At 72.9% G+C, this 57,671-nt stretch carries 48 protein-coding genes and 1 pseudogene (1 of these 49 running past the window's edge); 24 read left to right on the forward strand and 25 right to left on the reverse strand.

The window, feature by feature from the left end; genetic code table 11:
* The 4 genes and pseudogenes from E1269_RS08370 to E1269_RS08385 all read right to left on the reverse strand — a co-directional run.
* Positions 1-228: pseudogene (locus E1269_RS08370) on the reverse strand (hypothetical protein); the annotation flags it as partial.
* Between the two features lie 76 nt (positions 229-304).
* Positions 305-1,543 (reverse strand): aminoglycoside phosphotransferase family protein, encoded by a 1,239-nt coding sequence (locus E1269_RS08375; RefSeq protein WP_203433178.1) that lies wholly within the window; start codon positions 1,541-1,543, stop codon positions 305-307.
* A 57-nt stretch (positions 1,544-1,600) separates the two neighbouring features.
* Positions 1,601-2,341: a response regulator gene (locus E1269_RS08380; protein ID WP_131893318.1), complete on the reverse strand. Its 741-nt coding sequence runs from the start codon at positions 2,339-2,341 to the stop codon at positions 1,601-1,603.
* Entirely contained in the window at positions 2,338-3,966 is a 1,629-nt protein-coding gene (locus E1269_RS08385; RefSeq protein ID WP_203433180.1) for an ATP-binding protein, read from the reverse strand. The genes E1269_RS08380 and E1269_RS08385 overlap by 4 nt, the downstream gene beginning before the upstream one ends.
* Positions 3,967-4,124: 158 nt before the next feature.
* Between E1269_RS08385 and E1269_RS08390 the strand changes: the two genes are divergently transcribed.
* The 6 genes from E1269_RS08390 to E1269_RS08415 all read left to right on the forward strand — a co-directional run bounded on the left by E1269_RS08390 (position 4,125) and on the right by E1269_RS08415 (position 10,509).
* The gene (locus E1269_RS08390) at positions 4,125-5,141 is read left to right on the forward strand and encodes a Bug family tripartite tricarboxylate transporter substrate binding protein (RefSeq protein ID WP_131893322.1); all 1,017 of its coding nucleotides are present in this window, start codon (positions 4,125-4,127) and stop codon (positions 5,139-5,141) included.
* Entirely contained in the window at positions 5,138-5,674 is a 537-nt protein-coding gene (locus E1269_RS08395) for a tripartite tricarboxylate transporter TctB family protein (protein ID WP_131893324.1), read from the forward strand. Before E1269_RS08390 ends, E1269_RS08395 begins: the two co-directional genes overlap by 4 nt.
* Positions 5,667-7,187 (forward strand): tripartite tricarboxylate transporter permease, encoded by a 1,521-nt coding sequence (locus E1269_RS08400; protein WP_131893326.1) that lies wholly within the window; start codon positions 5,667-5,669, stop codon positions 7,185-7,187. Before E1269_RS08395 ends, E1269_RS08400 begins: the two co-directional genes overlap by 8 nt.
* A 133-nt stretch (positions 7,188-7,320) precedes the next feature.
* Positions 7,321-8,682: a hemolysin family protein gene (locus E1269_RS08405; RefSeq protein ID WP_131893328.1), complete on the forward strand. Its 1,362-nt coding sequence runs from the start codon at positions 7,321-7,323 to the stop codon at positions 8,680-8,682.
* Complete coding sequence (locus tag E1269_RS08410; protein WP_131893330.1) at positions 8,679-9,692, forward strand: hemolysin family protein; 1,014 nt, start codon at positions 8,679-8,681, stop codon at positions 9,690-9,692. Before E1269_RS08405 ends, E1269_RS08410 begins: the two co-directional genes overlap by 4 nt.
* 4 nt (positions 9,693-9,696) lie before the next feature.
* Positions 9,697-10,509: an SAM hydrolase/SAM-dependent halogenase family protein gene (locus tag E1269_RS08415; RefSeq protein ID WP_162606286.1), complete on the forward strand. Its 813-nt coding sequence runs from the start codon at positions 9,697-9,699 to the stop codon at positions 10,507-10,509.
* A 200-nt stretch (positions 10,510-10,709) separates the two neighbouring features.
* On the opposite strand, the gene E1269_RS08420 is transcribed toward E1269_RS08415, so the two are convergent.
* Both E1269_RS08420 and E1269_RS08425 read right to left on the reverse strand, forming a co-directional pair.
* On the reverse strand, positions 10,710-11,021 hold the full coding sequence (locus tag E1269_RS08420; RefSeq protein ID WP_131893334.1) for a hypothetical protein: 312 nt from the start codon (positions 11,019-11,021) through the stop codon (positions 10,710-10,712).
* A gap of 11 nt (positions 11,022-11,032) precedes the next feature.
* Positions 11,033-11,650 carry a TetR/AcrR family transcriptional regulator gene (locus E1269_RS08425; protein ID WP_131893336.1) on the reverse strand — a complete coding sequence of 206 codons (618 nt, stop codon included), beginning with the start codon at positions 11,648-11,650 and terminating at the stop codon, positions 11,033-11,035.
* Between the two features lie 161 nt (positions 11,651-11,811).
* Between E1269_RS08425 and E1269_RS08430 the strand changes: the two genes are divergently transcribed.
* Complete coding sequence (locus tag E1269_RS08430) at positions 11,812-12,180, forward strand: YciI family protein (protein ID WP_131893338.1); 369 nt, start codon at positions 11,812-11,814, stop codon at positions 12,178-12,180.
* A gap of 15 nt (positions 12,181-12,195) precedes the next feature.
* Here E1269_RS08430 and E1269_RS08435 read toward each other — a convergent pair whose 3' ends face one another.
* Both E1269_RS08435 and E1269_RS08440 read right to left on the reverse strand, forming a co-directional pair.
* A complete protein-coding gene (locus tag E1269_RS08435) occupies positions 12,196-13,146 on the reverse strand; it encodes an NAD(P)-dependent alcohol dehydrogenase (RefSeq protein WP_131893340.1) in 951 nt (316 codons plus the stop codon).
* A 5-nt stretch (positions 13,147-13,151) separates the two neighbouring features.
* Positions 13,152-14,201 carry a hypothetical protein gene (locus E1269_RS08440; RefSeq protein ID WP_131893341.1) on the reverse strand — a complete coding sequence of 350 codons (1,050 nt, stop codon included), beginning with the start codon at positions 14,199-14,201 and terminating at the stop codon, positions 13,152-13,154.
* 91 nt (positions 14,202-14,292) lie between these two features.
* On the opposite strand from E1269_RS08440, the gene E1269_RS08445 reads away from it, so the two are divergent.
* Together E1269_RS08445 and E1269_RS08450 are read left to right on the forward strand one after the other, a co-directional pair.
* Positions 14,293-14,883: a TetR/AcrR family transcriptional regulator gene (locus E1269_RS08445; protein WP_131893343.1), complete on the forward strand. Its 591-nt coding sequence runs from the start codon at positions 14,293-14,295 to the stop codon at positions 14,881-14,883.
* Positions 14,884-14,974: 91 nt separating this feature from the next.
* A complete protein-coding gene (locus E1269_RS08450) occupies positions 14,975-17,221 on the forward strand; it encodes an MMPL family transporter (protein ID WP_131893345.1) in 2,247 nt (748 codons plus the stop codon).
* Positions 17,222-17,377: 156 nt separating this feature from the next.
* Here the strand turns inward: E1269_RS08450 and srmL are convergent, their stop codons facing one another.
* The 4 genes from srmL to E1269_RS08470 form a co-directional block, all read right to left on the reverse strand.
* Complete coding sequence (srmL, locus tag E1269_RS08455; protein ID WP_131893347.1) at positions 17,378-18,550, reverse strand: PheS-related mystery ligase SrmL; 1,173 nt, start codon at positions 18,548-18,550, stop codon at positions 17,378-17,380.
* Positions 18,551-18,699: 149 nt separating this feature from the next.
* A complete protein-coding gene (locus tag E1269_RS08460) occupies positions 18,700-19,149 on the reverse strand; it encodes an SRPBCC family protein (RefSeq protein ID WP_131893349.1) in 450 nt (149 codons plus the stop codon).
* A gap of 11 nt (positions 19,150-19,160) precedes the next feature.
* The gene (locus E1269_RS08465; protein ID WP_131893351.1) at positions 19,161-20,612 is read right to left on the reverse strand and encodes a sulfatase family protein; all 1,452 of its coding nucleotides are present in this window, start codon (positions 20,610-20,612) and stop codon (positions 19,161-19,163) included.
* A 6-nt stretch (positions 20,613-20,618) separates the two neighbouring features.
* Positions 20,619-22,736 (reverse strand): amylo-alpha-1,6-glucosidase, encoded by a 2,118-nt coding sequence (locus E1269_RS08470; protein WP_203433182.1) that lies wholly within the window; start codon positions 22,734-22,736, stop codon positions 20,619-20,621.
* A gap of 127 nt (positions 22,737-22,863) precedes the next feature.
* On the opposite strand from E1269_RS08470, the gene E1269_RS08475 reads away from it, so the two are divergent.
* The 5 genes from E1269_RS08475 (at position 22,864) to E1269_RS08495 (ending at position 27,832) form a co-directional block, all read left to right on the forward strand.
* Positions 22,864-23,904, forward strand: coding sequence for a LacI family DNA-binding transcriptional regulator (locus E1269_RS08475; protein ID WP_131893355.1), 1,041 nt, complete (start codon positions 22,864-22,866; stop codon positions 23,902-23,904).
* A 2-nt stretch (positions 23,905-23,906) separates the two neighbouring features.
* Entirely contained in the window at positions 23,907-25,184 is a 1,278-nt protein-coding gene (locus E1269_RS08480; RefSeq protein WP_131893357.1) for a sugar ABC transporter substrate-binding protein, read from the forward strand.
* A 5-nt stretch (positions 25,185-25,189) separates the two neighbouring features.
* Positions 25,190-26,281, forward strand: a complete 1,092-nt coding sequence (locus E1269_RS08485) for a carbohydrate ABC transporter permease (protein WP_203433184.1) — start codon at positions 25,190-25,192, stop codon at positions 26,279-26,281.
* Positions 26,278-27,201 (forward strand): carbohydrate ABC transporter permease, encoded by a 924-nt coding sequence (locus E1269_RS08490; RefSeq protein ID WP_203433186.1) that lies wholly within the window; start codon positions 26,278-26,280, stop codon positions 27,199-27,201. Before E1269_RS08485 ends, E1269_RS08490 begins: the two co-directional genes overlap by 4 nt.
* 109 nt (positions 27,202-27,310) lie before the next feature.
* Positions 27,311-27,832 (forward strand): P-loop nucleotide/nucleoside kinase family protein, encoded by a 522-nt coding sequence (locus E1269_RS08495; protein WP_131893359.1) that lies wholly within the window; start codon positions 27,311-27,313, stop codon positions 27,830-27,832.
* A gap of 30 nt (positions 27,833-27,862) precedes the next feature.
* Here E1269_RS08495 and E1269_RS08500 read toward each other — a convergent pair whose 3' ends face one another.
* Positions 27,863-28,399, reverse strand: coding sequence for a dihydrofolate reductase family protein (locus tag E1269_RS08500; RefSeq protein ID WP_131893361.1), 537 nt, complete (start codon positions 28,397-28,399; stop codon positions 27,863-27,865).
* Between the two features lie 96 nt (positions 28,400-28,495).
* Between E1269_RS08500 and E1269_RS08505 the strand changes: the two genes are divergently transcribed.
* Positions 28,496-31,786, forward strand: a complete 3,291-nt coding sequence (locus E1269_RS08505; RefSeq protein WP_131893363.1) for an AfsR/SARP family transcriptional regulator — start codon at positions 28,496-28,498, stop codon at positions 31,784-31,786.
* A 52-nt stretch (positions 31,787-31,838) separates the two neighbouring features.
* On the opposite strand, the gene E1269_RS08510 is transcribed toward E1269_RS08505, so the two are convergent.
* The 3 genes from E1269_RS08510 to E1269_RS08520 form a co-directional block, all read right to left on the reverse strand.
* Positions 31,839-34,841: a helix-turn-helix transcriptional regulator gene (locus E1269_RS08510; RefSeq protein ID WP_203433188.1), complete on the reverse strand. Its 3,003-nt coding sequence runs from the start codon at positions 34,839-34,841 to the stop codon at positions 31,839-31,841.
* A gap of 4 nt (positions 34,842-34,845) precedes the next feature.
* Positions 34,846-35,058 carry a hypothetical protein gene (locus E1269_RS08515; protein WP_131893365.1) on the reverse strand — a complete coding sequence of 71 codons (213 nt, stop codon included), beginning with the start codon at positions 35,056-35,058 and terminating at the stop codon, positions 34,846-34,848.
* 233 nt (positions 35,059-35,291) lie between these two features.
* Positions 35,292-36,263, reverse strand: coding sequence for a carbohydrate kinase family protein (locus E1269_RS08520; RefSeq protein ID WP_203433190.1), 972 nt, complete (start codon positions 36,261-36,263; stop codon positions 35,292-35,294).
* An 89-nt stretch (positions 36,264-36,352) separates the two neighbouring features.
* On the opposite strand from E1269_RS08520, the gene E1269_RS08525 reads away from it, so the two are divergent.
* Positions 36,353-37,786, forward strand: coding sequence for an NAD-dependent malic enzyme (locus E1269_RS08525; protein WP_131893369.1), 1,434 nt, complete (start codon positions 36,353-36,355; stop codon positions 37,784-37,786).
* A gap of 34 nt (positions 37,787-37,820) precedes the next feature.
* Positions 37,821-38,375, forward strand: a complete 555-nt coding sequence (locus E1269_RS08530; RefSeq protein ID WP_131893371.1) for a YqgE/AlgH family protein — start codon at positions 37,821-37,823, stop codon at positions 38,373-38,375.
* A 63-nt stretch (positions 38,376-38,438) separates the two neighbouring features.
* On the opposite strand, the gene E1269_RS08535 is transcribed toward E1269_RS08530, so the two are convergent.
* A complete protein-coding gene (locus tag E1269_RS08535; protein ID WP_162606287.1) occupies positions 38,439-39,236 on the reverse strand; it encodes an alpha/beta fold hydrolase in 798 nt (265 codons plus the stop codon).
* Between the two features lie 112 nt (positions 39,237-39,348).
* On the opposite strand from E1269_RS08535, the gene E1269_RS08540 reads away from it, so the two are divergent.
* Both E1269_RS08540 and E1269_RS08545 read left to right on the forward strand, forming a co-directional pair.
* Positions 39,349-39,999: a TetR/AcrR family transcriptional regulator gene (locus E1269_RS08540; RefSeq protein ID WP_162606288.1), complete on the forward strand. Its 651-nt coding sequence runs from the start codon at positions 39,349-39,351 to the stop codon at positions 39,997-39,999.
* A 62-nt stretch (positions 40,000-40,061) separates the two neighbouring features.
* Positions 40,062-44,177, forward strand: coding sequence for a HEAT repeat domain-containing protein (locus tag E1269_RS08545; RefSeq protein WP_131893377.1), 4,116 nt, complete (start codon positions 40,062-40,064; stop codon positions 44,175-44,177).
* A 23-nt stretch (positions 44,178-44,200) separates the two neighbouring features.
* Here E1269_RS08545 and E1269_RS08550 read toward each other — a convergent pair whose 3' ends face one another.
* The 3 genes from E1269_RS08550 to E1269_RS08560 all read right to left on the reverse strand — a co-directional run bounded on the left by E1269_RS08550 (position 44,201) and on the right by E1269_RS08560 (position 46,000).
* Positions 44,201-44,497 carry a hypothetical protein gene (locus E1269_RS08550; protein ID WP_131893379.1) on the reverse strand — a complete coding sequence of 99 codons (297 nt, stop codon included), beginning with the start codon at positions 44,495-44,497 and terminating at the stop codon, positions 44,201-44,203.
* Positions 44,487-45,668 (reverse strand): C2 family cysteine protease, encoded by a 1,182-nt coding sequence (locus E1269_RS08555; protein WP_131893381.1) that lies wholly within the window; start codon positions 45,666-45,668, stop codon positions 44,487-44,489. Before E1269_RS08555 ends, E1269_RS08550 begins: the two co-directional genes overlap by 11 nt.
* 74 nt (positions 45,669-45,742) lie before the next feature.
* Positions 45,743-46,000: a DUF3039 domain-containing protein gene (locus E1269_RS08560; RefSeq protein ID WP_131893383.1), complete on the reverse strand. Its 258-nt coding sequence runs from the start codon at positions 45,998-46,000 to the stop codon at positions 45,743-45,745.
* Between the two features lie 64 nt (positions 46,001-46,064).
* Between E1269_RS08560 and E1269_RS08565 the strand changes: the two genes are divergently transcribed.
* Both E1269_RS08565 and E1269_RS08570 read left to right on the forward strand, forming a co-directional pair.
* Positions 46,065-47,450 (forward strand): MFS transporter, encoded by a 1,386-nt coding sequence (locus tag E1269_RS08565; RefSeq protein WP_203433192.1) that lies wholly within the window; start codon positions 46,065-46,067, stop codon positions 47,448-47,450.
* A gap of 142 nt (positions 47,451-47,592) precedes the next feature.
* The gene (locus E1269_RS08570; RefSeq protein ID WP_239000833.1) at positions 47,593-49,365 is read left to right on the forward strand and encodes a DEAD/DEAH box helicase; all 1,773 of its coding nucleotides are present in this window, start codon (positions 47,593-47,595) and stop codon (positions 49,363-49,365) included.
* A gap of 44 nt (positions 49,366-49,409) precedes the next feature.
* On the opposite strand, the gene E1269_RS08575 is transcribed toward E1269_RS08570, so the two are convergent.
* Both E1269_RS08575 and E1269_RS08580 read right to left on the reverse strand, forming a co-directional pair.
* A complete protein-coding gene (locus E1269_RS08575; RefSeq protein WP_131893389.1) occupies positions 49,410-49,976 on the reverse strand; it encodes a histidine phosphatase family protein in 567 nt (188 codons plus the stop codon).
* A gap of 10 nt (positions 49,977-49,986) precedes the next feature.
* Positions 49,987-52,308 carry a S8 family peptidase gene (locus tag E1269_RS08580; RefSeq protein ID WP_131893391.1) on the reverse strand — a complete coding sequence of 774 codons (2,322 nt, stop codon included), beginning with the start codon at positions 52,306-52,308 and terminating at the stop codon, positions 49,987-49,989.
* 244 nt (positions 52,309-52,552) lie between these two features.
* Between E1269_RS08580 and E1269_RS08585 the strand changes: the two genes are divergently transcribed.
* Together E1269_RS08585 and E1269_RS08590 are read left to right on the forward strand one after the other, a co-directional pair.
* A complete protein-coding gene (locus tag E1269_RS08585; protein WP_131893393.1) occupies positions 52,553-53,473 on the forward strand; it encodes a transketolase in 921 nt (306 codons plus the stop codon).
* Complete coding sequence (locus tag E1269_RS08590; protein ID WP_131893395.1) at positions 53,470-54,399, forward strand: transketolase family protein; 930 nt, start codon at positions 53,470-53,472, stop codon at positions 54,397-54,399. The genes E1269_RS08585 and E1269_RS08590 overlap by 4 nt, the downstream gene beginning before the upstream one ends.
* Positions 54,400-54,616: 217 nt before the next feature.
* Here the strand turns inward: E1269_RS08590 and E1269_RS08595 are convergent, their stop codons facing one another.
* A complete protein-coding gene (locus E1269_RS08595) occupies positions 54,617-55,840 on the reverse strand; it encodes a CaiB/BaiF CoA transferase family protein (RefSeq protein ID WP_131893397.1) in 1,224 nt (407 codons plus the stop codon).
* 98 nt (positions 55,841-55,938) lie between these two features.
* Here E1269_RS08595 and E1269_RS08600 point away from each other — a divergent pair, with 98 nt between their 5' ends.
* Entirely contained in the window at positions 55,939-56,271 is a 333-nt protein-coding gene (locus tag E1269_RS08600; protein WP_131893399.1) for a DUF4286 family protein, read from the forward strand.
* A gap of 8 nt (positions 56,272-56,279) precedes the next feature.
* Here the strand turns inward: E1269_RS08600 and E1269_RS08605 are convergent, their stop codons facing one another.
* Together E1269_RS08605 and E1269_RS08610 are read right to left on the reverse strand one after the other, a co-directional pair.
* Entirely contained in the window at positions 56,280-56,624 is a 345-nt protein-coding gene (locus tag E1269_RS08605) for a DUF4286 family protein (RefSeq protein ID WP_131893401.1), read from the reverse strand.
* A gap of 40 nt (positions 56,625-56,664) precedes the next feature.
* Positions 56,665-57,671, reverse strand: the 3' portion of a protein-coding gene (locus tag E1269_RS08610; RefSeq protein ID WP_131893403.1) for a tripartite tricarboxylate transporter permease. 508 nt of this gene lie beyond the right edge of the window; only the last 1,007 of its 1,515 coding nucleotides appear in the window; its start codon lies off the right edge, out of view; it ends in the stop codon at positions 56,665-56,667.

Consider the following 57,671-nt stretch of genomic DNA (forward strand, 5'->3'; position numbering starts at 1 on the left):
GGGGCTGTTCGCCGTGGCGGGGCTGCTGGCGCTGGCGGCGGTCGCGGGGCTGTCGGCGCTGGACGGGCTGTTCGCGCTGTCCGACGCCGACGACGAGGCCGGGGTGCCGGTCACGCCCGCCGGCGCCTCGGTGGCGTTCAGCATCGGAGCGGCCACGGCGGACCCGGCGCCGATGCCGAGTGCTGCCATCGTGCCCACCGCGATCCACGTCCTCTTCTGGAGCTTCATCGTCCGTCCTCCTTGCTTCGGCGCCGACGGTCGGCGCCTGGTGACATATCCAGGTTCGCTGCCGCCGATGAGTCGTTCAGGAGAGGCGGATGAGAGGTCTCTCGGGTGCGCCGGAGCCGGCCCGCGACGCGGCGTCGAGCCACTGTTCGACCAGGTCGACCCGCTGTGACGTGGCCGTCTCCCAGCCCGGGTCCTGGGCCCGGTACGGCCCGGTGGCCAGCGACAGCACGACGCCGGCGGTGCGCACGCGCAGCTCGGCCGGGTCGACCCGGCGGTCGAACGCCGTCGTCCAGTCGTCCAGGACGGCGCGGGCTCCGGCCGTCGCCGGGAACCGGCCGATGGCGAGGACCGAGAGGTGGGCGAGCAAGCAGGCGAGGTCGTCGGCTCGGCGCCCGGGCCCCATGGTGTCGATGTCCAGGAGCCCGGTCACCGCGCCCTCGGCGACGAAGACCTGCGAGTCGTAGAAGTCACCGTGAGCTGGTTCGTGGACCGACGCCGACGACGACAGCGCCGATGCGATGTCTCGCGCCAGCCCGCGCACGTGCGACTCCAGCGCCGGTGCCGCCGCCGCGACCACGCCGGCATAGTGCTCGGCATGTGCGGCCCACGGCTGGCGTACGGGCAGCGCGGCGATCTCCGCGGGCAGCCGGTCCAGCAGCGCCGTCAGCTCGTCCGGGTCGCGCAGCGCCGCCCGGCCGCCCGCCAACGCGTCGCGCAGCGGCGTCCCCGTCAGCGGCTCCAGGACGACGAGGCCGTCGTCGCTCCAACCGAGGCTGCGCGGGACGGCGACCCCGGCGGCGGTGAGCAGCCGGTGCCGCTCGTGGACGTCGGCGACGTGTGCGGGCCGCAGCACCTTGAGGAACAGCCGGCGCCGTTCGGTGGCGACCTCGACGACGGCGCGCTTGCGGGGCCGGTAGGAGATCACCCGCAGCCGGACGTCGTCGGTGCCCATACCGAGCCCGCGCAGCAGCTCGGCCACCGACGACGGGAAGCACGCGGCGGGCAGGCCGGGCAGTTCTGGGTCGAACGGGAAGCGCCACACCTGGACGTGCCGGTCGCCGTCGGTGAGGACGAGCCCGCCGGCGGGCCGCTGCCGGGAGAGGCTGGCGGCGAGCGTCTCGTCGCTTTCGCCGTCGGCCCACCCGACCCGGACGGAGTACGAGGCCGTCGTCCGGTCGGCCGGGCGGTGATCGACGTCGCGCAGACTCCAGCGCAGCACCCGGCCGCCGGCCGACTCCAGCGCCGCCTCGAGGATCTCGGTGGCTGCGGCACCGGTCAGGAGTGCGAGGTCGGGGTCGGTCGGCGGCACGGGCACGCCGGCCAGCGTGGACGCCCGGGATGAGCCGTCGATGAGCCGTTCATGAGAACACTCTCATCGGGTCCGCGGCTTCACCTGCGCTTCAGCCACTGACCAGCGGTAACGGTGCTCCGGCCGGCCCGCCCCGCCGTATCGCGGCGCCACCGTGGCCCGGCCGCTGGCGGCCAGGTGCTCCAGGTAGCGGCGGGCGCTGATCCGCGACAGGCCGACCCGCTCGGCCAGTTCGGCTGCGGACAGGTCGCGGCCGGCCTCGGCCAGCGCCGACGCGACCAGCTGGAGGGTCCGCTCGGACAGGCCCTTCGGCAGTCTCGCGGCGGCTGCGCCCGCCGGCCCGGGCCGCAGCAGCGCGTCGACCTGGTCCTGGTCGAGGCCGCCGCCGGCGGCCCGCGCCGCGGTGCGCCGGAACTCCTCGCGCCGGGTCAGGTAGGTGTTCATCCGGTCGGTGAAGACGTCCAGCGTGAACGGTTTGACCAGGTAGTCGACGACGCCGCCGGCCATCGCCGCGCGGACGGTGCCCAGCTCGCGCGCCGCGGTGATGGCGATGACGTCGACCGCCGGCGCGGACCGGGCGCGCAGCCGGGTCAGGAACTCGATGCCGGAGATGTCGGGCAGGTAGATGTCGAGCAGCACCAGATCCGGCTCCAGCTCGTCGACGGCGCGCAGTGCGTCGGCGCCCAGGTGGACCTCGCCGACGACGGTGAAGCCCGGCACCGCCTCGACGAACCCGCGGTGGATGGCGGCGACCGCGAAGTCGTCGTCGACGACGAGGGTGCGCACGGGTGGGTGCTGGTTCATCGGCCCTCCGTCAGGTTGGCAGTGGGGCCGGCCGGGCCGGGCGACGCCGTCCCTGCCGCCTCTGTCCGCGGGCCGGCTCCTCGCAGCACCACCTCGAACTCCGCGCCGCCGAGGCCGCTGTCGCGGACGGCGACATGGCCGTCGCGGCGCTCGACGATGCGGTGGACCAGGGCCAGCCCGATGCCGCGTCCGGAACCCGGTGCCGCCTTCGAGGTGAACCCGGCGACGAAGATCCGTTCCCGTCGGTCGATCGGCACGCCGGGGCCGTCGTCGTCGACCAGGACACGGATGGTGCCGTCGTCGTCCTGGTCGACCAACAGCTCGACGGTGCCGCCGTGACCGGTGGCGTCCGCGGCGTTGTCGACGAGGTTGCCGAGGATGGTGACGAGGTCGTCGCCGTCGTCGTCCAGCCGCGACGCCGGGTCGACGCGGAAGGTGATGCCGCGCTCGCGGCAGCCGGCGGCCTTGGCCAGCAGCAGCGCGGAGACGGCCGGTGCGGTGACGCCGTCGGCGGCGGTGCGGGTGATGGTGCCGCCGCGGCCCACCCGGTCGATGAACGAGACGGCGTCGTCGCTGCGGCCCAGCTCCAGCAGCCCGGACACCACGTGCAGGTGGTTGGAGAACTCGTGCGCCTGGGCCCGCAGCGCCTCGGTGAGCGAGCGGGCGCCGTCCAGCTCACGCAGCGCGTCGTGCAGCTCGGTGCGGTCGCGCAAGGTGAGCACCACGCCGACCGGCCGCCCGTCGGACGTCGCCGCGCGCCGGTTGACCACCAGCACCCTGACACCGGCCAGCACCAGCTGGTCGCTGATCTCGGCGTCCGCGGTGGCGACGGCGGCCAGCGTCGGCTCCAGGACGTCGCCGACAGGCCGGCCGGTGACCTCGCCGCGCAGGTCGAGCAGCCGCCGTGCCTCGTCGTTGACCAGCGCGACGTTGCCGCCGGCGTCCAGCGCGACGACACCCTCCCGGATGCCGTGCAGCATGGCGTCGCGGGTCTCCAGCAGGGTGCCGATCTCGTCCGGTTCGAGCTTGAAGATGCGCCGCCGGACGGTCCGGGTCACCCAGGCGGCGCCGAGCGTCCCGAGCACCGCGGCCCCGGCCAGCCAGGCCAGCAGGGCGGGGATGTCGTCGAGGAGATCGGCCTGCAGCTCCGACTCCAGGATGCCGACCGACACCGTGCCGATGACCTCGTCGCCGGGGCCGAACACCGGCACCTTGACCCGCCACGACTCGCCCAGCGTCCCGGTCTGGGTGCCGACGTACATCCGGCCGGACAGCGGCACGCTCGGGTCGGTGGAGACCAGCTCGCCGATGCGGTCGGGGTCCGGGTGCGAGTAGCGGATGCCGGTGTCGTCGGTGACCACCACGTACGTGACGTCGGAGGCCTCCCGGATCAGCTCGGCCAGCGGCTGGATGGTGGCCGATGGGTCGGTGTCGTCGTAGGCCTCGAGCACCGACGGCAGCCGCGCCACGCTCTCGGCCACCGCGATCATCCGGGTCAGGTAGCTGTCGCGGATCTGCCGCGCCTGCAGGTACGCCGCGAGCCCGCCGGCGGACACCACTGTGACCAGCACGATGGCCAGCTGCAGCGCGAGCAGCTGGACCCGCAACGACACCGACCGGCGCATGCGCATCAGTGTGCACCCGCCGGCCATCGGTCCGAAACACGACCGAAACGATCAATAAGACCGCTACGACCGAAGAGTTCCGGCCGCCCCGCAGCCGCCCTAGCCTCCAACGTCACCACCCGCCGGATGTGGCGTGGGTCACGACAGCAGGAGGAGTCATGCGAGGTCTCATCGGCCCGGCCCGGGCCGCCATCGGTGCGACGGCGCTGGTCGCCGCCCTGGCCACGACGCTGACGGCGTGCGGCGAGAGCGGCGGGGAGACGGCGTCCGGCTCGGGTCTCGACGGGCTGTCGATCATGGTGCCGGCCGAGCCGGGCGGCGGCTGGGACCAGACCGGGCGGGCGGTGCAGAAGGCGCTCGACGACAGCGGCCTGGCCAGCGGCGTCGAGGTGAGCAACGTCGGCGGCGCCGGCGGCACGGTCGGGCTGGCGCAGCTGGCGAACCAGCGCGGTGGCGACACCACGCTCATGGTCACCGGCCTGGTGATGGTCGGCGCCGTCGAGACCAACCAGTCGCAGGTGCGGCTCGAGGACACCACCCCGATCGCGAGGCTGACCTCGGAGGATCTCATCGTGGTCGTGCCGGCGGAATCGCCGTACCAGACCGTCGACGACCTGGTCGACGACATCCTCGCCAACGGCAAGGACGTCGCGGTGACCGGCGGGTCGGCCGGTGGCGCCGACCACATCCTGGCCGGGCTGCTGCTCAAGGACGCGGGGGTGCCCGCCGAGGAGCTGAGCGACACGCTCAACTACGTCGCGTACTCCGGCGGCGGCGAGTCGCTGGCCGCACTGCTTGGCAACCAGGTCGACGCCGGTATCTCCGGCATCGCCGAGTACTCCGAGCAGGTCGCGGCCGGGGAGCTGCGGGCGCTCGCGGTCTCCGGTTCCGAGCCGGTCGAGGGCATCGACGCGCCGACGCTGACCGAGGCGGGCTACGACGTCGAGCTGACGAACTGGCGCGGCCTGGTCGCTCGGGGCGAGCTCGAGGACGACGACCGTCAGGCCCTGGTCGACCTGGCCACCGACCTGCACGAGTCCGAGGAGTGGCAGGCCGAGCTGGAGCGGACCGGCTGGGGTGACGCGTTCCTCGCCGGCGACGAGTTCGGCGAGTTCCTCACCGAGGACATCGCCTCGGTGCAGAACGTCCTGCGCGACATCGGCCTGGTCCAGTGAGCGCTCCGGCGACGACGCCGGACCCGCCGGTCCGGCCGGGCGCGCGGCGGGTCGAGGAGTACGTGCTCGGTGCGGCGATCGTCGGCCTCGGGGTGTTCGTCCTCGTCGACACAGCCTCGATCGCGGTGCCCGGCTCGGCGAACGCGGTGGGGCCGCGGACGTTCCCGTACGTCGTCGGCGCCCTGCTGGTGGCCGCCGGTGCGGCGGTGCTGACCGCCACGGCACTCGGCCGGCTGGGCGAGGCCGAGGACGGCGAGGACGTCGACCCGGAGGCGGGCACCGACTGGCGCACCGTAGTCCAGCTGGTGGCGTTCTTCCTGGCGCACGCCTGGCTGGTAGAGCGAGCCGGCTGGCCGCTGGCGCTGGCCGCGCTGTTCGCCGGCGCCGCCTGGACGCTGGGTGCCAGGCCCTGGTGGCGGCCGGTCCTCATCGGGCTGGCGCTCGGTGTCGTGCTGCAGGCCGTGTTCGCCACCGGTCTGGGACTGTCGCTGCCGCCAGGGCTCCTGGAGGGGGTGCCGATCCTCGATGACTGACGCCGCCGCGGTGCTGGACGGCTTCGCGCAGGCCCTCCAGCCGGCCTACCTGCTCTACGCCCTGCTCGGGGTGTTCCTGGGCACCGCCGTCGGGGTGCTGCCGGGCATCGGCCCGGCGATGGCGGTCGCGCTGCTGCTCCCGCTGACCTACGACCTCGACGTCACCGCCGCGATGATCGTGTTCGCCGGCATCTACTACGGGGGCATGTACGGCGGGTCGACGACGTCGATCCTGCTGAACACGCCGGGGGAGTCGGCATCGATCGTCACCGCCCTGGAGGGCAACCGGATGGCCAAGACCGGTCGCGGCGCGGCGGCGCTGGCGACGGCCGCGGTCGGGTCGTTCGTCGCAGGGACCCTGGGAACGCTGGCGTTGACGCTGGTGGCGCCGGTCGTCGCGGACTGGGCGGTCCAGCTCGGCCCGGCCGACTACGTGGCGCTCATGGTGGTCGCGTTCGTGACGGTGGGCGCGTTGCTGGGTTCGTCGGTCGCCCGCGGCCTGGCGTCGCTGGCTCTTGGGCTGTTCGTCGGGCTGATCGGCACCGACACCCTCACCGGCCAGCAGCGGTTCACCTTCGGCGTTCCGCTGCTGGCCGACGGCATCGACGTCGTCGTGGTCGCGGTCGGTGTGTTCGCCGTCGGCGAGGCGCTCTACGTGGCGTCCCGGCTGCGGCACGGGCCGATCGAGGTGATCCCGGTGCCGCGCGGCTGGCGGTCGTGGATGTCACGGTCGGACTGGTCGCGGTCGTGGCGGCCGTGGCTGCGCGGCACCGCCATCGGGTTCCCCGTCGGGACCATCCCGGCCGGCGGTGCCGACGTGTCGACGTTCCTGTCGTACGCGACGGAGAAGCGCCTGGCCCGGCACAGGCACGAGTTCGGCAAGGGTGCGATCGAAGGCGTCGCCGGACCCGAGGCCGCCAACAACGCGGCCGCCGCCGGGGTACTGGTGCCGCTGCTGACGCTCGGACTGCCCACGACGGCGACCGCGGCGGTCATGATCGCGGCGTTCCAGACGTACGGCATCCAGCCCGGGCCGCTGCTCTTCGAGAACCAGCCGGTCCTGGTGTGGACGCTGGTCGCGAGCCTCTACATCGGCAACCTCATGCTGCTGGTGTTCAACCTGCCGCTGGTCGGGCTGTGGGTGAAGGTGCTGCGGGTCCCGCGCCACTACCTGTACGCGGGCATCCTGTCCTTCGCCGCGCTGGGCAGCTACGCGCTGAACTTCTCGACCGTCGACCTGGTCCTGCTGCTGGGCATCGGGGTGGTCGGGTTCTTCATGCGCCGGCACGGCTACCCGGTCGCTCCGCTCGTCGTCGGGATGATCCTGGGGCCGATGGCCGAGGAGCAGGTGCGGCGCACCCTCGCGATCAGCCAGGGCGACCTGACCGCCCTGGTCACCAGCCCGTTCGCGGCGACCGCGTACGGGCTGCTGGCGGTGCTGCTGGGCCTCGCGCTGTGGGCGCGCAGACGCGAGCGGCAGGCGAGCGCTCGCGAGATGGCGATGAGCGGATAGTCTGGTCCTCTTCACGCATCGACCTGGGGCGATACGCCATCTCGAAAGGAGCTGTGTCCGCCGTGCGGACGGACGCGTCAAGTCACCTCTTCCACTCACCTGTGCACCGCTGCGCACCCGCGAGCGAGCGCCCATGAGCGCCGCGGCAGCCATTCTCGCGGTCTTCGTCCTCACCTTCGGAACCGCATACTTCGTCGCGCAGGAGTTCGCCTACGTCACCGCCGACCGGGTAGAGCTGACCCGGCAGGCCGAGGCCGGCGACAAGCGGGCGGCGTCGGCCGTCCGAGTCATGCGGCGGCTGTCGTTCATGCTGTCCGCGGCGCAGGTCGGCATCACCGTCACCGGCCTCATCGTCGGCCTGATCGCCGAGCCCGCGTTCGCGCAGGTGGTGCGCCCGGCGCTGGAGTCCGTCGGGCTGCCCGACGCGGCGGTGCCGGGTGTCTCCGTCGCCGTCGGATTCGTCGTGGCCACCGTCATCCAGATGGTCCTCGGCGAGCTGTTCCCGAAGAACCTCGCACTGGCCACGCCGGAGCGGCTGGCCAAGCTCCTGGCGTCGTCGACCCACGTCTACCTGGCCGTCAGCGGCCCGGTGGTGCGGTTGTTCGACAACTCCGCCAACTGGGTGCTGCGCAAGGTCGGCATCGAGCCGGTCCAGGAGCTGCACCACGGTGCCACGCTGGAGGAACTGGGCCACATCATCGGCGAGTCCGAGGCACAGGGCTCGCTGTCGTCACACCTGTCCGGCATCCTCGCCCGGGCGCTGAGCTTCTCCGACCACACCGCCGGCGAGGCGATGGTGCCGCGACCCGACGTGCGCGGTGTCAAGGCCACCGACACCGCCGCGGCCGTCATCGAGCTGATCGCGACGTACGGGCACTCCAACTACCCGGTCCGCGGCGAGGGCACCGACGAGGTGCTCGGCGTGGTGGGTGTGCGCGAGCTCATGTACGTCGCGCCCCAGGATGTCGCCACGACCTCGGTCGGCGACATCGCCCGGCCCGCCCTGCTCGTCCCGGACAGCCTCCCGCTGCCCGCGCTCGTCGAGCGGATGCAGGACACCGCCGACGAGTTCGCCTGCGTGGTCGACGAGTACGGGGGCCTCGCCGGCATCGTGACGCTCGAGGACGTCGCCGAGGAGCTCGTGGGCGACATCACCGACGAGACCGACCAGCAGGCCGTGCTGGTCAGCCGCGACGGCGACTGGTGGCGGCTGGACGCCGGGCTCCGCGTCGACGAAGCAGCCGCCTACACCGGGCTGCCGCTGCCGGAGTCCGACGACTACGACACCGTCGCCGGCCTCATCGTCGCCGCGCTGGGCCGCTTCGCCGAGCCGGGCGACCGGCTCCTGGTCGGTGCCGCCCGCACCAACGGCAGCGGCGAGACGATCGAGATCGAGGTGGTCTCGGTGGCCCGGCACGTTCCTGAGATCGTCCGGTTGCGTGAGGTCGACGCCGCCGGCGTGCGGGGTGGCCGGCCGACGGAGGTGCAGCCGTGAGCCCACCCACCGCGATCCTCGTCACCCTCGCGCTGCTGATCGCCAGCGGCTTCTTCGTCGCCGCCGAGTTCGCCCTCGTCGGCGCCAGGCGGCACCGGCTGGAACAGGCCGCGGCCACCGGCAAGCGGGGCGCCCGCGCGGCGCTGAAGGGTGTGCGCGAGCTGTCGCTGATGCTCGCCGGCGCCCAGCTGGGCATCACCATGGTCGTGGTCGGGCTGGGCATGGTGTCAGAGCCGGCGTTCCACCACCTGCTGGAGCCGCCGCTGACCGCGGTCGGCCTGCCGGACGGGACGGCCGACGTGGTGGCGCTGGCCATCGCGCTGGCCGGGGTCACGTACCTGCACGTCGTCGTCGGCGAGATGGCGCCGAAGTCGTGGGCCATCGCGCACCCGGAGCGCTCCGCGATGCTGCTGGCTCCGCCGTTCCGCGCTTACGCGTTCGGAGTGCGCTGGCTGCTGGTCGTGCTCAACGGCCTCACCAACGTGCTGCTGCGGCTGGTGCGGGTGACGCCGCGCGACGAGATCGCCACCGTCCGCAACCGCGAGCAGATCCATCAGCTGGTCAGCGAGTCCCGCCGGCTCGGCCTGATCGGTGATGACGACCACGGCCTGCTCACCCGTGCCCTCGGCGCGCCGGAGCAGCCGGTCCGATCGGTCATGGTGCCGGCGTCCAACATCGTCTGGGTGCCCGCCGACGCCGGCCCGCAGGACGTCATCGAGGCCGGCCGGCGCAGCGAGCGCACCCGGCTCGTGGTTCGTTCCGGCGACGGCGAGGTGGCCGGCGCGGTGCACGTGCGCGGCGCGCTGATCGCCCGGTCCACCGGCGAGACGTGGACGGCGGGCGAGGCCGCGCTGCCGGTGGCGTTCATCTCCGCCGACGCCGACCTCGCCGGCGCCGCCGAGGTGCTGCGCAGCGCGCGCTCGCAGCTGGGCATCGTCGTCGACGCCGACGGCACCGAGGCCGGGCTGGTCAGCATGGACGACGTCGTCACGGCGGTCCTGGTGTCGTGAGCTGATGGCGACCGGCTGGATCGCGTTCCTCACCGACTACGGCCGCGCCGACGGGTTCGTCGCCGCGTGCCACGGGGTGATAGCGCGGATCGCGCCAGCCGCCCGGGTCATCGACATCACCCACGACGTGCCGCCCCAGGACGTCCGCCACGGCGCCGTCGTCCTCGCCGACACCGTGCCGTACCTACCGTCGTCGGTCGTCGTCGGCGTCGTCGACCCCGGCGTCGGGACGGGGCGCCGGGCGGTCGTCGTCGTTGCCGGGCCGCACGTGCTGGTCGGCCCCGACAACGGGCTGCTGACGTGGGCGGCCGACGCCTGCGGCGGGGTCATGCGCGCGGCGGAGCTGACCGAGCCGGCGTACCGGCTGGCGACCGGCGCGACGACCTTCGACGGGCGCGACGTGTTCGCCCCGGCCGCAGCACACCTGGCCGCCGGCGTCGACGTCGCCGCCCTCGGCCCGGACGTGCCGGTGGAGTCGCTGGTCCGGCTGCCGTCCCCGAGGCTGGTGGTGGGCGACGGGTCGATCGAGGCCGAGGTGCACGCCGTCGACCACTTCGGGACACTGTCGCTGTCGGCCACTGTCGCGGCGCTGGAGCGCGCGGGCCTGGCGGGGGCGCCGTCGTTGCTGGTGATGGCCGGGTCACGGTCGTGGACCATGCCGCTCGGCCGGTCGTTCGCCGCGGCGCCGCCGGGCTCACCCGTTGCGCTGGTCGACTCCGCCGGGCGCCTCGCCGTCGCCGTCAACGCCGGTCGTGCCGCAGCCGTTCTGGGGCTCGACGTGGGCGACCGCGTGACAGTCCGCGCCCCTCGGCTGTAGCTATCAGGTGGACGGCGGGGTGTGGGCACGGTTCCCGGCCTCGCTGTGCCTCATGATCATCAACGATCGCCGAGATCACGAGGATTGTGTGTGCCTCACCTGCTTGCAGGCCTGGTGGAGCGCGAGAACACCTAGTGATGTCACGGATCGTTGATGATCACTGGAGGCAAGGCAGGCCCTCCCGGACGGGACGGGGTGGTTCAGGCGGCGGGACGGGTGTGCTGGCGGCGCCAGGGGTCGGTCTGCCAGTTCCGGGCGTGGACGAGGCCGACGGCGAGCACGCCGAGCGCGGCCGCGGACCAGCCCGCCTCCGGGTGTTCCGCGACGTCGGCGAAGTACCAGGCCACGCCCGCGATGACCAGCCCGAACCAGCCGATCACGACGTTGATGGTCGCGCCGTGGCCGAACGGGCTGGGGTTGGTCGTGCGACCGGTGCTGCCCTCCATGTAGTAGGGCAGGCCGTTGCCGGCGAAGAACCCGGCGACGAAGGCGAGCAGGGTGGTGAGCAGCATGGTGGCGCCTTTCAGCGGTCGGAGCGGTCGGAGCTGTCGGATCGATCGTGACGGTGGACGAGGGGGAGCAGGACGTCGTCGACGAGGTGGGCAATGACGCCGTCGTCGAGCGACTCGCCGGTGACGAAGACGCGCGAGAAGAGAATCGCCGAGCTGACCTCGGCGAGCAGTTCGTGGTCGACGGCGCCCGGCGCGTCGCCGCGCTCGCAGGCCCGGCGGAGTACCGGGGCGAAGCTCTCGCGCTTGCCGTCGATCAGTCGCGACCGCACGGCGCGGGCCAGCTCGGCGTCGTCGCGCATGGCCGTCATCAGGCCCAGGACCAGCTGGGCGCTCTGACCGACGAGGCGGTCGCGCATGTCCTGGAGCACGAGGGTGAGGTCGGTGCGCAAATCTGCGGTGTCCGGGCCCGAGTCGTGGTCGCCGGCCTGGTCGCGGGTGTGGCGTTCCACCGCCGCCACGACCAGCTCGGCCTTGCCGGACCAGCGGCGGTAGATGGTGGCCTTGCTGGCCCGGGCCCGTGCGGCGACGGCGTCCATGCTCATCGCGCCGTAGCCGATTTGGGCCAGCAGCTCCAGGGTGGCCAGCAGGATGGCGTCCTCCCGGGCCTCGGCCCGTGGTCTCGGCGACATGGCGTCCCTCGTACGATTCGAAACGAAACGGTTTCGTACACATTAGCGTTCGGTCGGAGCGAAGGCAAGACGCGGGATTCGTCCTGGTGCGGATGTCGAGACGGCGCCGTCGGTTCCGACGTATCGGGTGAGAGCTCTCGGCGACGCGGCGGAGGCACCCCGTGAAGTACCTGATCCTGATCTACCACGAAACCGGCGCCCAGCGGCCCCGGCCGAACTGCGACGACCTGCGGCGCGACCGCATCCGGGCGCACCTCGCGCTCACCGACGACCTGGCCGCCGACGGGGAGATGATCGCGGCCGAGTCGCTGGCCCACCCCTCGCAGGCGCGCCGGGTGCTCGCCTGCGAGGGCGGCGTGGCCACCATCGACGGCGCGTTCGCCGGCGCGCACGAGCACCTGGCCGGCTTCTACCTGGTCGAATGCGAGACCATGGACCGCGCCGTCGAGCGCGCCGCCCGCATCCCGGAGGCGGCCGACGGTCTCGTCGAGGTCCGCCCCGTGCTCGCCCGCGGCGGCCTGGAGATGTGACGTCCACGCCGATGCTCAGGTCAGTGCTATCACCCGCTTGCCGCGGGCATGACCGGTCTCGACGGCTCGGTGCGCCACCGCGACGTCCTCCAGCGGGTAGATCCGGTCGACGACGGGGCGAAGGTCGCCGCGCTCGACGTACCCGGCCAGCACCTCGAGGTCGCTCGCGCGCGCCTTCGTCAGGTGCACCCGAACCCGCGGCCCGGGTAGCAGAGGTGACACCAGTGCGTACGGCACCGCCCGGGTGACGATGGTCGCCATCCGCCCACCGCGGGCGAGCAGCCGGCGGTAGCCGCGGACGCCGGTGCCGTGCGCGTCGACGATCACGTCGAACCGCTCGCCGGTGGGTGGGCCGGCAGCGTAGTCGAGGACGTCGACGGCGCCGAGCTCGCGACACAGGTCCGCGCTGCCCGCACCGGCGACGGCGGTGACCGCGGCGCCCATCGCGTGGGCGAGCTGCACCGCGGCGCTGCCGACGCCGCCGCCGGCCGCGACGATCAGCGCGCGGTCGCCGGCGCGCAGGCGCACGGTGTCGCGCAGCACCTGCAGCGCCGTCACCCCCACCGTCGGCAGCGCCGCGGCCGCGACGAGGTCGAGGTCGCGCGGTGCCGCGGCGCACCGGTCCCGCCGCACCGCGACGTACTCGGCCGTGGTGCCGAGCCGGGTGGGCAGCCCGCCGACGTAGGCCCAGACCTGGCTGCCCGCGGGCAGGTCGGTGACGTCGTCGCCGGTCAGGATCACCTCGCCGGCCAGGTCGAGGCCCACGCCTTTCGGGAACCGCCAGCCGGTGGCGACCCGCATCGCGCCGGAGCGCATGAGCGCGTCGCTGGGGTTGACGCTCGCGCCGTGCACCCGGACGAGCACCTCGCGGCGGCCGGGGCGGGGTATGTCGACGGTGTCGATCCGCAGCACGTCCGGGTCGCCGTAGCGGTGGTACCGGGCGACGCGCATGGCGGTGGATGTCATGGCTGTCACTCCGCTCCGGCAGTCGAGGGCACCCCGGCCGCGCCGGACCCCGTCGTCGGGGAGGTCTTCGGAGCGTCGTCAGCGGACACCGCGGCCGCGCGTTGGGCGGCCCGCCGCACGCCGGCCGCGTACAGCAGGATGCCGGCGGTGAGCCAACCCGCCAGCACCAGCCCTGGGCCGGCGGCGGCGGCGCCGTCGAAGTAGGCGACCGAGCGCAACAGGCTGCCGGTGGCGCCGGGCGGCAGGAACTGGCCGAGCGTTCCCCAGCCGGCCGGCAGCAGCTCCGGCGCGCTGGCCAGCCCGGACAGCGGGTTGCCGAGCAGGATGAGCGCGATGGCGCCAAGGCCGAGTCCGGCGTTGCCCAGCGCGGTCCGCAGGCCGAGGATCGCCCAGGCCGCCGCGGAGATGCCGAGCGCCGCGGCTGCTGCCGTCGCCCAGTAGTTCCCGTCGAACGTGCCGAAGCCGAACTGTATGAGCGCGGTGAGGGCCAGCCCGCCGACGACGGCGAAACCGACGGCGCCGGCGGCCTGCTGGCGCGGCCCGCGGACCGTCATGAGCAGCACGACCGCGGCGATCCAGCCGCCGAGGGCGAGCGGCAGCGCGCCGGCCGCGAGCCCGGCGCCCGTGGGGTCGTCGGCGGGAAAGGGCCGGACGTCCTCGACCGGGATCTCGGTGCCCTCCTCGTCACCGAGCCGGTCGGCGACGGCACGCAGCTGGGTGGCGACGGCGTTGCTGGCGGCGGAGGCGATCAGCATCCGCGGCCCGGACTCGCCCAGCACCAGGGCGCCGTAGGCCTCCCGGTCCAGGATCAGCTCGCGGGCGCGTGCGGCGTTCTCGGCCGAGGTGACGGCGTAACCGCCGGGCTGTGCCGCCTCGAGTCCGTCGGCGACGTCCTGGACGGCGACCGGGTCGCCCACGACGGCGACCGGAACGTCGTGCGGGCCGGAGTGCAGCGGTGGCAGGGCGAACGCGGACAGCAGCACCACGACGAGCGCCGCCAGCCCGCCGACGACGACGGTGACCTGGCGCCAGCCGGCCGGTTCCGACTCTGGCATCGAATCCTCCAAGTTAAGAAACGGTGAGTATCTTATTGACACGACGGTAGGATATGGAAATAAGAAACGCAACGTCTCTTAGGGAGGGGTGATGTCGGCGACACCCACGGTGCGCCGGCGCGGCGAGGCGCTCGAGGCCGCGATCTACGACGCCGTCTGGGCCGAGCTCGCCGAGGTGGGCTACGCCGGCCTCACCATCGGCGCCGTCGCCGACCGCGCCCGGACCAGCAAGGCCGTCCTGTACCGGCGCTGGCCGGGCCGGGCCGAGCTGGTCTTCGCCGCGCTCGTGCAGCACGTACCGAAGGCCGCCGACGTGCCCGACACCGGCGACCTCCGGTCCGACCTGGTCACCTTCCTGCGGTCCATCGCGGCGAACTGGGCGACGCGGAGCATCGACGCGCTGTGGGGGCTGCTGGCTGAGACGGCCCGCGACCCGGCGCTGGCGGCGCTGGTCCGGTCCGAGCTGGCCGACCAGGTCCGCGAGGGTCCGATGACGGTCATGGTCGAGCGGGCCGTGCGGCGCGGCGAGGTCGATCCCGCCGTCGTCTCGCCCCGGATGCTGCGCGTCCCACTGGACCTGGTGCGCAGCGAGCTGTTGCTGAACGGGGCGATCACCGGCACCGCCGTCGAGGAGATCGTCGACGACGTCTTCCTGCCGCTGGTACGTCCGCGCACCGTGTGATCTGCGTCGCATCCCGAGATGCGATGTCACGTCCTCGCGGCGTCGCGGGTCTCGTGTGCGGAACGAGCCCCGCGAGCTGAGGTGGACGGAGATGTTGAGGAGACTGTCAGGCCTGGCGACCCGGCGGCGGCGGGCGGTGCTGGTGGTCACCGTGCTGCTCGTGCTGGTCGCCGGCGTGGCGAGCAGCACGTTGTTCGGCAAGCTGTCGGCTGGCGGCTGGGACGACCCCGGCTCGGAGTCCGGCCAGGCCACCGACCTGCTGGAGGACACCTTCGGCCAGTCGCCGCCCAACCTCGCCCTGCTGGTGACCGCCGGCGACGGAGTGGACGACCCCGCCGTGTCGGCCGCGGGCGCGGAGCTGGCGCAACGCCTGGCCGACGAGCCGCACGTCCGCGACGTCGTGTCGTACTGGACCGCCGGGCAGGCGACGCAGCTGCGCAGCGAGGACGGCGAGAAGGCGCTCGTCCTCGCGACGATCACCGGTGACGAGACCGAGGTCAACGAGCGCGTCGGCGGGCTGGCCGACGACTACGGCGGTTCGCTCGCCGACGGGGTCACCGTCGAGGTGGGCGGCTTCGCGGCGTTCTCGCACGAGCTCACCGAGCAGAGCGAGAAGGACGTCGTCACCGGCGAGCTGATCGTCTTCCCGGTCACGCTGATCGCGCTGGTCCTGGTGTTCGGCGGGGTGCTGGCGGCGCTGTTGCCGCTGGCCGTGGCGGGTGTGACCGCGATGCTGGCGATGGGTCTGTTGTGGGTGCTGGCCGAGATGACCGAGCTGTCGGTGCTGGCGGCCAACGTGGTGACGCTGGCCGGCCTCGGTCTGGCCATCGACTACAGCCTGCTCATGGTCAACCGGTTCCGCGAGGAGCTGGCGTCCGGCCGCGAGGTGCCCGACGCGATCCGCGCCACCATGGCATCGGCGGGCCGGACCGTGGTGTTCGCGTCGCTGACCGTGTGCATCGCGCTGGCCACGCTGACGCTGTTCCCGCTGGGCGCCATGCGCTCGCTCGGCTATGCCGGCGTGGTGACCGCGCTGCTGGCGGCGGCGGCGTCCCTGGTGGTGCTGCCGGCGCTGTTCGCGGTGCTCGGCAACAAGGTGGCGGCGACGAGGTTCCGCCGGCGGCCGGCCGGCGACGCCGCGGCCGAGAACGGCTTCTGGCACCGGCTGGCGATGTTCGTGATGCGCCGGCCCATCCCGATCGCGACCGCCGTCATCGCCGTCCTCATGCTGCTCGGCGCGCCGTTCCTCGGCATGAAGCTGGGCTATCTGGACGAGCGGGTGATGCCGGAGTCGTCGCAGTCGCGGCACGTGGCCACCACCATCCGGGAGGAGTTCCCCTCCGGCGAGCAGGAGGCGCTGCAGGTCGTGGCGCCGTCGGCCGTCGCCGAGGCGGAGGCCGGACCGGACCCCGTCGTCGTCGACGACTACGCCGCGCAGTTGTCCGCCCTGGACAACGTGAGCCGGGTCGACGGACTCACCGGCAGCTACGTCGACGGCGCCCAGGTCGCGCCGGCCGGGCCGCAGCACGAGCGGTTCGCAGCGGGCGACGCGGTGTACTGGGTGGTCGTGCCCGACCCGGGGACCACCGACCAGACCCGGGACCTGGTGACCGCCGTCCGGGCCGCCGACGCGCCGTTCGAGACCGTGGTCGGCGGGACCCCGGCGATGGCCGAGGACTCCGACCGTGCGTTGCTGGACCGGCTGCCGCTGGCCCTGGGCGGGGTCGGGCTGGCGATGGTGGTGCTGCTGTTCCTGCTGACCGGAAGCGTGGTGCTGCCGTTCCTCGCCCTGGTGCTCAGCACGCTGAGCCTGTCCGCGACGTTCGGCGCGATGGTGTGGATCTTCCAGGACGGCAATCTCTCCGACCTGTTCGGCTTCACCGTCACCGGCACGACCATCTCGACCGTCCCGGTGATGCTGTTCGCGCTCGCGTTCGGGCTGGCCATGGACTACCAGGTGTTCATGCTGTCGCGCATCCGCGAGGAGTACGAACGCGGCGCCTCCCCGACGGCCGCCGTCGCGCTCGGGCTGGAACGGGTCGGGCGCATCGTGACGGCGGCGGCGGTCCTGATCTCGATCGTGTTCCTGGCGTTCCTGATCTCCGACATCACCTACATGAAGGCCTTCGGCGTAGGCCTACCGCTGGCCGTGCTGATCGACGCGACGCTGATCCGCGGAGCCCTGCTGCCGGCGGCGATGCGCCTGGGCGGCCGGGCGACGTGGTGGGCTCCCGGCCCGCTGCGCCGCCTGCACGCCCGCTTCGGCCTGCGCGAGTCGTCAGCGTCGGCCGCCGAGGACCCCGCGTCGACCGGTTCGGAGCACGCCGCCGTCAAGTGAGCGCTGGTGTGTGATCGCTGCGGCCAGGGCGAAATGATCACGTTCAGCAGGATCACCCGAGCCTCACCATGATTGCGAGCATGGTGAGACACGAGATCTCGTGCTGAACGTGATCATTTCGAGGTCCGGGGCACGGACGGATGCGGCAGAAGTGTGTCATTGAGGGGCCGAGGTGCCGGTGTGGAGGGCGGTGTACACGCGGTCGCGGAGGGCGTTGGCCTCGTCGCTGGTCAGGGTGCGGTCGACGGGGCGGAGGACCAGGCGCAGCAGCACGTTGTCCTGGCCGGGCCGGATGCCCAGCCGCGCCCGTGCCACCTCCGGCAGGTCCGCGTATGGCGTCGTGGACACCACGGCCACCTCCTCGACGAGGTCGGCGTCGGCGCCCAGGGCGGAGCGGACCTGGTCGCCCAGGACCTCCGCGTCCGACCCGGCCGGCACCGCCACCGAGATGTCGCGGCGGGCCGGGGGGAGGTCCGACACCGGGTGGTACGGCTCCAGGTCGAGCAACTGCCCGGCCACCCGCGGATCGGCCGAGCGCAGGAGGCGGATGTCCGGGACGCCCTTGCGTAGCATCAGCACCCGATCCAGCCCCATGCCCAGGGCGAGCCCGCTCCACGACGACGGGTCCAGCCCGCCGGCCGCGAGCACGTGCGGCGCCGCCAGGCCGCACTCGGCGATCTCGACCGGGCGGCCGTCGCGGATAGCCTCGACCTCGCGGCCGCCGACGGTGTACGGATGCGTCGTCACGTTCCAGCGCCAGTGCGTGCCCGGCAGCATCGCGCCGACCATTGTCGTCACGAGGTCGTGCAGGTCGTCGTGGTCGAGGCGACGGCCGCCGCGGCGCAGCAACCACAGGTCGAGCTGGTGCGGCGTGCCGGTGTGGATGCGGTCGATGGAGTCGCGGCGGTGGCAGATGCCGGGCAGTACGAGTAGGACCGGCGATGCTGACGCGCCGCCGCGAAGCGCTCCGTGAGGGGACGAAGACGACGCCAGCCGGCGCAGCGCCGGTGGGACCCCGGCCGAGGTGTGGCTGCGCAGCATCGTCGTGTCGCTGACGTAGCGGGTGTACCGGGCGTCGCGGGAGACCGCGTCGGGCTGGTAGCCGAGGCGGTCGTAGTTGTCCTCGGTGGTGACGATGGGCCGAGACCGGGAGACCAGAACCGTGGCGCCGGTCGACGAGCCGAGTGCCCAGGCGGCATCCGACACGAGGGTCTGCAGGGCGTGCGGGCCCTGCGCGGGATCGGTGAGGTCGCGGACGGACAGCGCGTCGACCAGGGCGGCCAACGACAGCGGCTGCGGCCGCGCACTTTCAGCAACGGAGACGGACATGACCAGGCCTTTCGCGGGAAGCAACGGAGGTAAGAAGTGGCTCCCCCGGCCGGTCGTCCGCGAAGGGTCAGGCGTGCACACCCTCCGGGCGGCGGACGTTCGCCGACCGGGGGCTGCTAAACCAGCGCTGACCTGGCATGTGATCGAGACTATCCGACGGCGAGCTGATCGGCCAGTCTGGACAGGCAGTCGTGCCAGCCCTTGAGGTGGTCGTCGCGCTGCTCCTCGGTGGGGTTGTCGCTGTGGGTGAGGACGACCTCGGTGCCGCCGTCGACTGACGCGAACGTGACGTGCACGCGGCTGGCCGGAGCGCTCTCGCCGTCCCAGGACCAGATGAAGGCCAGGGTTCGCGGCGGCCTGATCTCCCCGTAGATCCCGCGGACGCCGATGTTGTGCCCGGCCTGGAGGCCGGTGGTGCGGAACGAGAACCGACCGCCAGGACGCGGGTTCGTCTCGTAGATCGCGGCGAACGACGGCGGCCAGAACCATCCGGCCAGCCGACGCGGCTCGGTGAACATGGCGAACACGTCGTCTGGGTCGGCGTCGACCACCAGGGAAAGTACGGCGGTGGTGGCGTCTGGTGTGGATGACTCGACCATAGATGCGCACTTTAGGGCATTTGAGCCGAGCCTGACGAGGGTGTGGCCGCGGGTTCGTCGCCGAGGCCGCGTTGCACCCGGTCCAGTTCGGCGGCGAGCTCGCGCCGAACACCGTCGTACGCGGGGTCGTCGAAGACGCTGGTCAGCTCGGCCGGATCGGTGTCCAGGTCGAACAGCTCCCACTCCGGTTCGGTACGCATTGACGACGCGCCGGGCAGGCCCAGCCCGTCGCCGTAGTAATGGACGAGCTTGTGCCGCGCGGTGCGTACGCCGTAGTGCGCCGGCACGTGGTGGCTGGCGTCGAGGTGCTCCCAGTAGCGATAGTAGAGCGACGTCTGCCAGTCGTCCGGCCGGGTGCCGCGCAGCAGCGGGCGCAGGCTGCGGCCCTGCATGCGCGGGTGCGCCGGTACCTCGGCCAGGTCGAGGAAGGTCTGGGCGAAGTCGACGTTGAGGGCCAGGGCGTCGGTGGACGTGCCCGGCGCGACCTCGCGCGGGTACCGCACCAGCAGCGGCATCCGCAGCGACTCGTCGTACATGAAGCGCTTGTCGTACCAGCCGTGCTCGCCGAGGAAGAAGCCCTGGTCGGAGGCGTAGACGACGACGGTGTCGGCGCTCAGCCCGTGCCCGTCCAGCGCGTCGAGCAGCCGCCCGGTGTTGTCGTCGATCGAGGCGACGCAGCGCAGGTAGTCCTTGATGTAGCGCTGGTATGCCCATCGGGTGCGCTCGTCGCCTGCCAGATCCGGCGGCAACGGCGCCTTGAGGTCGCGTTCGGTGAGGTCGCGGCCGATCTGCATGCGCGCCTCGCGGGCGGCACGGGAACGGCCGGCGTAGTCGTCGAACAGCGTCGGTGGCTCGGGCAGGTCCCTGCCCTCGAACAGGCCGGCATGCGCGGTGTCGGGGTCCCAGCTGCGGTGCGGCGCCTTGTGCCACAACAGCAGGCAGAACGGCCGGTTCGGGTCGCGCCGGGCGATTCGCTCCAGCGCCAGGTCGGTCAGGACCGTGGTGGTGTAGCCCTCGACGGTGCGCCGGCCGTCCGCGCTGAGCAGCTCGGGGTTCCAGTACTCGCCCTGGTCCTCCAGGATGTCCCAGCTGTCGAAGCCCTGTGGGTCGTGGCCGCCGCCGTGCCCGAGGTGCCACTTGCCGACCAGCCAGGTCTGGTACCCGGCGTCGCGCAGCAGCCCCGGGAAGGCCGGCTGGCTCGCGTCGAAGTGCGTGCTCAGCGTGCGCACGCCGTTGACGTGGCTGTAGGTGCCGGTCAGGATCGAGGCCCGGCTCGGCGCGCACAAGGCGTTGGTGCAGAACGCGGCGTCGAACCGCAGGCCGTCGGTGGCGATGCGGTCGATGTTGGGCGTGGGCATGAGGGACCGGCCGTACGCGGAGATGGCGTTCGCGGCGTGGTCGTCGGACAGGATCAGCACCAGGTTGGGAGCTGAGTGCGGGGGATGGCTCGGCGGCGTCGTCATCGCCACTCAGCCTGCCACGGTGTCGGCCGGATCCGGGAGGCGCACCCGCACGGGCGCGGTCGTGCGCGCCTCCGCCCGGCCATCGGCGCCGACGGCGACGGCGAGCGGGTGGCCGGCCACCCGCAGCCCGTCGACCCGCAGCGGGAACCAGTCTCTGAACGCCGGGTCCGGCGCCACGGTGAGCGTGCCGTTCGGGACGTCCGCCGTCAGCCCGACCGCCGTCTGGAGCAGGGTGATCACCGCCGCGGCCGACCATGCCTGCGGCCGGCACGCCGCCGGATAGGCCAGTACCGGCTCGCCGGCCCGCGCGTCGGTTCCTGCGAACAGCTCGGGCAGCCGGTGGCCGAAATCCGGCGCCGCCCGCAGCAGCCCGTCGGCCAGTACCGCCGCCACCGACGAGTGCCCGTCGCGGGCCAGCCCTCGCACCGCGATCGCGGTGTCGTGCGGCCAGATGCTGCCGGCGTGGTAGCCCAGCGGGTTGAACCCGGCCGCGTCCGCGCTCATGGTGCGCAGGCCGTAGCCGGCGTCCAGGTCCGGCCGGCCCAGCCGCTCGGCGACGACGGCGGCCTCGTCGGGCCGGAGCAAGCCGGTGCCGAGCAGGTGGCCGAGGTTCGACGTGGCGGTGTCGACGGGCGTCTTCGCGCCGTCCAGCGCGATGGCCGGGAACCGGCCTTGCTCGTCGATGACCCAGAACGCCGCCGCGAACCTGTCGCGCAGCTCGGCGGCCCAGTCGCGCAGCCGCTTCGAGCCCGGCCGGCCGAACGCGTCCAGCAGCGCCGCTCCGGAGAGGGCCGCCTCGTGCGCGTAGGCCTGCGCCTCGCTCAGCGCGATGGGCGGCTCGGCGATGGACCCGTCGGGGAACTGGATGGAGTCGCCGGAGTCTTTCCAGCCCTGGTTGGCCAGGCCCGCGCCGGTCTCGTCGACGTACTCGAGGAAGCCGTCGCCGTCGGGGTCGGCCTCCTCGGTGAGCCAGCGCAGCGCCGCCTCGAGCGGGTCGAGCAGCCCGGCGACGTCACCGTCGTCGAGGCCCCAGCGCCAGGCGTCGTGCAGCAGGCAGACCCACAGCGCGGTGGCGTCGACGGTGCCGAAGTAGACCGGCGGGAGCCCGGCCGCCACGGCGGACTCGATCCGGACCTCGTGCAGGATCTTGCCCGGCGCCTGCGCGGTGCGCGGGTCGTGTCTGCGGCCCTGCCGGCGGGCCAGCGTTCGCAGGGTGCCGCGCGCCAGGTCGGTGCCCAGCGGCAGCGACAGCCGAGCCGCCCACAGCGAGTCGCGGCCGAACAGCGTGAAGAACCACGGGCTGCCGGCAGCGAGAAAGGTGTCGCCCGCAGCGAGCGGGTCGGTGAGGGCGAGCGCGGTGAGGTCGTCGACGCTCTGCCGCGCGAGGCGGGCGAGGTCGGGCCGGCCGGCGACGGTGACGGTGTCCCAGCCCGGTCCGTCGGCGGGGGCGAACGCGCCGGGGGGCGGCTCGCCGACGAACGCGACGGCGACGTCGACGGTGACCGTCCAGGATGACCGGGCGGCCAGCTCGACCGTCCACGCCAGCACGACGCCGACGGCCGCGGGCTCCAGCGCACCGCCGGGCGACGCCGTGATGTCGACGCGCAGCCCGCCGTCGGACCACGTGACGCCGTCGTCGTGCGCCGTGACCCGCGCGCCGGTGGGGGAGTCGCCGTACTTGATCTGGTCGGTGGTGGCGAAGTCGGCGGCGAGGTGCAGCCGGACCGTCGCCGCGATCGGCCCCCGGGAGCTGTTCACCAGATGCAGCCGCTCCTGGATGCCGTCGGGCCTGGCCGTGCGGGTGCGCTCGAGCCGGACCGTGGGGTCGGCGGTCGGGTCGCCGAGGTGGCGCACGATGCCGGTGAACGTCGCGTGCCCGGCCGCGCGCAGGCCGTGGCCGGCAGGTTCGGGCTCGTGGCCGTCGACGGTGACGCGCAGTTCCGAGAGCACGCGGCGCTCGTGGCACAGCACACCCTGCGCGCCGGCGGGGCGGATCTGTCCGTCGGCGGCGGAGAGCGCGACGGTCGGCGCGTGCAGGCAGCTGACCAGCTCGTGCAGGAACGGCTGCCGGACCGGGCCGCCTGAGTTGTAACCCCAGGTGCCGGGGTCGGGTGGAGCTTGCACCGGGTGGTCCTTCCGCGGGCTTGACAGAACTGGCGGGTCCGTTCTTAACTCTGAGCAGATCCGATTTGAACGATCAAAACATGCTATCAAACGAATTTGATCGTTCAACACGTCAGAGAGGACGTCGATGGGGACACTGGAGAGCGGTGCGACGTTGGAGAGTGTCGCCGCGGCGGCCGGCGTCTCGCGGCAGACGGTGTCCAACGTCCTCAACGCTCCCGAGCGGGTGGCGCCGCAGACTCGGCAGCGGGTCCAGGAGGCCATCGAGTCGCTGCGCTACCGGCCCAACCGCTCGGCCAGGTCCCTGCGCACCCGTACCAGCCGGCTGCTCGGCTACTGCGTCCAGCCGGCGCCCGAGGGCGCCATCAACCCGGTGCTCGACCGGTTCGTGCACGCGCTCACCGAGTCCGCGGCCGATCACGGGTTCCACGTGCTGCTGTTCACCGCCCCGCCCGGTGCCGCCGGATTGGACCGGTACGCGGAGCTGCTGGCCCAGCGGGCCGTCGACGGGTTCGTCCTGTCCGACACGGTGGTCGCCGACCCGCGGCCGGTCTGGCTCACCGAGCAGGGCGTGCCGTTCGTCGCGTTCGGCCGCAGCTGGTCCGGGCCCGACCACGGCCGGTGGGTCGACGTCGACGGGGCCGCCGGCATCGTCGAGGCGGTCGAGCACGTGCACGCGCTGGGCCACCGGCGGGTCGCGTTCATCGGCTGGCCGGAGGGCTCCGGCGTCGGCGACGACCGGCTGGCCGGCTACCTCGCCGCCTGCTCCCGGCTCGGTCTGACCCCGCTCGTCGAACGTGACGAGGGCGGCGTCGAACAGGGGCGGGCGATCGCCGGCGCGCTGCTCGACGACCCCGAGCCACCCACCGCGTTGGTCTGCGTCAGCGACCTCTCCGCGTACGGGGCGCTGCGCGCGGTGGCCGAGCGCGGGCTACGCCCGGGCGCCGACGTCGCCGTCGTCGGGTTCGACGACACGCCTGCGGCCCGGCTGCCCGGCGTCGAGCTGACCAGCGTGTCGCAGCCGATCGAGGAGGTCGGCCGCGATGCCGTCCACATGCTGCTCGGCGCCCTTGGCGTCGTGGAGCCGCCACCGGGCCCGGCCGACCACCGGCTGCTGCGCCCGACGCTCGTCGTCCGGGCGAGCACCGCCATCTCACCGGAGGGTTGATCATGCGTCACTTCGCGCTCACCCACTACCGAGTCCGTGCGCTGACCGCCGCCGTCGCCGCGGCCGCGCTGGTCACCGCCTGCGGCAGCAGCTACGACGATGACGACGACGCCGCGGGGGACGGCGACGGCTCGGCGTCGGCCGGCGGCGGCTCGCTGACCGTCATGATCGGCTCGTCCGGCGAGGCCGAGACGCGCGCCGTCCAGGACGCCACGGCCCGGTTCACCGAGGAGACCGGCACGGAGGTCGAGGTCATCCCGGCGCAGGATCTCGTGCAGCAGCTGCAGCAGGGCCTGGCCGGCGGCAACCCCCCCGACGCGTTCTACGTCAGCCCGGACCGGTTCCGGATGCTCGCCGAGGGCGGCTCGCTCTACCCGTACGGCGACCGGATCGAGGACGTCGACGACTTCTACCCGTCCCTGCGCGACGCGTTCACCTACGAGGACGAGCTCTACTGCGCGCCCAAGGACGGCGGCGTGCACGCCCTGGTGATCGACACCGACGCGTGGGCCGCGGCCGGCCTGGCCGAGGCCGACATCCCGCGGACCTGGGACGATCTCGCCCAGGTGGCGCAGACGCTAACCACCGACGGCCGGGTCGGTCTGGCGTTCACGGGCGACTACAACCCCGTCGGCACGTTCATGCTGGCCGGCGGCGGGTTCTTCCTCAACGACGACCAGACCGAGGTCACCGCGGACACGCCGGAGAACCTGGCCACCCTGCGGTACCTCGAGGAGAACCTGGACGCCGGGACATTCGCGTTCGCGCCGACCATCGACGCGGCGTGGGGCGGCGAGGCGCTCGGCAGCGGCAAGTCGGCGATGACCGTCGAGGGCGCGTGGGTCGTCGGCGCGCTGCAGACCGACTTCCCCGGCCGCAACTGGATGGCCGTGCCCATGCCCGACGGGCCGGGCGGCAGCGGCTCGACGGCGTTCACTAACTGCTGGGGCATCGCGGAAGCCAGCGAGAACAAGGACGCCGCCGTCGACCTGGTGAACTTCCTGGTCAGCGCAGAGGAGCAGCAGACGTTCGCCGAGGCGTTCGGTCCCATCCCGTCCCGGTCGAGCCTGGCGGGCTGGAACGCCGAGACGTACCCCGAGAAGGCCGCGTTCGCCGAGGGGTTGGACTCCTCGCGCAGCCAGGTCGCCGTGCCGGGCTTCGAGTCCGTCCTCGCCGACTTCAACACCCAGCTCGAAGGCATGGCCGCCGGCACCGTCACCCCGGAGCAGGCCCTCCAGGCGCTGCAGACCAACGGCGAAGCCCTCCTCGCGCAGGAGTGAGCCCGGTGGTCGGGACCGACATGACGGCGACGGCGACCCGGGAGCCGTCGGCGCGCGGCCACGGGTCGTCGCGCCGGCGGCGGGTTTCCGGGCACCGCCTCCAGGAACGCCGCGCCGGCTGGGTGTTCGTCGCGCCGGCTGTCGTGGTCCTCGTGGTGTTCCTGTTCGCGCCGATCGTGATGGCGGCCTGGGTCAGCCTGCTGGACTGGAACGGGCAGTCCAGCCCGTTCTCCGGCGACGCGGAGTTCGTCGGCCTGGACAACTACCGCAACCTGCTGGTCGACGCCGGCCTGCTGCGCGGCGACTTCATGCTCAGCGTGCGCAACACGCTCTACTACGTGCTGTTCGGCGTGACCGGGGTGACGGTGCTGTCGTTCGCGCTCGCGACGGCGGTCAACTCGTGGGTGCTGAAGGGGCGCGGGTACTTCCGCACGATCTTCTACTTCCCGGCCATCACCAGCTCGGTCGCGATCAGCGTGCTGTTTCTCTTCCTGTTCCAGGGCTCCGGCGTGGTCAACGTCATGCTGTCGTGGGTCGGGATCGACGGGCCGTCGTGGTTCAACGACCCGCGCGGCGTGCTGCACATCGTGCTGTCGCGGTTCGGCATGGACGCGCCGCCGTCGTGGCTGGCCGACAACACGCTTGGCGGGCTGAGCCTGTGGCAGTGGGTGTCCGGGCCGTCGGTCGCCATGTGCGCCCTGATCGCGCTGACCATCTGGGCGTCGTCGGGCACGTTCATGCTCTTCTTCCTGGTCGGGTTGCAGGACATCCCGATCGAGCTGGAGGAGGCGGCGGCCATCGACGGCGCCGGCGCATGGCGGCGGTTCCGGCACGTCACGCTGCCGCTGATGCGCCGCAGCGTCGTGCTGGTGATCACGCTGGCGCTGATCAGCAGCTGGCAGGTGTTCGACCAGGTGTTCATCCTGTCGCAGGGCGCGCCGGCGAAGACAACCCTGACGCCGGCGTACATCTCCTACGTGCGCAGCTTCGGTGACGGCCAGTTCGGCGTCGGCGCGGCGGTCGCCTTCGTCCTGTTCGCGATCATCATCGTGCTCACGATCGTGCAGCGCTGGATCGGAAGGGAGCGGCGCGCATGAGCGCAGTGATGGCGCGGCGACGACGGCGACCCGCGGAGTCCGTGCCCGTCGTCCTCACCGACCGGTACTCGCCGCGGTCGCGGAAGGTCCTGGTCCGGGTCGTCGGGTACGGGCTGCTCGCCGTCGGGACCGTGCTGTACCTCGGGCCCTTCCTGGTGCAGATCGCGACGTCCTTCAAGACCGACGCCGACGCCGTCGCCGACCCGGTGTCGCTGTGGCCGTCCCCCGTGTCGACGGCGGCGTGGTCGGTCATCGCGGGCTCGAATCCGGCGTTGGACATCCCGGTGCTGCGCTGGCTCGGAAACTCGCTCTTCGTGACCGTCTCCGTCACTCTGGGCCGACTGATCATCGACAGCCTGGCCGGCTACGCGCTCGCGCGGCTGCGCTTCCGCGGCCGGGCGATGGTGTTCGCTGGGGTCGTGGCGGTGCTGGCCGTGCCTGGTGTCGTCCTGCTGATCCCGAAGTTCCTGGTGCTCAACGAGCTGGGGATGTTCGACACCTACGCCGGTATGATCCTGCCGCTGCTGTGCGACGCGGTGGGCATCCTGCTCATGAAGACCGCCTTCGAGGCCGTCCCGACGGAGCTGGACGAGGCCGCCCGCATCGACGGCGCCGGCGTGTTCCGGACGTTCTGGAGCGTGGTACTGCCGCTGGTGCGCCCGGCCCTGGTGACGGTGACGATCCTGTCCTTCCAGGGCTCGTGGAACGAGTTCACCCACTTCCTGGTGGCGACCTCGGACCCGGACCTGGCGACGCTGAACCTCGGGATTGCCCGGCTGACCGCCGGCGACCTCCAAGGGTCGCAGCAGTTCCCGCTGAAGCTGGCGCTCGCGACGCTCTCGACCATCCCGATCGCGATCGTCTACGTCTTCTTCTCCCGCTACTTCATGCGCTCCGGCGCCTCCTCCAGCCTGAAGTGAAATGATCACGTTCAGCACGAAATCCCGTGTCGCACCATGCCTGCGATCCTGGTGATGCGTGGAAAACCCTGGTGACGGCCGGACCGGGCGGCTGGAACACTTGCCCTCCGTGTCCAGCGTCTACCTGATCACCGGCGTCATGGCGGCCGGCAAGTCCACCGTCGCGCAGGCGCTCGCCGAAAGGCTGCCAACGGCGGCGCACGTGCGCGGCGACGCCTTCCGCAAGGCGATCGTCTCCGGCCGCGCCGAGCCGGTGCCGGGCGACGTGGAGGGCGAGGCCCAACGTCTGCTGCGCTACCGCATCGCCGCCGGCGTGGCCGACCAGTACGCGGCCGCCGGCATCACCGCCGTCGTGCAGGACGTGATCATCGGACCGGAGCTGGCGGACGTCGTGGAGGTGGTGCGGACCCGCCCGCTGTACGTCGTCGTCCTCGCGCCGCATCCGGAAGCCGTCGCCGAGCGCGAGGAGGCTCGAGTGAAGACGGGCTACGGCGCCTGGACGATCGCGGACCTCGACGGTGCGCTGCGCCACGAGACCCCGCGGATCGGCCTCTGGCTCGACACGTCGAGGATGACGCCGGCGGAGACCGTCGACGCCATCCTCGCCGGTCGTGCGGAAGCCGAGGTGTGAACAGCCGCGACCCGCCGCCGAGGGCCGCGGTCACGCGACCGGGCCGTACACCTGGTTCACCACTCCCTTGCTGAAGGCCTCCGACCGCAGCAGCTCGAGCTTGACATCGGCGAGCCCGTCGAACCAGCGGGCGCCCCTGCCGACCACGACGGGGTGCACCATTAGGTGCAGCTCGTCGAGCAGGCCCGCGGTCAGCAGCGACCGGACGAGGGAGAGGCTGCCGGTGATGCCGAGGTTCTTCCCGCCCTCCTCCTTGAGCGCCTTGATCCTGGCCATCACGTCCCCGCTGATGATCTCGGTGTTGTTCCAGGTGGCCTCGGTGAGGGTGTTGGTCACTACGTACTTCTTCTGGCCGTTCATGATCTCGGCGAAGTCGTCGTCGCTGGTCGGCCAGTACGCCGCGAACTCCTCGTACTGACGGCGACCGAGCAGCATCGCGTGGTTGTCGGCCATGAGCGCGCCGACCGCGGCGCCCATCTCGTCGTCGAACCACTCGAAGTGCCAGGTGTCCGGGGCCTCGGCGACGCCGTCGAGCGAGACGAACAGGCCGGAGATGATCTTTCGCATGATGTGCTCCTCGTGATGTGTGGTGGTGATGTGCCCAGTCTTCCGGGCGGCTTTTCGGTTTCTTTGCGGTCGCCTTGCGGTGGATAGGCTCGGGCCATGCGTTTCGGCGTGCTGGGGCCGCTGGCCGTGTGGACGGACGACGGCAGGCCCGTCGCCATCCCCGGCCGGAAGGTCAGGGCCCTCCTCGCCGACCTCCTCGTGCACGACGGACGCGCCGTGGGTGCGGGCACGCTGATCGACGACATTTGGGGCGACTGCCCGCCGCCGACCGCGCAGGCGACGCTGGCGGCGAAGGTGTCCCAGCTGCGACGCGCGCTGGACGACGCCGAGCCGGGCGGTCGGGAGCTGCTTACGTCGGGCCCGGGCGGCTACGCATTGCGCGCCGCCGCGGACGCGGTGGACGCGCGACGGTTCCAGACGCTCATGGCGTCGGCCCGCGCCGCGGAGCCGCACGCAGCGGCGTCACTCCTGACCGAGGCGCTGGACCTGTGGCGAGGCCCGGCGTACGCCGACATCGTCGACGCGCCGTTCGTCGCGGCGGCGATCGCGCAGCTCGACGAGCTGCGTCTGCTGGCGATCGAGGAGCGGTCGGAGCGCCGCCTGGACCTCGGCGAGCACGCCGAGCTCGTCGGGGAGCTCACCGCACTCGTCGCGGAGAACCCGTTGCGCGAACGGCTCAGGGCGTGCGCGATGCGCGCTCTGCATGGCGCCGGCCGTCAGAACGAGGCCCTGGAGACCTACCGTGACCTGCGCGAACGGCTCGCCGACGAGTTGGGTCTGGATCCCGGCCGGGAGCTGGTCGAGCTGCACGCCGCGATCCTCGCTCGCGATCCGTCCGTCGACCCGCCCGTTCCCCGGACGACGGCCGCCGCCGGCCCGCCGGGGAGCTCGCCCGCCCGGCCGGGCAACCTGCCCGCGCCACGGACCGGCCTGGTCGGCCGCGACGACGCCGTCGCCGAGGTCCGCGCGCGGCTCGCCGCCGACCGCCTGGTGACGCTGACCGGGCCGGGAGGGGTCGGGAAGACCCGGCTCGCGCTCGCCGCGGCGGCCGTCAGCGCTCCTGACTTCGTCGACGGAGCCTGGCTGGTCGAGCTGGTCGGTCGTCCGGCGGGACCTGACGCGTGCGGCGCGCTCGCCGAGGCGGTGCTTGCCGCGCTCGACGTCCGTGACACCGCGGCCGCGGGCGGCGGCGAGCCGCCCGTCGAGCGGCTCGCCGCCGCGCTGCGTCATCGCCAGATCCTGCTGCTGCTCGACAACTGCGAACACGTGGTCGACGCCGCCGCCGAGCTGGCCGACCGGCTGCTGGCCGCCGCGCCCGGCCTCCGCCTACTCGCCACCAGCCGCGAGCCGCTCGCGCTGATCGGCGAGTCGGTGTTCGGCGTGGCGCCGCTCGACGTACCCGGCACCGACGTGGAGCAGTCGCCCGAGGGGGTGCAACGCAGCGGCGCGGTCCAGCTGTTCGTGACGCGCGCCGCCGCAGCGGCGACCGGGTTCCGGCTCGACGCGAGCAATGCCGCCGACGTCGCCGAGCTCTGCCGTCGCCTCGACGGCCTCCCGCTGGCGCTGGAGCTGGCGGCATCCAGGGTGCGGACGCTCGGCGTGCGTGGCGTGGTCGCCCGGCTCGACGACCGGTTCCGGCTCCTGGCCGCCGGCAACCGCGGTGCGCCGCCGCGCCAGCGGAGCCTTCAGGCGATGCTCGACTGGAGCTGGGAGCTCCTGAGCGAGCCGGAACGGACGCTCCTGCGCCGGCTGGCCGTCCATGCCGGGAGCGTCACCGCCGGCTCGGCCGCCGCCGTGGCCGGTTGCGACGTGGTGGGCGACGACGTGGCGCGTGGCTGGCTGCTCGACCCGGCCGAGGTGCCGGACCTGCTCGCGCGCCTGGTGGACCGGTCGCTCGTCGAGCTCGTGCCGGAGCCGCCCGACGGGGAGCCGCGGTACCGGCAGCTCGAGTCGGTGGCCGCCTACAGCACCGACAAGCTGCACGCCGCCGGCGAGGCCGCGGCCCAGCACGACCGGCACGCCGACCACTACCTCGCGATCGCGGAGGATGCTGCCGGCCGGCTGCGCGGACCGCACCAGCAGGCCGTCCTGCGGGAGCTCGACGCCGAGTCGGCCAACCTGCGCGCCGCGCTCACCACCGCGTCCGGCGACGCGACGCCGCACCGCGCGTTGCGACTCACCGCGGCACTCGCCTGGTACTGGGTGCTGCGCGGACGCCTCGGAGAGGCTCGCCGCAGCCTCGACGTCGCGCTCGCCGTGCCGGGCGCCGCCCCCGCCGGCCTACGGGAGCAGGTCGTCGCCTGGCAGGCGGGCATCGCGATCCTGCAGGGCGACCCGGCAGGGACGCGCCTGCACGCCGACGCCGTCGACGGGCTCGATGCGATCGACGAGCCCGGCGAGCGCGCGCGGGTCGAGTGGTTCCTCGCCGACTCCGGGGCGCTCGCAAGCGTGTCCGGTGTCGAATCGCTGCTCGAGCGGGCGCTGGCGGCCAGCCGCGGCTGCGGTGAGCGCTGGGTCGAGGCGGCCGTCCACGTCAGTCGTGCCCGGCAGGCGCACGTCCGGGCCGACATCGCGGCGATCGAACGCGACGCCGCACGGGCGGGTGAGCTGTTCGAGCTGCTCGGCGACCGGTGGGGACGGCTGCAGGCGAGCCGCTGGCTCGGCGGGCACGCCGAGTTCACCGGCAACCACGGAAGGGCCGCCGAGCTGCAGGGCGACGCCCTGCGCTGGGCGGAAGAGCTGCACCTCTGGCCCGATGTGAGCACGCAGTGCTCGTGGCTGGGCTGGCTCGCGATGGAGCTGGGCGACTACGCCCGCGCCCGGTCGCTCGCCGAACGTGGTCTCGCGCTCGCCGTCGAGCAGGGTTTCCGTGATGGCCGGCTGTTCGCGGGCATCCTGCTCGGCTACACCGCGCGCTGGGACAACCGGCTCGACGACGCCGAACGGCACCTGCGCGCCGTCCTCGACGAAACCCCCGCCGGTGCCGACCCGGAGATGCACGTCGGACTCGTCCTGACCGAGCTCGGATACCTCACCGAGCTGCGCGGCGACCCGATCGCCGCCGCGCGGCTGCACGAGGAGGCCTTCGACCTCGCGCTCAAGCTCGGCGCGCCGCGCGACACAGCATGCGCTCTGGAGGGCCTGGCCAGCGCGCTCGTGGCCGCAGGTGCCCACACCGCGGCCGCCACCCTGCTCGGCGCCGCGTCCGCCGTGCGCATCGCGGCCGGGATGCCGCAGGCTCCCAACGAGCAACGTGACGCCGCCCGCGTGGGTGCGGCGGTGCTGGCCGCCGTCGGCCCGGCCGCCTGGACCGCGGCCTTCGAGCAAGGCGCCGCGCTCGAGCCCGACGCCGCGCGCGCCCGCGCCGTTCGCGACCTTCCCGGCTGACGGCCCGAACGGTCGTGTGGCGTCAGCGCACCGACAGCACGGGGCACCAACGTCAGCCGACGGCGGGATCGGCGAGCAGACCGCGCTGGTAGGCGACGGAGACGGCCTCGGTGCGGCTGGCGGCGCCGAGCTTGGTCATGACCCGCGACAGATGCACGCTGACCGTTTTCTCGCTGATGAACAGCTCTTCGCCGACCTTGCGGTTGGTGTAGCCGCGCGCCACCAGCTCGAGCACGGACTGCTCCCGCGGCGTCAGCAGCCCGGCGACCGGGAGCGCCGCGCCGGCCAGTGCCAGGTTGGCGCGCCGGGCCAGCTCGCGGACGGCGTCGGCCAGCGGCACCGCGCCGAGCCGCTCCGCGACGTCGAGCGCGGCGGCCAGCTCGGCCGTGGCTGCGTCGCGGTCGCCGGTGACCAGCACTTCGGCGAGCCGCCACCGCGCCAGCGCCACGTGGTAGACCTCGCCGTAACCGAACGCCTCGACCACGTCGCGCCACGGCTGCGGATCGGCGGAGCCGGTGAGCCGCGCCTCCTCGGCGCGCAGCCGGACCAGCCACGCGCGGCCCTCGGGCCCCAGGGAGTCCGCACGCGGGATGCCGCGCTCGGCGGTGGTGCGGCCGTACTCGGCGAGCCGGGTGCCGGCCTCGACTGCGCGTGCCTCGGCGTCGGCGTCGCCGGTGGCGCGGGCCTGCCGGGCCGCGTCGGCCTGCGCGCCGAGGCCGAGCGCGGCCAGCCGGATGCCGCCGAGCGGCCAGCCGCTGGTGGACTCCTTGCGCATGGAGTCCAACGCCTCGTCGATCAGCGCGACCGCTGGGTCGGGCCGGCCCCGCCAGGAGGCCATCTCGGCACCGGCGATGCCGGCCAGCTGGGCGATCTGGGTGTCGCGGTGCCATTCCGGCCGCAGCCTGACCAGGTCGCGCTCGGCCTCGCCGAACCGGCCGCGGCCGACGTTGATGATGGCGGCCGACGCGGCCAGCAGCGCGGTGATGGTGTCGGAGACCCGCTCGCCTGGCGGGCTGGCCGCGGTCAACGCATCGTCCCAGCTGCCGCGGGCGTAGTGCACCATGGCCCGCATCCAGCGCAGCTCGAGCCCGTAGGTGCTCCAGGTCAGGCCGAGGGCGCTGGCGCGTTCCGCTCCGGCGTCGGCGATCTCGGCGGCGAGGTCGAGCAGACCCTGCTCGTACCGCGTCGTGACCAGGTTGAACGCGGCGCGCTGCTCGACCAGCGGCGCCCCGGCGCGCACGGCGATGCGCCGGGCCTCCTCGAACTGTTCGCAGGCTCGTTCGATGCCGCCCCTGCGCAGATCGGTGAAGGCGAGCGAGACCAGGGCGTCGGCCTCGGCGGCGGCGGTGCCGGAGGTGCGTGCGTCCTCGACGGCGCGGGTGGCGAGCTCGCGCGAGACGTCGTCGTCGACCGCCCACGACGTGCGCGCTTGCAGCGCCAGCACCCAGGAGCTGACCGAACTGGGTGGCGCGTCGGCCACCAGCTGCCAGGCCTCGTCGATGGTCCGCCGGGCCTCGTCCCACCGGCCGTTGGCCAGCAGCGTCTCGGTGAGCTGACGACGGACGTCGGCGCGGGTGGACGGATCGGACCCGCGGTCGGCGACGACGACGGCGGCCTGCGCGTAGGCGAGCGAGCGCTCCGGGTGCCCGGCGGCCGCGGCGACGTACGACGCCTTGCGGGTCAGCGACAGCTCGTCGACGCCCGCGCGCGCCGCCGGGTTGTCGACAGCGGGCCACAGCTCGAGTGCCTGCTCGACGTGCGCCAGCTCGGCCGCCAGCGCCCCGACGCGCATGGCGTCGTCGGCAGCCCGGACCGACGCGGCCAGCGCGGTAGGGAGGTCGTTGCTGCGCAGGCTGTGGTACGCGAGCGCGCCGGCGAGCTCGTCCTGCTGCAGCTCGACGATGCGCCGGGCGTACGCGGCATGTAGCCGGACCCGCTCGCCTGGCAGGAGGTCGGCGTAGACGGCCTCGCGCAGCAGCGCGTGCCGGAACGTGTAGCCGTCCTTGTCGTCGGTGACGAGGATGTGGTGCTGCAGCGCCTCACGCAGCGCGGCGTCCAGGACGCCGTCGTCGAGGTCGACGACGGCGCGGACCGCGGCGTGGGTGACGTGCCGGCGGCCGGTGACGGAGATGGCGCCGACGACGCGCTGAGCCGCCGGGCTCAACGTCTCGACCCGGGACATCAGGACGTCGGCCAGCGCCGGCGGGATGCCGCCCGGCGTGGAGGCGCTGGCGGCGACCAGCTCCTCGGCGAAGAACGCGTTGCCCTCCGAGCGGGCCGCGACGTCGGCGAGCACGGCCGGGTCGATGCCGCCGTCGGCGAGGGTCACGACGAACGCCAGCGTGTCGGCCGCCGTGAACGGCGCGAGCTCGAGCCGCTCGACCGACGGCAGCCGGACCAGCTCGGCCAGCAGTAGGCGCAGTGGGTGCTGCCGATGGAGGTCGTCGGAGCGGTACGTGCCCACGACCAGCAGCCGCTGGTCGGCCAGCCGGGACAACAGGAACGAGAGCAGGTCGCGGCTGGACGCGTCGCTCCAGTGGAGGTCTTCCAGCCCCAGGACGAGCGGGGCGTCGTCGGCCAGCTCGGCCAGGACGTTGAGGATGGCGTCGAACAGCTGCAGCTGGCCGAAGTTGGTCTCGTCGGCGCTGGCGGAGACGGTGGCGCCGCCGCGGCCGATCAGGCTGGTCAGCGCGGGCCGGTCGGTGACGAGATCGTCCCGCTCGAGGCGCAGCTGCTCGATGATCTCCTTGAACGGCAGGTACGGCAGCCCCGCCTCGCCGACGCTCAGGCACCGCCCGACGAGCACCCGCGCGCCGCCCGCCGTGGCGTCGGCGACGAACTCGGCGAGCAGCCGGCTCTTGCCGACTCCGGCGTCGCCGGCGATGAGCACGGTGCCGGCGGACCCGCCGCGGGCGCGATCCAGCGCCGCACGCAGCTGAGCAAGCTCAGCGCCGCGGGCGATGAAGGGGACTCCGGTACCGAGCCGAGGCACGATACCGATGCTCGCATACGGCACCGACAGCGTCATCGCGCCGGGCGGGACCGAGGCCGCCACCGGGTCAGCCCGCGTGGGACGGCGCCGGCGCGCCCGGCTGTCCTACCGTCGCACTCGGCCGTCGCGCCGTCCGGCCCGGGCGCGTGACGATCCGGACCGCTCGGCGCACTGCTCTACGGGCACGTCCGGTTCGGTGGACGGTGCGGTCGGCCGTGCGGCGCACCGACTGGCGGCGGTAGGCGATCTCGGCCTCGATGCCCTGCATCGTGTAGTTCACGGTGTCCTCCTCGAACGATCTCGTCGTTGTCGAGATTCGTCCTGAGGCCGGCACCGGCACATCGGACGTTCACGTGGGTCCGTGGCGCCGTGTCCCTTACGCCGAGCTGAGCCGGAGGTAAGGGGCCGCCACGAGGATTCTGCGTGCCTCGAAATGATCACGTTCAGCACGAGATCTCGTGTCACACCATGCTCGCAATCATGGTGAGGCTCGGGTGATCCTGCTGAACGTGATCATTTCGAGGAGACGCGGGCGGTGAGCGCGGAGGCGGTCGGGGGGTCGGCGCCAGGGCGCTCGCAGGTCATGGCCGCGACGAGCGCCGCGCGGTCCAGGATCGCTCGCAGCGGTGCGTCCGCCAGCGTGGCGAGCCGGTCTCTCGCGGCGCCGCCGAGCAGGCCGTCCAGGCGCAGCGAGTCGACCAGGCCGGCCGTGAACGCGTCGCCGGCGCCGACGGTGTCGGCCACCTCCACCTCGGGGGTGGGCACGTCGACGGTGGTCCCGCCGCTGGTCACGCCGATCGCGCCGGCGGCACCACGGGTGACGACGACGAGTGCCGGCCCGCGCCGCGCCCAGTCGGCGGCCAGCGAGGCGACGGGCAGCTCCGGCGCCAGCCAGGCGAGGTCCTCGTCGCTCACCTTGACGACGTCGGCCAGCGCGACCAGCTCGTTCCACTGCCGGCGCACGACGTCGTGTGGTGCGAGCAGCGACGGTCGGAGGTTGGGGTCGAGCACGACGCTCACGGCGCCGCGCGAGCGCTCCCGCCGGATCAGCTCGACCAGTGCGGCGGCGCCGGGCTCGCGCGCGACCGCGATCGACCCGGTGACCAGCGCCAGCGTCTCAGCCGGCAGCGACGCCGGCAGCTCGTCGGGCCGCCAGCCCCAGTCCGCCGTGCCCTCGGCGTAGAAGTCGTAGGCGGCGCGGCCCTCGCCGTCCAGCGAGACGACGGCGAGCGTCGTCAGGTCCGCGGTGTCCACGGCGTGGTCGAGGCCGACGCCGTTGGCGACCAGGTGGTCGCGCACCACCTGCCCGAACGCGCCCGTCCCGAGCCTCGCGAGCAGCTGCGTCGGTGCGCCGAGGCGGGCCAGCCCGACGGCGACGTTGGCCGGCGAACCGCCCGGGACGGCCCGGTAGCGGCCGTCGGGGTCGGCGACGAGGTCGACGAGGGCCTCGCCCGAGACGATGATCTGCGCGGTAAACACGCGCACACCGTAACTGTCGGGATGTCGCCCACCCTCGGTGACCGGCAGCGGAATCATCTACGGTGGGTCTGCTCACATTCGGCAGAAGGGTCACCGTGGTCAGCGTTCCGAGCATCTCGTACTCGATCACCGTCCGGCTGGAGGTCCCGGCGGGTGGCTCTGCCGTGAGCCAGCTCACCGCTGCCGTCGAGAAGGCCGGCGGCCTCGTGACCGCCCTCGACGTCACCGCGTCCGGCGCCGACCGCATCCAGGTCGACGTCACCTGCGCCGCGACGTCGTCAGCACACGCCGGCGAGCTGGTGACCGCGCTGCGTTCGGTGCCCGGCGTGACGATCGGAAAGGTCAGCGACCGGACGTTCCTGGTCCACCTCGGTGGCAAGATCGAGGTGACGTCGAAGGTCCCCATCCGCAACCGTGACGACCTCTCGCTCATCTACACGCCCGGCGTGGCGCGCGTCTCGCAGGCACTGGTGGACAACCCCGACGACGCCCGCCGGCTGACCATCAAGCGCAACACGGTCGCCGTCGTCACCGACGGCTCGGCCGTGCTCGGCCTCGGCAACATCGGCGCCACCGCGGCCCTGCCGGTCATGGAGGGCAAGGCGGCGCTGTTCAAGCGGTTCGGCGACATCGACGCGTTCCCGATCTGCCTCGACACCCAGGACGTCGACGAGATCATCCGCACCGTGCAGCACATCGCGCCGGTGTTCGCGGGCATCAACCTCGAGGACATCTCCGCGCCGCGGTGCTTCGAGATCGAGGCCAGGCTGCGTGAGCTGCTCGACATCCCGGTCTTCCACGACGACCAGCACGGCACCGCCATCGTCGTGCTCGCGGCCCTGCACAACGCTCTCAAGGTGGTCGGCAAGGACATCGGGTCGATCCGGGTAGCCATGTCCGGCGCCGGCGCCGCGGGCCACGCCATCGCGCAGCTGCTGGTGGCCGCGGGCGTGAACGACATCGTCGCCGCCGACATCAACGGCGTCATCCACCCCGACCGGGCCGACCTGACCGGCGTGCCCACCTGGTACCTCGAGCACTGCAACCCACGCGGCGTCACCGGCGACCTCCGCGACGCGGTCGCCGGCGCCGACGTCTTCATCGGCGTCTCCGCGCCCAACGTGCTCACTGCCGCCGACGTCGCCAGCATGGCCGACCGCGCCATCGTGTTCGCGCTGGCCAACCCCGAGCCCGAGATCGACCCGCGTGCCGCGGGCGAGTACGCGGCCGTCGTCGCCACCGGGCGAAGCGACTACCCGAACCAGATCAACAACGTGCTGGCGTTCCCCGGCGTCTTCCGCGGGCTGCTCGACGCACACAGCCGGTCGGTGACGCCGGAGATGATGACCGCCGCCGCGGCGGCGCTCGCGGACACGGTGAAGGACGACGAGCTCAACCCGTCGTACATCGTGCCCAGCGTCTTCCACTCCGGCGTGGCCGAGGCGGTCGCGGCCGCCGTGCGGGGCAGCGTGGAGAGCATCCGCCGAACCGCGGAGGAGACCGGCGAGTTCCCGGCCATCCCTGTGTGATGCGGGCCCGAACGGGCACGATGGAGCTGTGGGCATGAATCGCTCGTTGACCGGGCAGCTCCTGGTGGCCGCGCCAACGTTGCGCGGTTCGACCTTCGACCGGGCCGTCGTGCTCATGCTTTCCCACGACGGCGACGGCGCGCTCGGCGTCATGGTCAACCGGCCCACCGACGTCCTCGTGGGCGACGTCCTGCCCGCGTGGATGCCCGTGGTGTCCGAGCCGGGGGTCGTGTTCCAGGGCGGACCCGTGAGCCTGGACAGCGCGCTCGGGCTCGTCGCCGTCCACGGCAGCGACGAGCCGCTCGGCGTGCGGCGGGTGCGCGGCCGCCTCGGCGTCGTCGACCTGGACACGCCCGCCGAGATCATCGAGCCCGCCGTCAGCGCGATGCGGGTGTTCGCCGGGTACGCCGGCTGGGCGCCGGACCAGCTCGAGGGCGAGATCGACGAGGGCTCGTGGTTCGTCGTGGACGCCGAGCCGACCGACGCGTTCCGTACCGACGCCGAGGACCTGTGGGCGATGGTGCTGCGCCGGCAGGGCGGGCAGCTGGCGCTGATGGCGTCGTTCCCGGCGGACCCGTCGCTGAACTAGCGCCCGCTCTGGACCTCGTCGGGGTGCAGCCATCCAGGATCAGAACGCCATAGCTCCGGGCGGTCAGCGGAACCAGTCGGAGAGTGCCCGCGCGAGGTCGGCGTCGTCGAGGCCGTGCCAGCCGCCGGGGACGGCGCGGTGCTCGCCGCGGGGGAGCCGGTCGGCGACGTCGAGCGAGGTCGAGCGCAGGTAGTCGTCGCTGCCGGTGCTGGTGATGACGAGAGTGGGGGTCCGCACGCCGCCGAGCAGCTCCGACGTCATCGACTCCATCGTGGCGAAGTCGTAGAGGTAGGTGTGCGCCAACGCCTCGAGGCCCGGCCAGGCCGGGTGGTCACGCAGCTGCTTGACGAACTCCTCCGGCACGCCGATGCCACGGTTGACGAACTCGACGACGGCACCGCGCTCGCCGGCGTCCAGGAGGCGGCGCACCTCAGCGATGAATGGCTCGTCGGCGGGCTCGTCGACGGCGAATGGCGGCTCCAGCAGCGCTAGCATCCGGATCGGCAGCCCCGCCGCCGCGGCGCGCAGGGCCACGGCCGCGCCGGAAGAGAAGCCGTAGACGTACGCCTGGCCGCCGGCGAGCTCGATGACGGCGGCGAGATCGTCGACCTCGCGCTGAGGCGCGTAGGGGAGGGTGTCGCCGCTGTCGCCCCGGCCGCGCCGGTCGTAGGTGAAGACGGTGAACCGTTGCGCCAGTGGCTCGACCGCGCCCGTCATCGGGCGCATCCCGTGGAAGGCACCGGCCGGATCGATCATGATCAGCGCGGGATGGGTGTCGCCCGGCGTCTCGGCTGTGCTGGTGACGGCCGTGCTGGTGACGGCGATGAGGGTGCCGTCGGCTGAGTGGGTCGTGAGGTTCACGGGTCCTGCCTTCGCGGTGTCGACGGCGCGGCCGATGGGTGGTCGCGGTGATCGGTCAGACTTGATACTGAACTGTTCAGTACTATCGCTGGTGTACTGTACAGTTCAGTTCATGACGAGGGCAAGAGGTCGCGGCGCGCCGAAGGAACCACTGATCCTGGACGCCGCGCGGGAGGTCTTCCTGCGCCGCGGGTTCGGGTCGGCCGGCGTGGACGAGATGGCCGCCGTCGCCGGGATCTCGAAGGTGACGCTCTACAAGTACTTCTCCAGCAAGGAGCAGCTTTTCCTGGCGGTCATCCTGCGCGACATCGAGGCAGCCGAGCGGATGTCCGACGACCACCTCGACGCGCTGGCCACGACGACGGACCTGGACGCCGACCTGCGGGGACTCGCCCGGGAGTTCGTCACCACCGTGACGGAGCCAGAGCTGCTGCGGATGCGGCGGATCGTCGCGGCCGAGGCGGAGCGGTTTCCCGAGCTCGCCCGGGCCTGGGACGAGCGGGCCCGCGTCCGGGGCCAGCAGACTCTGACCCGGCTGTTCGAGGCGCTGGCACAGCGCGGGTGGCTGGCCGGCGACATGCGCGTCGCGGCCGAGCAGTTCCTCTGGCTCCTGCTCGGTGCACCCTTCAACGTCGCGCTGTTCGATCCCGCCCGTGGCCGGTTCGACGACGACGAGCTGTATGCACACGCCGATGCCGCGGTCCGGACCATCCTGGCCGCGTACGGGCGCCACGGGCCCCGGCAAAAGCCGTCGCGCGGCTGATCGGACGCCGCGCGAGATCGGTAGCATGATCGCCCGGCAAGCGGGCGAGCGCTGGAGGGCCGATGGAACCGTTGACGACGGGCGTGCTGACCAACGTCGCTTCGCAGATCGTCACGGCCGGTGCCGGCCGGATCTGGCGCTCGTTGCGCAGCGGCCGCGACTCGCGGGAGCTGCGCGACGTGGTGGAGCGGACGCTGACCCGGGCCGTTCGCGACGCCAGGCCGGTGGATGCCGGGACGGGCACCGTGGACGAGGCCGCGTGGTGGGACGCCGTGGCCGACGACCTCGGCAAGGTTTTCCGCGGCGACGCCGCGCGCGTCCTCGTCGGTGCGCTGGACGGGCTCGACGACGAGCTGGCCCGGCGCGAGGTCGAGGCGCGGCTGCGGTCGGCCCTCGACGAGGCCGGATACGACCTGGACCAGCTGCGCAACGTCATCGACGTCGACCACTTCCTGCGCATCCTGCCCGACGTCCTGGCCGACGAGGTCATCCGCTCAGCGCCGTCGCTGCAGGACCGCCTGACCATGAAGATGCTGGCGATGCTGATCGCCAACACCCGCACGGACCGGCTGCCCGAGCCGACGCCGCAGCAGCTGCGCGCCGACGTGGAGCGGCTGCTGCACGACATCGAGCTGGAGACCGAGCGGCGCGACCGGCTGCCGCGCTACCTGCCCGACGACTTCGACGTGGGCCGGGTCAACCGCCCGGTGCAGGTGCGAAACCCGGTGCGCCGCGCTGGTGCCGAGGACGGCGCGAGCACCGGCCGCGCCGGACGTGCCGTCGACGTCGATTCGTTCTCGAGCACGCCGATAGGCCGGGCCAGCCGCGCCGAGGCCGCGCGCATGTATCAGCAGCCTGGAGATCAGGTCGACGGGCCGACGATGTCGTGGCAGGTCCTGTTGCGCCAGCATCCGCGAGTGGTGGTGCTCGGCGACCCAGGGATGGGCAAGTCGTGGCTCATCCGCACCGAGGCGCATCGGCTCGCGGGGATCGCGCGCCGCAAGCTCGTGGCGGCCACGACGGCGGAGGACGTGACGATCCCGCTCACCGCGCGCTGTGACGAGCTGGCCGGCGCCGACGGCGACACCTTGGGCGAGGCGCTGGCGCGGATCGTGGCTCGCCGGCACGGCCTGGCCCCGAGCACGACGGTGTGGCTGGCCGGCCAGGTGGATGCCGGGCGGTCCGCGGTGCTGCTGGACGCGTGGGACGAGCTGCCCGGCGCGGAGGAGGAGAACCGGATACGAGACCTGCTCGCCGGCTTGCCCGCGCCGAGTGAGCAGCGGACCGAGGAACTGCCGGCCGGGCCGCCCGGCGGCACCCGTGACCTGACCGATGAGAGCGGCGAGGAAGCATGGCCCGGCGGCACCGCGTCGAGCGGCAAGCCTGGCAGCCACCCGGACGGCATAACGGACTCGGCGCCGGGCACCGATGGGCGCGGTCCGGCGATCTGCGTGATCACCAGCCGGATCGCCGGCTACAGCGGGCCACCGCTGCCCAGGCCGGTGGCGGAGGTGGAGCTGCGGCCGTTCGCAGCGGGCGACGTCGACGCGACGGTGGCCGCGTGGAACCTCGACAGCGAGGCGGAGGCCCGCCTGCGTGCCGCCCTGCGCCAGCCAGCAGCCGCCGGGATGGCCCGCAACCCGCTGCTGTTGTCCCTGCTGTGCGCGGCAGCCCGGGCGGAGGAGTCGCTGCCGACGGTGCGCTGGCAGCTGTTGGACCGGATCGTGCGCGGCTTCCTGACCGTCAACCGGCGGCAGCCAGCGATGGGCGCCAGCCGCAAGCACGAAGAGGTCGAGAAGTACCTGCGGCTCAGCGGCGCGATCGCGCTGCACTTCGCCACCCGCCGCGGCGGCTGGAGCGACGCGATGCCGGTGGACCAGATAGTCGACGTGCTCGTCGGCAGGCCGGAGCTGGCCGCGTTGGGCCAGGACCCGCATGCCGTCATCGACTCGCTTGCCCGGGTGGCCGGGCTGCTCACACCGGTGGGCAGCCAGGCCGACGGGCGCGACGCACCGTACCGCTTCGTGCACCGGACCGTCGCGGAGTACCTCGTCGCCCGTGAGGTGGCCCGGCTCGCCGCGTCCGGCGACGGGGTGCGGCCGGACCCTGGACCCGGCCATGGCGGCGGCAGCGGTGACTGGCTCGACCTGGTGCGCCGGCACCTGTGGTTCGACCCGGACTGGTACGAGGTGATCCCGATGCTCGGTGGTCAGCTCGAGGACCCGGTGCCGCTGCTCGACCATCTGCTCGAGCTGGCGGACGACCCGTTCCACCTCGGCCTGCGCACCGCCGCGAGGATCGTGGCCGAGCGACCCGACCCGACGGCGCCGCGGGCCGGCGCTCAGATCGAGCGGATGATCGACCGGTTGGTGTCGCTGTACGAGATCAGGGCGTTCCGGAACGGTGTCAGGGAGGCGCTCAGCCGGTTGACTCCACGCGTCACGGCGGCGGCGCTGGCGCCGGTGTTCGAGCGGCTGGAGGACGATCGCAGGATCGGTGCCGGCGACCTGATCGGCGTTCTGGCCGGGGCCGTGGACCGGGACGAGGTGCGGCGCGTCCTGTTGAGAATGGCCGGCGACGAGAGCAGGTCGCCCCAGGCGATCCGGGCACTCGCCGGTGCCGTCGGACACCCCGAGGTCCGGGAGGCGCTGCTGCGTCGGCTCGCGGACGGGCGTGAGTTCGTCCGCGCGGCGGCCGCGGAGTCCTTGACCGGCGCCGTCGACCAGCCCGAGGTCAGAGCGGCGTTGATCGAGCTCTTGGGTGCGCGGGACGAGGAGGCCGGACAGGCCGCGATCGAGGCTCTGGGCGGTCATCTCGACCGGCCCGACGTGCGGCAGGCATTCGTCGGACTTCTGGAGACGCACCCTGACGACTTCGTGCGGACTCAGGCGCTGCGCGCCCTGGCGCCGGCCACGCATCACGACGACGTTCGGGCCGCGCTCGTTCGGAAGATGAAGAGCGGAGACCGCAGCGACCGGCTGCTCCGCCGCGCAGCCCAGACGCTGTCCGTCGTCGTGGAGCACGACGACGTGCGGGACGTGCTCGTGTACCTGATGGGCCACGCACCGGACGCCCGCCTGCGCGACGAGGCCGGGTACGCGCTGCATGCGCTCCGGGACCACGAGGACGTCCGTGAGCCGTACGCTCGCTGGTCCGCCGGACGGCGAGTGGCCGACCCGGACCAGGGAGGTGACCTCAGTGCGTTCCAGCCGGTCCTGGAAATACTCGATCGTCACGAGCGGACTGACGTCCGGCGGTTCGCGATCCGGCTGTTGGCGAACTCGGTCGAGCCGGCCGCGGTGCGCCAGGTGTTCCGGCATGTACTCACGGTCGAACAGGACCTGGGCGTGGCCGCCGTGGCCGCGATGGCGCTGGCCGGTCGGCTCGAACCACTTCCGGCCGTGCTGCGCGCCGTCGACCCACGGCGCCTGTGGGACCCGGATGGGCCCGACCTGATGAGCGGCCACTCCGGCGTGACGGCCGAGCCCGACCTCCGCGACGCGTTCGTTCCCCTGGTGTGCGACGACGCGGCCGGTCCGCGGGAACGCGTGCAGCACGTGGTGCTCGGGCAGTTGGAGCGCCACCTGGACCGGGCTGACGCCCGTGCGACGCTCATCGAGCTGCTCAGCTGCGAGATCGCCGACCTGCGTGCGTCTGCCGCGCGCGCCCTCGCCGCCGTCGCGGCGCACGAGGAGGTGCGGCGGGCGTTGGTACGACGGCTGACGGAGGAGCCGGACCGGGAGGTCCTGGAAATCGTGGCGCGGGCAATCACCGGCGCGGAGCACGTCGAGACCCGGCCGCAGCTGATGGAGCTGCTGACGCAGCACCCGAAGGAGTCGGTGCGATCGGCTGCGGTGCAGGCCCTCGGCTGGTCGCTGGACATCCCGGAGATGTGCCGACTGGTCCTGGATCAGCTCACCCGCTCGGACCTGATGGTGGCGCTGCAGGCGAACCATGCGGTGCGCAGCACAGGCAACCTGCCCTACGGCCGTCTCGGCCAGCGCCTCCAGACCGTGTGCGAGGAGCTCGCGGACGCGTCGATCATGACGAAGGTGGCGGTCTGCGAGCCGCTGGAGGAGTTGGCCGCACGTGCGTACCGGCACGTCGCCGCGGACCGGCGGGCCGGCATCCTGCGCGTGTTCGCCATGGTGACGCGCGCCGCCGACGTCGCGTCGTAGTGCGGGGCTGCCGGGCCCGACCTTCACGGCCGGCCGATCGGCTCGAGAACCGCGACGAGCTGCCCGCCGGCGGCGCCTGGTGGCGCGTCGCGACCGAGTGGCGTGGGCGCACTGGTGTGCGCCACCCGCCAGCGCAGCCCGCCGGCGGTGAGCGCGTTGCCGGGCGCGTACCACTGGGTGGTCTCGGTGCCGTCGGGGTCGTCGACGCCCAGGCAGACCAGGGGTGGGTCGACCCCCAGGACGCTGACCCAGGAGTTGCCGACCGGGTTCGGGTAGCCGGTCCTGATCTGGACCGGACGGTGGCGGGGTTCAGTTGTCATCGAGCTCACACCAATCGATCCGGCAGAACAGCGTGCGGAACACGTCGAGGGGGAGCGGCCGGGGATGTCGGAGGCCCCACGGGTTGTGCAGGATGACCAGGCCGTCGACGACTCCGGTGACGGCGTAGGCGTGCCCGTCCTGCGCCAGGCCGTACCGCAGCGCGACCCGGGCAGCGGATGCGCGGCCGTCGAGGCGCCAGCTGCAGGCGACGGCGGGTGCGCCCGAGCCGAGCAGGCCGGTGAGGAGGTCGTCGTCGGCGCGGGCGATCGCCAGCATGTAGCTGGGCTGGCCGGTCAGCCATTGGAGCGCCTCGGCCGGGTAGCCGCCCTCGCCGAGCTTCGGGTAGCCGCCGCCGTAGACGGCGTATGCCTTCTCCACGTAGGACACCAGCGTGCTCCCGTCGGGCGAGCGGGCGTACGCCAAACCGCCGCCGTCGCCGTCGACCGGCAGCGTGGATCGCAGCCGGTATCCGCGGCCGGGGACGTCGACGACCACGAGGTCGCCCTCCGCCCGGGCCAGCCGGGTCAGCAGACCCGGCGCCCGATCGGCCAGCGTGCACATGGCCGCGATGACGTGACAGTCGCTGATGCGCCCCTGCCTGGGCGTGTCGATGGCGACGACGGCCGGTGGGGTGAGCGGGACGCGCGCATACCCGGCGCCGTCGGTGAGCTCCGGCTCCCGCGCCAGCCCTGGCGGCGGGCCGCCAGGATGTACCTGCGGGCGGGCGGGCACCCGTTGCCTGGGCGGGGGCGGCGGTCCAGGTGGTCGGCGGCCGGATCGGCCGCCGAGGACGGTCGGTGGTGCGGCCGCCGCATCGGGATCCCGCGGATGCTGGACCCGGCGCAGGCGCTCGACCTCGGCCGCGATGGAGTCGCCCACCTGGACGGCGGCTGCCTCGAGGTCGGCGGCCAGGCGGCGGCCGGCCTCGCTCAGCCCGTCCGCGAGCCATCCGGGCGCACCGAGCAGCGCCACCGGCCGGGCGTCCGCCGCGGCGATGCGGAACTGCCGCCGCACCTCGTCGCGCAGTGCGCCCAGGTCGGCGATGGCGGCGGCCACCGGCCGCGCCCCGGCGACGGGTGCTGTGCCGTCAGCACTCGCGTGGTCATGTGTGCTCTCGGCCGACCGCGCGGCGTCGTGCCCGCCGCGGTCCGCCTCACCCGGGGCCGGCACGGGACACCGTCGTCATCGTTGTGGCTCTCACACCCCCTATGGGTGGAACGAACGACGCCGGTGTGACAGGCGACTCAGCCTTCGTTGTCGCCGGGCTTCATCGAGGCCCAGATCTCCTTGCACTGCGGGCAGACCGGGTACTTCTGCGGATCGCGGCTGGGCACCCAGACCTTGCCGCACAGGGCGATGACCGGGGTGCCGTTGATCATGGCCTCGGTCAGCTTGTCCTTCGGCACGTAGTGCGAGAAGCGTTCGTGGTCGCCGTCGCCGCTGCTGGGCCTGGTGCGGCGGTCCTCGATGGTCTCGGTGCCGGGGGTCAGCTGGGTGCTCACGGCTCCCAGTGTACGGACGCCCGGCAGCGGCGGCCCGTGTGTGGAGCGTCGCTATGATTCGCTCGTGACACCGGAGCCGGGACGAGCCATCGCGCAGGGGGTTCTCGGGCCGGCTCATCGGCGGTTGTCCATCGGCATCGTGTCGACGGTGGTGTTCATCGCCTTCGAGTCGATGGCGGTGGCCACGGCGATGCCCACCGCCGTCCCGGAGCTGGACGGCCTGGAGCTGTACGCCTTCGCGTTCTCCAGCTTCTTCACCACGAGCCTGTTCGCCATGGTCGTCTCCGGCGAGTTGTGCGACCGGCGCGGCCCACGGCTGCCGCTGGTCCTCGGCACTGCGTCGTTCACGGTGGGGCTGCTGCTGGCCGGTTCGGCGCAGTCGATGCTGCCGTTCCTGGCCGGCCGGGCGACCCAGGGGCTGGGTGGGGGCCTGGTCATCGTCGCCCTGTACGTGGTCGTGGGCCGGGCATACCCGGAGGCCATGCGCCCCAAGATCTTCGCGGCCATGTCGGCCGCGTGGGTGGTGCCGTCCATCGTCGGCCCGCTGGTGGCCGGGGTGCTCACCGACGAGCTGTCGTGGCGGTGGGTGTTCCTGGGCATCGCGCCGCTGGTGCTCGTCCCGGTGCTGCTCGCGCTGCCGTCGGCGCGCGCCGTGGACGGCCCACCGCCCGGCGGGGCGGCCCCGCGAGCCGGCCGCAAGCGGTACGCGCTGGCGACGGCGGTCGGCATGGGCCTGCTCCAATACGCCGGCAGCCGGGCGGATCTCATCGCGCTGGGCGTGGCCGCGGTGGCGCTGGTGCTGCTGGCGTTCAGCGTGCCGAAGCTGCTGCCGCCCGGGACGATCGTGCTGCGCCGCGGGCTGCCCACCGTCGTGGCGATGCGGGGCATCCTGGCCGGCGCGTTCTTCGGCACCGAGGCATTCCTGCCGCTGCTGCTGGTCTCCGAGCGCGGGCTGTCGTCGACACTCGCCGGGCTCTCGCTGACCGGCGGCGCGCTGGGCTGGGCCAGCGGCTCCTGGTACCAGGGCCGGACGAAGACCGTCGCGCCGCGATACCTGCTGGTGCGTGTCGGCTGCCTGCTGGTCGGGGGCGCCATCTGCGCCGTCTCGCTGGCGCTGATCCCGTCGGTCCCGGTCGCCGTCGTCATGCTGGCGTGGACGGTCGGCGCGTTCGGCATGGGGATGTCCATGGCGAGCGTGAGCGTGCTGCTGTTCCAGCTCTCACCGGTCGGCGAGCACGGCGCCAACTCCGCTGCGCTGCAGGTCAGCGATGCCTTGTTTTCAGCGACGTTCGTGGGGCTGGCCGGGACGATCTTCGGCTCCGGGCACGGCGAGACCGCTGCGCCCACCGGCGTCGCCGACTGGATCTATCTGGTGATCCTGGCCGTCATGGTGGGGCTGGCGCTGGTGGGTGCCTGGGCCGCCGGGCGGGTCCGGGTCACGACGGCGTGAGGCGTGCGCGTCCTGCCCCGAGCTGTCGGTGCGGCCGGTTAGGCTCGTGGCGATGCCCGGGCCGCCGGTCGGTGCCGGGCATCGGCTCGCGCGGGCAGCGTCGCCGCCGGGCCGGCCAGGACGTCGACGTCACGGGAGATGTGTGAGCACTTCGGCCGCTGAGCACCTGCCTCCTGCCTATCCCGATCGTGCCCCGTGGGGAACCGCGGGGCGCTTGCGCGCCTGGCAGGCGGCGGCGCTCGAGGACTACCTCACCCGGGACCCGCGCGACTACCTCGCAGTCGCCACCCCGGGTGCGGGGAAGACGACGTTCGCGCTGCGTATCGCCGCGGAGCTGCTGGCACGCAAGGCGATCCACCAGCTGACGATCGTGGCTCCCACCGAGCACCTGAAGCGGCAGTGGGCCGAGGCCGCGGACAAGGTCGGCATCACCGTCGACCCCATGTTCACCGGCCGCAAAGCCCGGACCAGCCGCGACTACACCGGCGTCGCGGTCACCTACGCCGGCGTCGCGGCGCACCCCATGCTGCACCGCGCCCGGTGCGAGAACCGGCGCACCCTCGTCATCCTCGACGAGGTGCACCACGCCGGCGACTCCCTGTCGTGGGGCGAGGCCGCCCGCGAGGCGTTCGAGCCGGCCGCCCGCCGGCTGGCCCTCACCGGCACGCCGTTCCGCTCCGACATCAACCCCATCCCGTTCGTCACGTACGCGCCGGACGACCGCGGTGTGCCGCGCAGCGTCGCCGACCACTCCTACGGCTACGCCGAGGCGCTCGAGGACGGCGTGGTCCGCCCGGTGCTGTTCCTGGCGTACTCCGGCGAGATGCGCTGGCGCACCCGCGCCGGCGACGAGGTCGCCGCACGCCTGGGCGAACCGCTGACGAAGGACATCACCGCGCAGGCCTGGCGCACCGCGCTGGACCCGCACGGCGACTGGATCCCGTCGGTCCTGCAGGCCGCCGACACCCGGCTCACCGAGGTGCGCCGGCACGTCCCGGATGCCGGTGGCCTCGTCATCGCCACCGACCAGGAGTCCGCACGGGCGTACGCCGCCCTGCTCAAACGCGTGTGCGGCGAGCCGCCCACCGTCGTCCTCTCCGACGAGCCCAAGGCGTCGAAGAAAATCGCCGCGTTCTCCGAGGGTGACGACCGCTGGATGGTCGCCGTCCGCATGGTCTCCGAGGGCGTCGACGTGCCCCGGCTCGCCGTCGGCGTCTACGCCACGGCCACCCAGACACCGCTGTTCTTCGCCCAGGCCGTCGGCCGGTTCGTCCGGGTCCGCAAGCGCGGCGAGACCGCGTCCATCTTCCTCCCGACGGTGCCGTCGCTGCTGTCGTACGCCGGGGAGATGGAGACGTCGCGCGACCACGTGCTGGGCAAGCCGCCCGGCGCCGACGACGACCCGCTGGCGGCGGAGGAGGCGCTGATCGCCGCCGCCCAGCACGAGGAGACCGGCACCGACGAGCTCGGCCCGTTCGAGGCGCTCGGCTCCGAAGCCTCGTTCGACCGGGTCCTGTACGACGGCGGCGAGTTCGGCACCCAGGCCCAGGCCGGGTCCGCGGAGGAGGCCGACTACCTCGGCATCCCCGGTCTGCTGGAGCCGGACCAAGTTGCCGCGCTGCTGCGACGGCGGCAGGCCGAGCAGCAGGCGGCCCGCGCGGCGGCCACCTCCGAGGACGGTTCAGCTGAGGAGGACCAGCCCCGCGACCCCGCCGTCTACGAGCAGATCTCGCTGTTGCGTCGCGAGCTCAACGGACTGGTGGGCGCCTGGCACCACCGCACCGGCAAGCCGCACGGCGTCATCCACACCGAGCTGCGCAAGGCCTGCGGCGGCCCGCCGGCCGCGCTGGCCACGGCGGCGGAAATCCAGGAGCGCATCGACACCATCCGCACCTGGGCCCTCGCCCGCGGCTAGCTCCGCTCGCCGCTCGCAACGCTGTCCGCCGGCGACACCGCGGGCTAGTCGTGCGTCGCCAGGTGATCCACCGAGGCGATCTCCACCACGGACAGGCCGTCCAGGACCGTCAGGGCGCAGGACGGCACACCGTCGGTCAGCAGCCGGGTGGGTAGCTGGTCGTCGCCGACCAGGGTCCGCAACAGGTCCACCGTCACCCCGCCGTGCGTCACGACGGCGACGCCGCCGGCCAGGCCCAGGTGGTCGACGAGAAACCCGCGCAGCCGATCTCCGGCCCGCCGGGACGAGTCGCCGTCGCGCGGGACATGGTCGCGGTCGCCGGTGGCGGTCGCCCAGTCGGCCAGGAACGCCGCGAGCGGGCGGGAGCCGTCCCAGTTCATCCGCTCACGCAGCCGCGGGTCCACCTGGACGCGCATCGAGGTGGCGGCGGCCACGGCCTCGGCGGTCTCGCGGGCCCGGCAGAATGGACTGCTGTAGCAGGCCGTCAGCTCCGCGTTGTGCCGCAGCCAACGCCCGGTACGAGCGGCCTGCGCGCGACCCAGCTCGGTGAGCCCCGGGTCGCCGGGCGTGCGCTGCTTGTCGCCGTGTTGCACGAGGTAGAACGTGGGCACGCGCGAGCCTTCAGTCCGTGCTGACGGTGATCGACACGTCGGGGTCGCCGGCGGCGGTGGTCTCCTGGTCGCTGCCGTCGAGGGCCACGGGGACGTCGAGGGTGAGCGGCGTGGCGGCGATCAGCTGCTCGTGGGCCTGCTCCACCGCCGCGTAGTGCTCGCCGACGAACGGCTCCACCTCGGGCCAGGGCCGCCAGCCCACGCTGTGCAGGTACGCCTCCTCGTCGAACCGCTCGTTGAGATCGGCACACCGGTCCAGGTCGTCACTATGGATCGTGACCGGCGGCAGCTCGCCAGGCTCGTCCATCGTCGCCCCGATGCCGAGGGAGAAGCCCAGCTCGACCTGGGGCGATTCGCCGTCGCCGCCGGTGTCGGAGACCAGCGCGGCCTCCACGGTGACGGGGATGTCCCAGCGGTACATCCGGCCGGCGGCTGAGGTGAAGCTGGGCACGATGGTGCACATCTCCCAGTGCACGCTGAGGTACCCCTCGTGCTCGCCTGCCCAGCGTGGCCGCGGCTGCATCCATCCGGTGGCCGACGCCGAGCCGTCGTCGTGCAGGAAGATCAGCCCGGCGATCTCGCCGAACTCGTACCCGTCCTGCCCGTACTCCGGGTTGTCGTACGCATAGTCCCGGGTGATGGAGGTGAGCGAGATGCCCTCGGTCATGGAGAGTTCGTCGACCGCCTCGATGTACGGCACGATCTCGTGGGACTCGTCGAAGCTGAGCTCGACCCTGTACGGGTAGACGGCGGCGAGGTCTTCGCCCTCGGGCGGCTCGAACTCGTCGGTCTCGATGATCCCGGCGCTGACCAACGCCGCGTACACGCTCAGCTGACCGTCGGCGCGGCGCCACTGCGGCAGCATCTCCCGGATCGCCTCAGGGCTGAGATCGGGCCGCTCCGCGAGGACGACCGCGATCAGGCCGCTGACCAGTGGCGCGGCGAACGACGTCCCGTCGGCCAGTGCGTAGCTGCCGCCGGCGTCGGCGATGAACAGGTCGACACCCGGGGCCAGCAGGTCGACGTCGGGACGGTTCGGCGTGCATTCCCAGACCTCGCGCGACGGCTCGTAGGCGCCGACGGAGACGACGGTCTCCAGCACCGCGGGCCACAGCTCCTCGTCCGGCGTTCCGTCGCAGCTCTCCGCCCCGCCGTTGTTGCCGGCACCGGCGACCACGACGACGCCGTTCTCCTCGGCGTAGTCGGTCGCGGCCTTCAGCCCGGTCGGGCAGCTCGTGATCACCAGGAATGAGCTGCACCCGAGCACCTGCGAGACGTTGATGATGTCGGCACCGGCGTCGACGGCGTGGACGATCGCCTCGTGCAGGTCGTCCTCCCTCGATTCGCCCATGTTGATCGGGTAGACCGTGGCGCCGGGGGCGATGCCCGGGACGGCGCCGGCCGGCTGGCCGACCATGAGCGAGGCCACCCCCGTCGCGTGCACGCCGGGATCGACGAGCCCGTCGCCGTCGCCTCCGACGTGGTAGCCGTCCTCGACCGCACCGGCGAGCGAGGGGTGGCTCGCGTCGACGCCGCTCTGCTCGATGGTCGCGATCACGACGCCGTCCCCGGGCGGGTCGCCGGGCAGCTGGTCGTACCCCATCTCCTCGACTTGCCAGGTCCCGCGTGCCAGGTATTCGTCGTAGAGGTCGCCCTCGTCCTCGCCGTCGCCGCCGCCGTCGCCGGTCGCGTCGGCCGGCAGGTTCAGGCTCGCCGAGATGACGCCGGTGCCTGGCTGCTGCGCCTCCTCAATGACGCGCTGCGCCTCCTCCAGCGACTCGACCGGCACGACCTCCGTCAGGGGCGGCGCGTCGGGGTCGTACGGCGCGTCCTCGTCGAGGTTCCAGCCGTAGACGAGCAGGACCTCGAGGTTCTGCTCGTCGATCTCGGCCGGCTCGGAGTCGGGTTCGGGCAGGTCGACGGCGACGGTGGCCGGCTCGGAGTAGGTGCCGTCCTCCGTCACCGCGCTCACCGTGGTCTCGCCGTCGAGATCCAGCCCACCGGCCATCAGGCTGAGCGAGCACGTGCCCTCGGCGCAGATGTCCGCCGGCACGTCGGTCCCGCTCGCGCTGACGTCCTCCCCGTCCTCGCCCCCGGAGCCGGACGCCGAGCTGATCCGGTACGCGACGGCGCCGTCCACCGCCTCCCACTCCAGCCGCGGCACGCCGTCGACCACCTCGGCGGTCACGGACGGGACCGCGATCGACGGGTCCGGCCCGGGCGGGTCGTCGCGGTCGTCGCCGTCGTCGCCGGTGCACGCGGCCAGCACGATCACCGCCGCGGCCACGAAGGCCGCCCGGCAGCGGATGGGTTGGATATCGGACAGGTTCACCGCAGACTCCCCTGGCAGAACGAACGCGTCACGAGGGTATCGAGGCAACCTGAGAAGGATCGCACCGCCTGTGCGAACCCCTCGGGAGACGGCGCCGGCTGCACGGCGCCTCGCCTATCGCCCGCGATCCAAGCCATCGCAATCCCGCTCAGTGGACGCAATGCCCATCTGGTGATAAATTTATATCGTGCCGGGTGCCGCATCATCCGGCCGCGAGCCCTGCACAACCGACCGAAGGGCATCCATGCCAGCCAAGCGCACGGACGTGTCGCATCGGACCCTCCGCGAGCTCGCCGACCACGGACGCTGGCTCGCCGTCAGCACCGTCACGCAGAGCAAGGCCGGCCACATCGGCGGTCCGCTCTCGGCCATGGACCTGCTGGTCACGCTGTTCTTCGACGAGCTGCGCATCCGCCCGGAGGAGCCGGACTGGCCCGAGCGCGACCGCTTCATCCTGTCCAAAGGCCACTCGGCCATCGGGCTCTACGCCGTCATGGCGCTGCGCGGCTACTTCCCCGTCGAGGAGGTCGCGACGTTCGACAAGGGCGACTCGCGGCTGCAAGGGCACCCGGACATGACTCGGCTGCCCGGTCTGGACGCGTCCACCGGCTCCCTGGGTCAGGGGCTCTCCGTCGGCCTCGGCATGGCGCTCGGCGCTCGCCTGGCCGGCCGTGACCCGCGCACCTGGGTGCTGCTGGGCGACGGCGAGGTGCAGGAGGGCATGGTATGGGAGGCGGTGCACACCGCCGCGCGCTACCGCCTGGGCAACCTCATCGCCGTCGTCGACTGCAACGGACTGCAGCAGTACGGCTGGCCGGCCGGCACCGACGACCGCGGCGACCGGCGCGACCCGTGGGCGGGCATCGCGCTCGGGCCGGTGTTCGACGCGTTCGGCTGGCGGGTGCACGAGTTCGACGGACACGACTACGACGCCATCGGCGCTGCCTTCGCGTTCGCGCGCGACGGCGCCGCGGGCCAGCGGCCAACTGTCCTGCTGGCCCGGACGACGAAGGGCCGCGGGCTCTCCTTCGCGGAGGGCCGGCACGTCTGGCACACCGGCAACGCCACGCCCGATCAGCTGGCGCGGGCCCGCACCGAGCTCGGCATCGACGACAGCATCGACGACAGCATCCGCGAAGGCATCGACGACGGGGGCGCGGCGTGAAGGCCATGCGTGAGGTGTGGGGGCGCACCCTGACCGAGGTCGGGCAGACCGACCCGCGGGTGGTCCTGCTCGACGGCGACCTCGCCAACTCCACCAAGGCCGACATCTTCGCAGAGGGCCTGCCGGACCGGTTCCTCCAGCTGGGCATCGCCGAGCAGAACCTCGTCGGCACCGCCGCCGGCCTGTCCACCATGGGCTACGTCCCGTGGCTCTCGTCGTTCACGGTCTTCTTCACCCATCGTGCGCTCGACCCGATCCGCATGCTGGTGGCGCAGACCGGCGCCAATGTCAAGATCGCCGCCGCGTATTCGGGCCTGCTCACCGGGCTGACCGGCAAGACCCACCAGGACGTGCAGGACCTCGCGATCATGCGAGCCATGCCCGGCATGGTGGTGCTGGCGCCCGGCGACGCGGCCGAGTGTGCCGCGATGGTGCGGTGGGCCACCGACCACGACGGCCCCGTCTACCTGCGGCTGGCCCGCGATCCGGCACCGGAGCTCGGCATGGTGCCGGCCGACGACTACACCGACGGCGCCGTGCACGTGGTGCGGCCGGGCCGGCGGGTGGTGCTGGTGTCGACCGGTGTCCAGACGGTGCGCGTCCTGGAGGCGGCCGACCTGCTGGCGGCGTCGGGCGTCGATGCCGGCGTCGTGCACGTGCCGTGTCTCAAGCCGCTGGACGACCGTCGGCTGCTGGACGCGGTGGGTGCCGCGTCGCTGGTGGTCACGGTCGAGGAGCACACCGTGCTGGGCGGTCTCGGCGGGCTGGTGGCCGAGGTGCTCGGCGAGCACGGCACGGGCGCCCGCGTCCACCGCGTCGGCCTGCGTGACGTGTGGGGCGAGTCCGCGCCGAACGACTTCCTGCTGGACCGGTACGGCCTGTCCGGTCCGCGGGTGGCCGAGGCGGTCCGCGCCGCGCTGGCCTGATCGCCCCGATGCCCGGCGCAACCCCCGCTTCACGCTGCGGCGGCGGAGTCCCCGAAATGATCACGTTCAGCAGGATCACCCGTGCATCACGAGGCTCGCAACCATGGTGCGACACGAGATTTCGTGCTGAACGTGATCATTTCGGGGACAGCATCTGCGTTCCTGGCGAAGCGGGCGCGCTCATACTCAACTGTGGTCGTTCGCGAGCCCTCGGGGGTCACTCCTCCTTGGTCTCGGCGACGACGCCGTCGGCCAGCAGGGCCGCGATCCGTTCCTCGGGGTGACCGAGGGCGCGCAGGATCTCCCGGGTGTGTCCGCCGAACGTCGGAGGGACGCTGCGCGTCGGCGCCCGCTGGCCGTCCCACTGGATGGGCAGCGCGACGTCCTGGTAGCCGTCGATCTCCTGGTGCTCGACGGCGCGCAGCATCCGCAGGTGCTCGACCTGCGGATCGACCACCACCTCGTCGACGGTGCGGATCGGCGCGCACGGGACGCCGGCCTCCTGCAGCAAGCTCACCCAGTGCGCCGGCGGCGCGGTCCGGAACGTCTCGCTGAGCGCCTCCACCAGCGCGAACCGGTTGCGCACGCGGTTCGGGTTGCCCTCGAAGCGCGGGTCGTCGAGCAGGTCGGTGCGGCCGATGGCGTGGCACATCTTGGACCACAGGACGTCGTTGCCCGCGGCGACCATGACGTACCCGTCGGAGGTGGGGAACGCCTCGTACGGCGCGTTCATCGAGGTGCCCGAGCCGTGCGGGCCGGGGACCTGTCCGGTGCCGAGGTAGGCCATGATCTGGTACGGGATCCAGGCGACGGCGGTCTCGAGCAGCGACGTCTGCACGAGCTGTCCTTCGCCGGTCCGCTCGCGGTTCATGAGCGCGCTGAGCACGGCGATGGCGCCCCACAGGCCGGTGCCCATGTCGTTGATCGACGTCCCGACGCGGATCGGCGGCCGTGGCGGCGCGCCCGGCTCCGGCCGTTCGCCGGTGAGGCTCATGAGCCCGGCGAACGCCTGGATCAGCGGGTCGTACCCGGGCAGCCGGGCCAGCGGGCCGGTGTCGCCGAACGCCGTCATCGACAGGTAGATCAGCCGCGGGTTGATCCGCCGCGCGGCCTCCCAGCCGAAGCCCAGCGCGTCCAGCGCCCCGGAGCGCAGGTTGTGCGCGAGCACGTCGGCGGTGCCGATCAGCTCGGTGAAGATCTCCTTGCCGGCGGGGGAACGAAGGTCCAGCGCGATGCTGCGCTTGTTGCGGTTGAGGGCCAGGAACGTGCAGCCGTAGTCGCCCCAGGCCGGTGGCGACCACGACCGGGCGTCGTCGCCGCCGACCGGCTTCTCCACCTTGATCACGTCGGCGCCGAGGTCGGCGAGGATCATGGTGCAGAAGGGTCCGGCGGCGCTCTGGGTGACGTCGACGACGCGGAGACCACTCAAGGGCCCGTTCATGATCGTTCCTCCTGGATCGGCGCCTGACCCTGAGGTAGTCTCGTCAAGTAGACAAGACGTCCACTGGGCGGACGGCTTGGGTCGGTCGGGGAGAGGCGATGACGCGACAGCGACGGGCCGGACTGCTGCTGGTGATGATGGAGCCCGAGCCTGGTCACGAGAACGATCTCAACCGCTGGTACGACGAGGAGCACCTCGCCGAGCGGCTGGCGGTGCCCGGCATCACCAGCGCCCGGCGGTTCCGGGCGCTCCAGGGCGGGCCGAGGTATCTCGCGCTCTACGACCTGGACGGGCCGGACGTGGTGGCGAGCCCGGCCTACTTGGAGCGCAAGCGCCACCCGACGCCGTGGACCCGCCGGGTCGAGGCGCACGTGACGATCGTCCGCAACGTCTATGTGGAGATCACCGCGGTGCCGGCGGGCGAGGGCTGAGCGCACCGTCACGGGCGCTGTGCCACGGGTGGCTCGGGCGCCGGCGGCGGGGTGATCTCCACGTAGACGTTGCGCAGCGACGAGACGAAGTGCCGGCTGATCCGCGTCGTCCACGTGCTGGGCGGCTCGATCCGCTTGTACGCCTCGTCCTCCAGCACCGCCGCGCTCTCCAGCTCGTAGATGGCCAGGTACTTCGGCGAGCCCTCGACGGCGACGAAGCGACGGGCGTTCAGGAACCCGGCGCAGTGCAGGCGCTCGGGCAGGTGCTCCTCGTCGTACCAGCGGTTGAACTCCTCCTCGTGCTCGGGCTCGATGTCGATCATCACGAGCAGCAGGCCGCGTGCCTCGGTCACCAGCGTCTCCTCACTCCGTCGAAACCGCGTCGGTCGTCGCTCAGTCGTCGATCAGTTGTCGCTCGGCACCGGAGCGCGGGCCGCGCAGCCGGGCCACGATCGTCGGCACCAGCAGGATCGCCACGGACAGCGCGAGCAGCGCCAGGGCGATCGGGCGGTGCAGGAAGATGCCGAAGTCGCCGCTGCCCATCGACGAGGTCTGGTTCAGCGACTGCTCCAGCATCGGCCCCAGGATCAGGCCGAGGATCACCGGTGCCGGTGGGAAGTCGTAGCGCTTGAGGAAGTAGCCGACGAGCGCGGCGCCGACGGCCACCCAGGCGCCCCACATCCGGTTCTCCAGCGCGTACGCGCCGAGCAGGCTCGCGGAGAGGATGACGGGGTAGAGCACGGCGTAGCGGACCCGCAGCATCGACGCGAAGATCGGCGCCATCGGCAGGTTGAGGATCAGCAGCAGCACGTTGCCGACGTAGAACGAGGCCATCAGGCCCCACACCAGGTCCGGCTCCTTGTCCATCAGCAGCGGGCCGGGCTGGATGCCGAACAGCAGGAACGCGCCGAGCAGCACGGCCGTCGTCCCCGAGCCCGGGATGCCGAGCGTCAGCGTCGGGACGAACGCGCCGTTGACCGCGGCGTTGTTGGCCGCCTCCGGTCCGGCGACGCCTTCGATGGCGCCCTTGCCGAACTCGTGCTTGCGCTTGGACACCCGCTTCTCGACGTCGTAGGTCACGAACGAGGCGATCGTCGCCCCGGCACCGGGCAGTGTGCCGAGGAAGAACCCGAGCACGGTGCCGCGGCCGATGGGCGCCCGCGAGCGGTGCAGGTCGTCGCGGGTGAGCAGCAGGTCGCGGAAGCGCGCCCGGATCGGGTCCGCCGGCGTCGCGCGCGCCTGCGACATCACCTCCGCGATGGCGAACAGGCCGATCACGACCGGAACGAACTGGATGCCGCCGAGCACTTCGACGCTGCCGAACGTGAACCGCTGCACGGCGGTCTGTGGGTCGAAGCCGATGGTGGCCACGGCGACACCCAGCGCGCCCATGGCCAGGC

Origin of the sequence: Jiangella asiatica (genome assembly GCF_004349065.1) — a bacterium.
GTDB lineage: Bacteria > Actinomycetota > Actinomycetes > Jiangellales > Jiangellaceae > Jiangella > Jiangella asiatica.

Bases quoted from the DNA above. Each gene is read 5' to 3' on its own strand.
- E1269_RS08380 (WP_131893318.1), bottom strand. From the start codon at position 2,341: ATGAACCAGCACCCACCCGTGCGCACCCTCGTCGTCGACGACGACTTC.
- E1269_RS08385 (WP_203433180.1), bottom strand. From the start codon at position 3,966: ATGCGCCGGTCGGTGTCGTTGCGGGTCCAGCTGCTCGCGCTGCAGCTG.
- E1269_RS08390 (WP_131893322.1), top strand. From the start codon at position 4,125: ATGCGAGGTCTCATCGGCCCGGCCCGGGCCGCCATCGGTGCGACGGCG.
- E1269_RS08400 (WP_131893326.1), top strand. From the start codon at position 5,667: ATGACTGACGCCGCCGCGGTGCTGGACGGCTTCGCGCAGGCCCTCCAG.
- E1269_RS08405 (WP_131893328.1), top strand. From the start codon at position 7,321: ATGAGCGCCGCGGCAGCCATTCTCGCGGTCTTCGTCCTCACCTTCGGA.
- E1269_RS08415 (WP_162606286.1), top strand. From the start codon at position 9,697: ATGGCGACCGGCTGGATCGCGTTCCTCACCGACTACGGCCGCGCCGAC.
- E1269_RS08420 (WP_131893334.1), bottom strand. From the start codon at position 11,021: ATGCTGCTCACCACCCTGCTCGCCTTCGTCGCCGGGTTCTTCGCCGGC.
- E1269_RS08425 (WP_131893336.1), bottom strand. From the start codon at position 11,650: ATGTCGCCGAGACCACGGGCCGAGGCCCGGGAGGACGCCATCCTGCTG.
- E1269_RS08435 (WP_131893340.1), bottom strand. From the start codon at position 13,146: ATGACATCCACCGCCATGCGCGTCGCCCGGTACCACCGCTACGGCGAC.
- E1269_RS08440 (WP_131893341.1), bottom strand. From the start codon at position 14,201: ATGCCAGAGTCGGAACCGGCCGGCTGGCGCCAGGTCACCGTCGTCGTC.
- E1269_RS08445 (WP_131893343.1), top strand. From the start codon at position 14,293: ATGTCGGCGACACCCACGGTGCGCCGGCGCGGCGAGGCGCTCGAGGCC.
- E1269_RS08450 (WP_131893345.1), top strand. From the start codon at position 14,975: ATGTTGAGGAGACTGTCAGGCCTGGCGACCCGGCGGCGGCGGGCGGTG.
- srmL (WP_131893347.1), bottom strand. From the start codon at position 18,550: ATGTCCGTCTCCGTTGCTGAAAGTGCGCGGCCGCAGCCGCTGTCGTTG.
- E1269_RS08460 (WP_131893349.1), bottom strand. From the start codon at position 19,149: ATGGTCGAGTCATCCACACCAGACGCCACCACCGCCGTACTTTCCCTG.
- E1269_RS08465 (WP_131893351.1), bottom strand. From the start codon at position 20,612: ATGACGACGCCGCCGAGCCATCCCCCGCACTCAGCTCCCAACCTGGTG.
- E1269_RS08475 (WP_131893355.1), top strand. From the start codon at position 22,864: ATGGGGACACTGGAGAGCGGTGCGACGTTGGAGAGTGTCGCCGCGGCG.
- E1269_RS08480 (WP_131893357.1), top strand. From the start codon at position 23,907: ATGCGTCACTTCGCGCTCACCCACTACCGAGTCCGTGCGCTGACCGCC.
- E1269_RS08490 (WP_203433186.1), top strand. From the start codon at position 26,278: ATGAGCGCAGTGATGGCGCGGCGACGACGGCGACCCGCGGAGTCCGTG.
- E1269_RS08500 (WP_131893361.1), bottom strand. From the start codon at position 28,399: ATGCGAAAGATCATCTCCGGCCTGTTCGTCTCGCTCGACGGCGTCGCC.
- E1269_RS08505 (WP_131893363.1), top strand. From the start codon at position 28,496: ATGCGTTTCGGCGTGCTGGGGCCGCTGGCCGTGTGGACGGACGACGGC.
- E1269_RS08530 (WP_131893371.1), top strand. From the start codon at position 37,821: ATGAATCGCTCGTTGACCGGGCAGCTCCTGGTGGCCGCGCCAACGTTG.
- E1269_RS08540 (WP_162606288.1), top strand. From the start codon at position 39,349: ATGACGAGGGCAAGAGGTCGCGGCGCGCCGAAGGAACCACTGATCCTG.
- E1269_RS08545 (WP_131893377.1), top strand. From the start codon at position 40,062: ATGGAACCGTTGACGACGGGCGTGCTGACCAACGTCGCTTCGCAGATC.
- E1269_RS08550 (WP_131893379.1), bottom strand. From the start codon at position 44,497: ATGACAACTGAACCCCGCCACCGTCCGGTCCAGATCAGGACCGGCTAC.
- E1269_RS08585 (WP_131893393.1), top strand. From the start codon at position 52,553: ATGCCAGCCAAGCGCACGGACGTGTCGCATCGGACCCTCCGCGAGCTC.
- E1269_RS08595 (WP_131893397.1), bottom strand. From the start codon at position 55,840: ATGAACGGGCCCTTGAGTGGTCTCCGCGTCGTCGACGTCACCCAGAGC.
- E1269_RS08600 (WP_131893399.1), top strand. From the start codon at position 55,939: ATGACGCGACAGCGACGGGCCGGACTGCTGCTGGTGATGATGGAGCCC.